The organism is Prauserella sp. PE36, assembly GCF_003311655.1.
GTDB lineage: Bacteria > Actinomycetota > Actinomycetes > Mycobacteriales > Pseudonocardiaceae > Prauserella_A > Prauserella_A endophytica.
This window is the reverse complement of the sequence record NZ_QEQT01000059.1, coordinates 1-56,267: the sequence shown is the minus strand read 5'-3', so window position 1 is coordinate 56,267 and position 56,267 is coordinate 1. Positions and strand designations below refer to the sequence as shown.

General features: G+C 71.0%; 53 protein-coding genes. 22 read left to right on the top strand and 31 right to left on the bottom strand.

Annotation, left to right across the window (positions count from 1 at the left end):
- Positions 1 to 42: 42 nt before the first annotated feature.
- Genes DI005_RS13835 through DI005_RS13815 form a run of 5 tightly spaced genes read left to right on the top strand, consistent with a single transcriptional unit; the run spans position 43 to position 3,592 of the window.
- Complete coding sequence (locus DI005_RS13835; RefSeq protein WP_112271924.1) at positions 43 to 513, top strand: helix-turn-helix domain-containing protein; 471 nt, start codon at positions 43 to 45, stop codon at positions 511 to 513.
- Positions 514 to 566: 53 nt separating this feature from the next.
- Positions 567 to 1,040 (top strand): 2-oxo-4-hydroxy-4-carboxy-5-ureidoimidazoline decarboxylase, encoded by a 474-nt coding sequence (gene uraD, locus DI005_RS13830; protein ID WP_113642340.1) that lies wholly within the window; start codon positions 567 to 569, stop codon positions 1,038 to 1,040.
- Entirely contained in the window at positions 1,037 to 1,360 is a 324-nt protein-coding gene (gene uraH, locus DI005_RS13825; protein ID WP_113642339.1) for a hydroxyisourate hydrolase, read from the top strand. The genes uraD and uraH overlap by 4 nt, the downstream gene beginning before the upstream one ends.
- 5 nt (positions 1,361 to 1,365) lie before the next feature.
- Entirely contained in the window at positions 1,366 to 2,262 is an 897-nt protein-coding gene (pucL, locus tag DI005_RS13820) for a factor-independent urate hydroxylase (RefSeq protein ID WP_113642338.1), read from the top strand.
- Positions 2,263 to 2,272: 10 nt separating this feature from the next.
- Positions 2,273 to 3,592, top strand: a complete 1,320-nt coding sequence (locus DI005_RS13815; RefSeq protein WP_113642337.1) for a nucleobase:cation symporter-2 family protein — start codon at positions 2,273 to 2,275, stop codon at positions 3,590 to 3,592.
- On the opposite strand, the gene DI005_RS13810 is transcribed toward DI005_RS13815, so the two are convergent.
- The gene (locus DI005_RS13810) at positions 3,573 to 4,430 is read right to left on the bottom strand and encodes an alpha/beta fold hydrolase (protein ID WP_113642503.1); all 858 of its coding nucleotides are present in this window, start codon (positions 4,428 to 4,430) and stop codon (positions 3,573 to 3,575) included. The two genes, DI005_RS13815 and DI005_RS13810, sit on opposite strands and share 20 nt — an antisense overlap.
- Before the next feature lie 88 nt (positions 4,431 to 4,518).
- Here DI005_RS13810 and DI005_RS13805 point away from each other — a divergent pair, with 88 nt between their 5' ends.
- Positions 4,519 to 5,067, top strand: coding sequence for a TetR/AcrR family transcriptional regulator (locus DI005_RS13805; RefSeq protein WP_113642336.1), 549 nt, complete (start codon positions 4,519 to 4,521; stop codon positions 5,065 to 5,067).
- 59 nt (positions 5,068 to 5,126) lie between these two features.
- Here DI005_RS13805 and DI005_RS13800 read toward each other — a convergent pair whose 3' ends face one another.
- The 5 genes from DI005_RS13800 to DI005_RS13780 form a co-directional block, all read right to left on the bottom strand.
- Positions 5,127 to 6,548 carry an NCS2 family permease gene (locus tag DI005_RS13800; RefSeq protein ID WP_113642335.1) on the bottom strand — a complete coding sequence of 474 codons (1,422 nt, stop codon included), beginning with the start codon at positions 6,546 to 6,548 and terminating at the stop codon, positions 5,127 to 5,129.
- A 93-nt stretch (positions 6,549 to 6,641) separates the two neighbouring features.
- Complete coding sequence (pucD, locus tag DI005_RS13795) at positions 6,642 to 8,933, bottom strand: xanthine dehydrogenase subunit D (RefSeq protein WP_113642334.1); 2,292 nt, start codon at positions 8,931 to 8,933, stop codon at positions 6,642 to 6,644.
- Complete coding sequence (locus tag DI005_RS13790; RefSeq protein WP_113642333.1) at positions 8,930 to 10,264, bottom strand: 8-oxoguanine deaminase; 1,335 nt, start codon at positions 10,262 to 10,264, stop codon at positions 8,930 to 8,932. The genes pucD and DI005_RS13790 overlap by 4 nt, the downstream gene beginning before the upstream one ends.
- Positions 10,261 to 10,722, bottom strand: coding sequence for a (2Fe-2S)-binding protein (locus DI005_RS13785; protein WP_112271907.1), 462 nt, complete (start codon positions 10,720 to 10,722; stop codon positions 10,261 to 10,263). Before DI005_RS13785 ends, DI005_RS13790 begins: the two co-directional genes overlap by 4 nt.
- Positions 10,713 to 11,576 (bottom strand): xanthine dehydrogenase family protein subunit M, encoded by an 864-nt coding sequence (locus tag DI005_RS13780; protein ID WP_112271905.1) that lies wholly within the window; start codon positions 11,574 to 11,576, stop codon positions 10,713 to 10,715. Before DI005_RS13780 ends, DI005_RS13785 begins: the two co-directional genes overlap by 10 nt.
- A 124-nt stretch (positions 11,577 to 11,700) precedes the next feature.
- On the opposite strand from DI005_RS13780, the gene DI005_RS13775 reads away from it, so the two are divergent.
- Positions 11,701 to 13,098 (top strand): PucR family transcriptional regulator ligand-binding domain-containing protein, encoded by a 1,398-nt coding sequence (locus DI005_RS13775; protein ID WP_112271903.1) that lies wholly within the window; start codon positions 11,701 to 11,703, stop codon positions 13,096 to 13,098.
- A 79-nt stretch (positions 13,099 to 13,177) separates the two neighbouring features.
- Here the strand turns inward: DI005_RS13775 and DI005_RS13770 are convergent, their stop codons facing one another.
- Genes DI005_RS13770 through aceB form a run of 3 tightly spaced genes read right to left on the bottom strand, consistent with a single transcriptional unit; the run spans position 13,178 to position 16,726 of the window.
- Positions 13,178 to 13,933, bottom strand: a complete 756-nt coding sequence (locus tag DI005_RS13770; protein ID WP_113642501.1) for a LamB/YcsF family protein — start codon at positions 13,931 to 13,933, stop codon at positions 13,178 to 13,180.
- 13 nt (positions 13,934 to 13,946) lie between these two features.
- Positions 13,947 to 15,152, bottom strand: coding sequence for an aldolase/citrate lyase family protein (locus DI005_RS13765; RefSeq protein ID WP_113642332.1), 1,206 nt, complete (start codon positions 15,150 to 15,152; stop codon positions 13,947 to 13,949).
- Complete coding sequence (gene aceB / locus DI005_RS13760) at positions 15,152 to 16,726, bottom strand: malate synthase A (protein ID WP_112271899.1); 1,575 nt, start codon at positions 16,724 to 16,726, stop codon at positions 15,152 to 15,154. The genes DI005_RS13765 and aceB overlap by 1 nt, the downstream gene beginning before the upstream one ends.
- A gap of 98 nt (positions 16,727 to 16,824) precedes the next feature.
- Between aceB and DI005_RS13755 the strand changes: the two genes are divergently transcribed.
- On the top strand, positions 16,825 to 17,598 hold the full coding sequence (locus tag DI005_RS13755; protein WP_112271898.1) for an IclR family transcriptional regulator: 774 nt from the start codon (positions 16,825 to 16,827) through the stop codon (positions 17,596 to 17,598).
- A gap of 81 nt (positions 17,599 to 17,679) precedes the next feature.
- On the opposite strand, the gene ftsY is transcribed toward DI005_RS13755, so the two are convergent.
- On the bottom strand, positions 17,680 to 19,062 hold the full coding sequence (gene ftsY, locus DI005_RS13750) for a signal recognition particle-docking protein FtsY (RefSeq protein ID WP_113642331.1): 1,383 nt from the start codon (positions 19,060 to 19,062) through the stop codon (positions 17,680 to 17,682).
- A gap of 141 nt (positions 19,063 to 19,203) precedes the next feature.
- On the opposite strand from ftsY, the gene DI005_RS13745 reads away from it, so the two are divergent.
- Both DI005_RS13745 and DI005_RS13740 read left to right on the top strand, forming a co-directional pair.
- The gene (locus DI005_RS13745; RefSeq protein WP_113642330.1) at positions 19,204 to 20,385 is read left to right on the top strand and encodes an anhydro-N-acetylmuramic acid kinase; all 1,182 of its coding nucleotides are present in this window, start codon (positions 19,204 to 19,206) and stop codon (positions 20,383 to 20,385) included.
- Between the two features lie 10 nt (positions 20,386 to 20,395).
- Complete coding sequence (locus DI005_RS13740) at positions 20,396 to 21,976, top strand: sodium:solute symporter (RefSeq protein WP_112271892.1); 1,581 nt, start codon at positions 20,396 to 20,398, stop codon at positions 21,974 to 21,976.
- Between the two features lie 451 nt (positions 21,977 to 22,427).
- Here DI005_RS13740 and smc read toward each other — a convergent pair whose 3' ends face one another.
- A complete protein-coding gene (gene smc, locus DI005_RS13735; protein ID WP_113642329.1) occupies positions 22,428 to 26,042 on the bottom strand; it encodes a chromosome segregation protein SMC in 3,615 nt (1,204 codons plus the stop codon).
- 240 nt (positions 26,043 to 26,282) lie between these two features.
- Positions 26,283 to 26,570 (bottom strand): acylphosphatase, encoded by a 288-nt coding sequence (locus DI005_RS13730; protein ID WP_233520129.1) that lies wholly within the window; start codon positions 26,568 to 26,570, stop codon positions 26,283 to 26,285.
- Between the two features lie 145 nt (positions 26,571 to 26,715).
- Between DI005_RS13730 and DI005_RS13725 the strand changes: the two genes are divergently transcribed.
- Positions 26,716 to 27,330 (top strand): hypothetical protein, encoded by a 615-nt coding sequence (locus DI005_RS13725; protein WP_113642328.1) that lies wholly within the window; start codon positions 26,716 to 26,718, stop codon positions 27,328 to 27,330.
- A gap of 3 nt (positions 27,331 to 27,333) precedes the next feature.
- Here the strand turns inward: DI005_RS13725 and DI005_RS13720 are convergent, their stop codons facing one another.
- Genes DI005_RS13720 through kdpF form a run of 6 tightly spaced genes read right to left on the bottom strand, consistent with a single transcriptional unit; the run spans position 27,334 to position 35,006 of the window.
- Positions 27,334 to 28,029: a response regulator gene (locus tag DI005_RS13720; protein WP_112271884.1), complete on the bottom strand. Its 696-nt coding sequence runs from the start codon at positions 28,027 to 28,029 to the stop codon at positions 27,334 to 27,336.
- Positions 28,022 to 30,541: a DUF4118 domain-containing protein gene (locus DI005_RS13715; RefSeq protein ID WP_199542807.1), complete on the bottom strand. Its 2,520-nt coding sequence runs from the start codon at positions 30,539 to 30,541 to the stop codon at positions 28,022 to 28,024. The genes DI005_RS13720 and DI005_RS13715 overlap by 8 nt, the downstream gene beginning before the upstream one ends.
- 2 nt (positions 30,542 to 30,543) lie before the next feature.
- A complete protein-coding gene (locus DI005_RS13710; protein ID WP_113642326.1) occupies positions 30,544 to 31,164 on the bottom strand; it encodes a potassium-transporting ATPase subunit C in 621 nt (206 codons plus the stop codon).
- Between the two features lie 6 nt (positions 31,165 to 31,170).
- Positions 31,171 to 33,243, bottom strand: a complete 2,073-nt coding sequence (gene kdpB, locus DI005_RS13705) for a potassium-transporting ATPase subunit KdpB (protein ID WP_113642325.1) — start codon at positions 33,241 to 33,243, stop codon at positions 31,171 to 31,173.
- The gene (gene kdpA, locus DI005_RS13700; protein WP_112271879.1) at positions 33,240 to 34,904 is read right to left on the bottom strand and encodes a potassium-transporting ATPase subunit KdpA; all 1,665 of its coding nucleotides are present in this window, start codon (positions 34,902 to 34,904) and stop codon (positions 33,240 to 33,242) included. The genes kdpB and kdpA overlap by 4 nt, the downstream gene beginning before the upstream one ends.
- Positions 34,905 to 35,006, bottom strand: a complete 102-nt coding sequence (gene kdpF, locus DI005_RS13695) for a K(+)-transporting ATPase subunit F (protein ID WP_112271878.1) — start codon at positions 35,004 to 35,006, stop codon at positions 34,905 to 34,907.
- A 433-nt stretch (positions 35,007 to 35,439) separates the two neighbouring features.
- Between kdpF and DI005_RS13690 the strand changes: the two genes are divergently transcribed.
- The gene (locus DI005_RS13690) at positions 35,440 to 36,693 is read left to right on the top strand and encodes an ROK family protein (RefSeq protein WP_113642324.1); all 1,254 of its coding nucleotides are present in this window, start codon (positions 35,440 to 35,442) and stop codon (positions 36,691 to 36,693) included.
- 113 nt (positions 36,694 to 36,806) lie between these two features.
- Entirely contained in the window at positions 36,807 to 37,325 is a 519-nt protein-coding gene (locus tag DI005_RS13685) for a general stress protein (RefSeq protein ID WP_112271876.1), read from the top strand.
- Between the two features lie 108 nt (positions 37,326 to 37,433).
- Here DI005_RS13685 and DI005_RS13680 read toward each other — a convergent pair whose 3' ends face one another.
- From DI005_RS13680 to rsmD, 10 genes are all read right to left on the bottom strand, one after another.
- On the bottom strand, positions 37,434 to 38,567 hold the full coding sequence (locus tag DI005_RS13680; RefSeq protein WP_113642323.1) for a hypothetical protein: 1,134 nt from the start codon (positions 38,565 to 38,567) through the stop codon (positions 37,434 to 37,436).
- Positions 38,564 to 38,887: a PadR family transcriptional regulator gene (locus tag DI005_RS13675; RefSeq protein WP_112271874.1), complete on the bottom strand. Its 324-nt coding sequence runs from the start codon at positions 38,885 to 38,887 to the stop codon at positions 38,564 to 38,566. Before DI005_RS13675 ends, DI005_RS13680 begins: the two co-directional genes overlap by 4 nt.
- Positions 38,888 to 38,975: 88 nt before the next feature.
- Positions 38,976 to 39,842 (bottom strand): bifunctional DNA-formamidopyrimidine glycosylase/DNA-(apurinic or apyrimidinic site) lyase, encoded by an 867-nt coding sequence (gene mutM / locus DI005_RS13670; protein ID WP_112271873.1) that lies wholly within the window; start codon positions 39,840 to 39,842, stop codon positions 38,976 to 38,978.
- A gap of 117 nt (positions 39,843 to 39,959) precedes the next feature.
- A complete protein-coding gene (gene rnc / locus DI005_RS13665; RefSeq protein ID WP_112271871.1) occupies positions 39,960 to 40,697 on the bottom strand; it encodes a ribonuclease III in 738 nt (245 codons plus the stop codon).
- A gap of 11 nt (positions 40,698 to 40,708) precedes the next feature.
- Entirely contained in the window at positions 40,709 to 40,891 is a 183-nt protein-coding gene (gene rpmF / locus DI005_RS13660; protein ID WP_110342243.1) for a 50S ribosomal protein L32, read from the bottom strand.
- Between the two features lie 78 nt (positions 40,892 to 40,969).
- Complete coding sequence (locus DI005_RS13655; protein ID WP_113642322.1) at positions 40,970 to 41,572, bottom strand: DUF177 domain-containing protein; 603 nt, start codon at positions 41,570 to 41,572, stop codon at positions 40,970 to 40,972.
- 82 nt (positions 41,573 to 41,654) lie between these two features.
- Positions 41,655 to 42,380, bottom strand: a complete 726-nt coding sequence (locus DI005_RS13650; protein ID WP_112271867.1) for a DivIVA domain-containing protein — start codon at positions 42,378 to 42,380, stop codon at positions 41,655 to 41,657.
- A 111-nt stretch (positions 42,381 to 42,491) separates the two neighbouring features.
- Positions 42,492 to 42,905: a ribonuclease domain-containing protein gene (locus tag DI005_RS13645; protein WP_112271865.1), complete on the bottom strand. Its 414-nt coding sequence runs from the start codon at positions 42,903 to 42,905 to the stop codon at positions 42,492 to 42,494.
- Between the two features lie 49 nt (positions 42,906 to 42,954).
- The gene (gene coaD, locus DI005_RS13640; protein ID WP_112271863.1) at positions 42,955 to 43,437 is read right to left on the bottom strand and encodes a pantetheine-phosphate adenylyltransferase; all 483 of its coding nucleotides are present in this window, start codon (positions 43,435 to 43,437) and stop codon (positions 42,955 to 42,957) included.
- Positions 43,438 to 43,465: 28 nt separating this feature from the next.
- A complete protein-coding gene (gene rsmD, locus DI005_RS13635) occupies positions 43,466 to 44,029 on the bottom strand; it encodes a 16S rRNA (guanine(966)-N(2))-methyltransferase RsmD (RefSeq protein ID WP_113642321.1) in 564 nt (187 codons plus the stop codon).
- Positions 44,030 to 44,148: 119 nt separating this feature from the next.
- Between rsmD and DI005_RS13630 the strand changes: the two genes are divergently transcribed.
- The 3 genes from DI005_RS13630 to DI005_RS13620 all read left to right on the top strand — a co-directional run bounded on the left by DI005_RS13630 (position 44,149) and on the right by DI005_RS13620 (position 48,102).
- Positions 44,149 to 46,272 (top strand): AAA family ATPase, encoded by a 2,124-nt coding sequence (locus DI005_RS13630; RefSeq protein ID WP_113642320.1) that lies wholly within the window; start codon positions 44,149 to 44,151, stop codon positions 46,270 to 46,272.
- 37 nt (positions 46,273 to 46,309) lie between these two features.
- Entirely contained in the window at positions 46,310 to 47,305 is a 996-nt protein-coding gene (locus DI005_RS13625; RefSeq protein ID WP_199542791.1) for an LLM class flavin-dependent oxidoreductase, read from the top strand.
- A gap of 74 nt (positions 47,306 to 47,379) precedes the next feature.
- A complete protein-coding gene (locus tag DI005_RS13620; protein ID WP_113642319.1) occupies positions 47,380 to 48,102 on the top strand; it encodes a SagB family peptide dehydrogenase in 723 nt (240 codons plus the stop codon).
- Here DI005_RS13620 and DI005_RS13615 read toward each other — a convergent pair.
- A complete protein-coding gene (locus tag DI005_RS13615) occupies positions 48,095 to 49,099 on the bottom strand; it encodes a hypothetical protein (RefSeq protein ID WP_113642318.1) in 1,005 nt (334 codons plus the stop codon). The two genes, DI005_RS13620 and DI005_RS13615, sit on opposite strands and share 8 nt — an antisense overlap.
- 326 nt (positions 49,100 to 49,425) lie before the next feature.
- On the opposite strand from DI005_RS13615, the gene DI005_RS13610 reads away from it, so the two are divergent.
- Positions 49,426 to 50,025, top strand: a complete 600-nt coding sequence (locus DI005_RS13610; RefSeq protein ID WP_113642317.1) for a DUF6801 domain-containing protein — start codon at positions 49,426 to 49,428, stop codon at positions 50,023 to 50,025.
- A 96-nt stretch (positions 50,026 to 50,121) separates the two neighbouring features.
- The gene (locus tag DI005_RS13605; protein ID WP_113642316.1) at positions 50,122 to 51,474 is read left to right on the top strand and encodes a DUF6801 domain-containing protein; all 1,353 of its coding nucleotides are present in this window, start codon (positions 50,122 to 50,124) and stop codon (positions 51,472 to 51,474) included.
- A 76-nt stretch (positions 51,475 to 51,550) separates the two neighbouring features.
- Here DI005_RS13605 and DI005_RS38185 read toward each other — a convergent pair whose 3' ends face one another.
- Both DI005_RS38185 and DI005_RS13595 read right to left on the bottom strand, forming a co-directional pair.
- The gene (locus DI005_RS38185; RefSeq protein ID WP_158559815.1) at positions 51,551 to 51,694 is read right to left on the bottom strand and encodes a hypothetical protein; all 144 of its coding nucleotides are present in this window, start codon (positions 51,692 to 51,694) and stop codon (positions 51,551 to 51,553) included.
- A 135-nt stretch (positions 51,695 to 51,829) separates the two neighbouring features.
- On the bottom strand, positions 51,830 to 52,402 hold the full coding sequence (locus DI005_RS13595; protein ID WP_113642315.1) for a hypothetical protein: 573 nt from the start codon (positions 52,400 to 52,402) through the stop codon (positions 51,830 to 51,832).
- Positions 52,403 to 52,876: 474 nt separating this feature from the next.
- On the opposite strand from DI005_RS13595, the gene DI005_RS13590 reads away from it, so the two are divergent.
- From DI005_RS13590 to DI005_RS13575, 4 genes are all read left to right on the top strand, one after another.
- The gene (locus DI005_RS13590) at positions 52,877 to 53,653 is read left to right on the top strand and encodes an ABC transporter permease (protein WP_113642314.1); all 777 of its coding nucleotides are present in this window, start codon (positions 52,877 to 52,879) and stop codon (positions 53,651 to 53,653) included.
- 7 nt (positions 53,654 to 53,660) lie between these two features.
- Positions 53,661 to 54,500, top strand: coding sequence for an ABC transporter permease (locus DI005_RS13585; protein WP_113642313.1), 840 nt, complete (start codon positions 53,661 to 53,663; stop codon positions 54,498 to 54,500).
- Complete coding sequence (locus tag DI005_RS13580) at positions 54,497 to 55,774, top strand: MCE family protein (RefSeq protein WP_113642312.1); 1,278 nt, start codon at positions 54,497 to 54,499, stop codon at positions 55,772 to 55,774. Before DI005_RS13585 ends, DI005_RS13580 begins: the two co-directional genes overlap by 4 nt.
- Before the next feature lie 157 nt (positions 55,775 to 55,931).
- A partial coding sequence (locus tag DI005_RS13575; protein ID WP_113642311.1) for an MlaD family protein occupies positions 55,932 to 56,267 on the top strand: 336 nt, incomplete at its 3' end.

Below are 56,267 nucleotides of genomic sequence, written 5' to 3'. Positions count from 1 at the left end.
CCTGGCCTCGTCAACGGTCCGGGCGGGAGATACGTTGCAGGCGTGGAGCTGGAAGCGGAGTTCACGAGCGAGCCGTTCCGGGGCGAGGGGGAGCCGCCCGCGCACGCGGTCGAGGCCATGCGGGCCGCCGGCCACGCGGGCCTGAGCACCGACTTCGGCCCGCTCGGCACGTCGGCGAGGGGGGATGCGGACGCGCTGCTCGACGCGCTGCCCGCGATCGTGCGGGCCGCACTCGACGGCGGCGCGACGCGCCTGACGCTGCGCATCCAGCGGCCCGGCGACAACGGCGCGACGCCGTCCGAACCGGGCAGCGTGCTCGACCGGATGGTGCGCGAGGTGGAGGCCGAACTCGGCTCCCCACTGCGGGAGCTGGACCGGCCCGGCAAGCAGCGAGCGGTGCGGCTGCTCGAGGAGCGGGGCGCCTTTCAGCTCAGGAAATCGGTGGCCGCGGTGGCGGAAACGCTCGGCGTCACGCGCTTCACGGTCTACAACTATCTGAACCGCGAGCACTGATCGTTTCAACAAATTGTTGACTCACGGCTCCTCCTCGCCTTAGCTTCTCCGGAATGAGCGAACTCCGGCTGACCGAGTTCAACTCCGCCGATCCCGATCGGCTCCGTCCACTCCTGACCAGTTGCCTCGCGGTGCCGAGGTGGGTGGAGCACGTGCTCGCGGGCCGCCCCTACGGTGATCGGTCGGCCCTGCTCGCCGCCACGAACCTGGTGCTGCGACCCGACGAGATCCACATCGCGATGGCGGAACACCCGCGCATCGGCGAGAAACCGGCGAGTGGAGCGTCACGCACCGAGCAGTCCGGTGTGGACGATGAGGCGGCGCGCCGGTTCCGCGCGGCCAACGCGGAGTACGAGGACCGCTTCGGCCACGTTTTCCTGGTGTGCGCCAGCGGCCGCAGCGGCGAGGAACTGCTGGAGATTCTGCGGAAGCGTCTCGGCAACGACCCGGAAACCGAACTGGCGATCGCAGGTGAGGAACTGGTCAAGATCGCCCGGTTGCGACTGGAGAAGGCGGTGGCCGGATGAGCCTCGTGACCACACACGTTCTCGACAACGCGAGAGGACGGCCCGCGGCGGGGATTCCCGTGCGACTGGAGGCGCTCGACGGCGAGTGGACCACGCTCGCGCAGGACCGCACCGACGACGACGGACGCGTGCGCGAACTCGGCCCGGAGGCGCTGCCCGTGGGCGTGTACCGGCTCGTCTTCGACACCGCGGGCTACCTGGGCCCCGAGGCGTTCTTCCCCGAGATCACGGTGTGTTTCCGCATCACCGACCCGCACGCACACCACCACGTGCCCGTACTGCTCAGCCCGTTCGCCTACTCCACCTACCGAGGGAGCTGATCCGCGTGGCCATCAGTCTGGGCCCCAACCAGTACGGCAAGGCAGAGGTCCGGCTCGTCACCGTGGAGCGCGAGGGCCCCGTGCACCACCTGAAGGACCTCACCGTGTCGACGTCGCTGCGCGGCAGGCTGGAGCGCACCCATCTCACCGGCGACAACACCGACGTCGTCGCCACAGACACGCAGAAGAACACCGTCTACGCCTTCGCCAAGGAGAAGCGCGTCGGCGAGATCGAGGACTTCGCGCTGCGGCTGGGCAGGCACTTCGTCGGCTCCTTCGAGCAGATCAACGGCGCCAGGGTGCTCATCTCCGAGCACGGCTGGGACCGCATCGACGTCGGCGGCAGACCGCACGACCACGCGTTCTCGCGGGCGACCGGCGAGCAGCGCACCACCGCGGTGACGATCCAGAACGACCGGGCGTGGGTGGTGTCGGGACTGACGGACCTCGTGGTGCTCAAGTCCACGGGCTCGGAGTTCCACGGCTTCCCGCGCGACAGGTACACGACTCTGGCCGAGACCGACGACCGGATACTGGCGACCGCCGTCACCGCGCGCTGGCGCTACCGCTCGACGGAGCTCGACTGGAGCGGCTCGTTCACCGAGATCCGCCGCATACTGCTCGAGACGTTCGCGACCAAGCACAGCCTGTCGCTGCAGCAGACCCTGTACGCCATGGGCGAGGCCGTACTCGAGGCGCGGGACGAGGTCGCCGAGGTCCGCCTCTCCCTGCCGAACAAGCACCACTTCCTCGTGGATCTGGGCCCGTTCGGGCTCACCAACGACAACGAGGTCTTCTACGCCGCCGACCGGCCGTACGGGCTCATCGAGGGCACCGTGCTGCGCGACGACGAGGACCCGAAGGACGCCGAGCTCGCCTGGTACACGCTGCCCGCCTTCTAGGGAGGCTCAGATGCACCCCGTCGACCGGAAACCGCCGCTGCCTCAACTGCTCGCGGGAGGTTTGCAGCACGTCGCCGCCATGTACGCCGGCGTGGTGGCTCCCCCGCTCATCATCGGTGCGGCGGTGGGTCTCTCGCCGGGCCAGCTCAGTCTCCTGATCAGCGCGAGCCTGTTCACCGCGGGGCTCGCGACGCTGCTGCAGACGCTCGGCGTGTGGCGGTTCGGCGCCCGGCTGCCGCTCGTCAACGGCGTCACGTTCGCGACCGTGGCTCCGGTGCTCGCGATCGTGGAGCAGCACGGGTCAGGCGACGCGCTCGGCGTCGTCTACGGCGCGACGCTCGTGGGTGGGCTGCTCGTGGTGCTCGCCGCGCCGTTCTTCTCCCGGCTCACGCGGTTCTTCCCGCCACTGGTGACCGGGACCGTCATCACGCTCATCGGCGTCTCGCTGCTGCCGGTGGCGGTCGGCTGGATCGCGAACCAGCAGCCATCCGCGAACGGCACCGGCCTGTTGCTGGCCGGCATCACGCTCGTCGCGGTGCTCGCGTTCAACCGGTTCCTCTCCGGTTTCTGGAGCCGGATCGCGCTGCTGCTGGGCCTGGTGGTGGGCACGCTCGTCGCGTGGCCGCTCGGCGAGGTCGACACATCGACATTGACGGAGTCGCCCGCGTTCGGCATCGCGACGCCGTTCCACTTCGGCACGCCGCACTTCGAGGCGGCGGCGATCATCTCGATGGCGATCGTGATGCTCGTGGTGATGGCCGAGAGCACCGCGGACATGCTCGCGCTCGGCGAGATCGTCGAACGGCCGACGAGCGAACGGACGCTGGCGGACGGGCTGCGGGCCGACGGCTTCGCCACCGCGCTCGCCACCGTGTTCGGCGGCTTCGCGTGCACGGCGTTCGCCCAGAACGTGGGGCTCGTGGCGCTGACGCGCATGGTGAGCCGCTACGTGGTGGCGGCAAGCGGCGCGATCCTGGTGCTGCTCGGCATGTTCCCGGTGACGGGCGGCATCGTGGCACTCGTGCCGCAGCCCGTGCTCGGCGGCGCCGGCCTGGTGCTCTTCGGCAGCGTCGCGGTGGCGGGGGTGCGCACGCTCGCGAAGGCGTCGTTCGAGCGGCCTGCCAACATCACGATCGCCGCCGCCGCGCTCGGCATCGGCCTGATCCCCATCGCGGCGCCGGAGTTCTACGACCACTTCCCCTCGGCCCTGCGCACCGTGCTCGACTCGGGTATCAGCGCGGGCTGCATCACCGCGGTGGTGCTGAACCTCGTGTTCGGCGACCGGGTGAAACGCGTGCGCGAGCCGGAGCTCAGTCGCGAGCCCGCATGACGGGAGTGTCCACCACGAACTCCCGGATCGTCTCGGCGAGGAGCGCGGGCTGGTCCTCGGGGATGAGCGTGTAGCTGTCCTCGACCTCCACGAGCCTGCCGTCGGGGAACAGCTCAGCGAGGCGCCTGCCGTGCTCACGCGGCATGAGTTTGTCCTCGGTCGCCCACACGACCAGCACGGGGCCGGTGAACGAGCGCATGCGCTCGGCCCAGTCGAGCAGGGTGCGCTTCGGCGGCATCGAGGCGCCGTAGCGGGCGAGGTCGCGGCGGATCTCCGGCCGCGACCTCGCCGGCTCGAACCAGCCGTGCATCACCTCGGCGGGCACCGGCCGTTTCGACATCCAGCCCCAGGCGCCCGGCGCGCGCTGGACGAACCGGAACCGCAGCAGCGACAACAGGACCTTGAGCCCGCCGGGCACCTTCGTGGTGAGCGCCAGCATCCGTCCCGGCAGGCCCGGCGGGTAGTTGTCGAACGCCTCGCACGCGGTGAGCACCACGCGGGCGAGTCGCTCGGTGCGGCCCTCGGTGAGCAGGAGCTGGCCGCCGCCCCAGTCGTTCAGCACGAGCGTGACGTCGCGCAGGTCAAGCCGCTCCAGGAACTCACCGACCAGCAGGCCGAGCCCGCGCAGGCTCAGGTCGGCGTCGGGTCGCATCGGTTTGCGGTGGCTGCCGAGCGGCCAGGTCGGACGCACGCAGCGGTAGCTATCGCCCAGCTCGGCGACGACGTTGCGCCACACGGTGGAGTCGATCGTGACGCCGTGCAGGAAGACGAGCACCGGCCCGTCTCCGCCGGTGTCGGTGTACTCGATCGGACCCGCCGACAGTTCCACCTCGGGCATCGCGGCCACCCCCACTGCGATTTGATAGATCGCTCTACTGGGAGAGTAGCCTAGGATCGGGCTCGTGGCGAGTACGAGGGAACGCATCATGCGGGCGAGCGCCGACCTGTTCCGGCGCAACGGCTACACCGGCACCGGGCTCAAGCAGATCGTCGCCGAGGCGCAGGCGCCGTTCGGCTCGCTGTACCACTTCTTCCCCGGCGGCAAGGAACAGCTCGGCGACGAGGTGATCCGCGAGTCGGGGATGCTCTACGGCCAGCTGTTCGACATCTTCATCGCCCCCGCGCCGGACCCGGTCAGCGGCGTCGAGGCGGCGTTCGCGGCGGCGGCCGACACGCTCGTCGAGACCGGCTACGCCGACGCCTGCCCGATCGCCACGGTCGCGCTGGAGGTCGCGAGCACCAACGAGACCCTGCGCAGGGCCACCGCCGACGTCTTCACCGCGTGGATCGACAAGGGCACGGAGACCTTCGAGCGGTTCGGACTGTCCACCGAGGACGCCCGCCGCCTCACCATCGCCGCGGTGACGAGCCTGGAGGGCGCCTTCGTGCTGAGCCGGGCCCTGCGCGACACGGAACCCCTGAGGGTCGCGGGCACCACGGTGGCCACCCTCGCCCGCGAGCTGCAGCCCTCTTGACCGTCCCCCAAGGCCACCTTTGTTGCGTTGAACGCAACAAAGGTGGCCTTGGGGGCAGGTCAGCCGACGAGGGCGCCCATGGCGAAATAGGCGAGGAACACGGCTGCCAGGGTGCCCACCAGCCAGCCGACCTCCCGCGCCTTGCCCCGGCCGAGCTTGATCACCACGTACGCGACCAGGCCGGCGCCGATGCCGTTGGTGATCGAGTACGTGAACGGGATCAGGGCCGCGATCAGGAACACCGGGATCACCACATCGGTGTCCTGCCAGGGGATCCGGCGGCACTGCGACATCATCATGCCGCCGATCACCACCAGCGCGGGCGCCGCCGCCTGCGCCGGCACCACCGCCGCCAGCGGCGTGAGGAACAGCGTCGCCGTGAACAGCCCGCCCGTGACCACACTCGCCAGGCCGGTGCGCGCGCCCTCGCCCACCCCGGCCGCCGATTCGAGGAACACCGTGTTCGGCGACGAGCCCGTGAGCCCGCCCGCCACCGCGCCGATGCCGTCGGCGACGAGGATGCGGCCCATTCCCTCCACCTTGCCGTCGCGCACCAGGCCCGCCTCCTGCGACACTCCCGTGATCGTGCCCATCGCGTCGAAGAAACCCGACAACACGAGGGTGAACAGGAACACGCTCGCCGTCACCACGCCCGCCGAGGCGAAACCGCCGAGAAGGTCGATCCGCCCGAGCAGGCCGAAGTCCGGCGACGCGACGACGTGGTCGGGCACGGTGGGCTCCACGAGCCCCCAGCCCTCGACGTCGAACACGCTGTTGACGACGATCGCCAGCACGGTCGCGGTGAGGATGCTCAGCAGCACCGCACCGGGCACCGCCCGGCTCACGAGCACGATCATCAGCAGCAGCCCGGCGCAGAAGATCACCACGGGCCACCCGGCGAGATGGCCGTCGGTGCCCATGCGCACGGGCACGGTGGAGTTCTCCGCGTCCGGTGTTCGCGTGACGAACCCGGCGCTGACCAGGCCCACCAGAGCGATGTAGAGGCCGATGCCCACGGTGATGGCGGTCTTGAGCGCGGCCGGGATCGCGTTGATGATCCGCTCCCGCACGCCCGAGACGGCCATGAGGACGATGCAGAACCCCTCCACCACCACGAGCCCGAACGCCTGCGCCCATGTCATCGCCGGTGCCAGCTGGAACGCCACGATGCCGTTCACTCCCAGCCCCGCGGCCAGCGCGAGCGGCGCGTTGCCGATCAGTCCCATGAGGACGGTCGTCACCCCGGCCGCGAGCGCGGTGGCCGTGGTGACCTCCTCGGTGGTGAGCCGCGCGCCGGTGATGTCGGCGGAGGCCCCGAGGATGAGCGGGTTCAGCAGCACGATGTAGCACATCGCGACGAACGTCGTGATTCCGCCGCGCACCTCGCGGCCGATCGTGCTGCCCCGCTGGGAGATGCGGAAGAACCGGTCGAGACGCGGTTCCGGTTTGCCGTGAGGACGATCAGTGCGCAGCTGCGTCATGACGGACTCCACTACGTCGTGGGTACGTGGTCGAGGGCGCGCGGCACCGCCGCGAGTGCCCGGTGAGGGCACCCGCGGGGCACAGAAGTGGAATCAGGTACCGGTGAGGTGTTCCGGGCGCACCGGCACCCGGTCGAGCGCCAGTCCCGTCGCGGCGCGGATTGCGGCCACGATCGCGGGTGTCGACGAGATCGTCGGGGGTTCCCCGACTCCCCGCAGGCCGTACGGGGCGTGCGGATCGGCCAGCTCCAGCACCTCGATCCGCATCGGCGGCATGTCCAGCACCGTCGGGATGAGGTAGTCGGTGAACGACGGGTTGCGGATGACGCCGCCCCGCGTCTGGATCTCCTCCATCACCGCGAGCCCGAGCCCCTGCGCCGAACCGCCCTGGATCTGGCCGAGGACCGCCTGCGGGTTGAGTGCCTTGCCGACGTCCTGCACGCAGTCGAGCGCGACCACCTTCACCAGGCCCAGCTCGGTGTCCACGTCCACAACGGCGCGGTGGGCGGCGAAGCCGTACTGCACGTGGGCGTTGCCCTGCCCGGTTTCGGGGTCGAGTGCCTCGGTGGGCCGGTGCCGCCATTCCACGGTCTCGTCGAACGCCTCGCCGTCGAGCACGTCCACGAGGTCGGCGAGCACCCCGTCGTGCCGCGAGACCACCTTGCCGCCCGCAACGCTCAGCTCGGTGTGCTCATGGCCGAGCACGCGGGCAGCGTGCGCGACGAGCGCCGCGCGCACCTTCAGTGCCGCCGCGCGTACCGCGCCCCCGGTCATGTAGGTCTGCCGCGATGCCGACGACGAACCCGCGCTGCCGATCGAAGTGTCCATCGGCAGGATCGTCACCTGCTCCACGCCCAGCTCCGTGCGGATGATCTGCTGCAGGATCGTCACGAGTCCCTGGCCGACCTCGCACGCCGCCGTCTGGACGGTCGCCGCGGGCTCGCCGCCGACGGCCTCCAGCCGCACGCGCGCCGTCGAGTAGTCGTCGAAGCCCTCGGAGAAGCAGATGTTCTTGATGCCCACCGCGTAGCCGACGCCGCGCATGACGCCCTCGCCGTGGGTGGTGTTGGAGACCCCGCCGGGCAGGCGCCGCAGGTCGAGCTCGCCGGAGCGCTCGGCGGGCAGCGGCATGGCCCGCAGCCTCGTCAGCAACTCCTCCACGGGCGCCGCCGAGTCGACCACCTGGCCGGTGGGCATCACGGTGCCCTCGCTCATCGCGTTGCGCAGCCGCACCTCCACCGGGTCGAGCCCGCACGCCTCGGCGAGTCTGTCCATTTGCGACTCGTAGCCGAACGCCGCCTGCACGGCGCCGAAGCCACGCATCGCCCCGCACGGCGGGTTGTTGCTGTAGGTGCCCCAGCAGTCGACGGTCACGTTGGGCACGTCGTAGGGTCCGACGCCGAGCGTCGCCGCATTGCCGGCCACGGCCGCGGTGGTGGAGGCGTAGGCGCCGCCGTCGAGGTAGATCTTCGCCTTCACGTACACGAGGCGGCCGTCGCGGTCGGCGCCGTGCTCGTAGTACATCCGCGCCGGGTGCCGGTGCACGTGGCCGTAGAAGGACTCCTCGCGGTTGTAGACCATCTTCACCGGCTTGCCGGTGTGCAGCGCCAGCAGGCACGCGTGCACCTGTATCGACAGGTCCTCCCTGCCGCCGAACGCGCCGCCCACCCCGGCGAGCGTCAGCCTCACCTTCTCCGGCGGCAGGCCCAGCGCGGCGACGATCTGCTGCTGGTCGACGTGCAGCCACTGCGTCGCGACGTAGAGATCGACGCCGCCGTCCTCGGCGGGCACGGCGAGCCCCGACTCCGGGCCGAGGAACGCCTGGTCCTGCATCCCGACCTCGTAGGTTCCGGTGACCACAACGTCGGCGGTCACATTCTGTTCGCCGCGCCGGATCGGCACGTGCCGCACCACGTTGCCACCGGGGTGCAGCGCGGGTCCCTCCCCCGCGACGGCGGCCTCGGAGTCGGTGACCGGTTCGAGCACCTCGTAGCCGACCTCGATGCGTTTCATCGCGCGGCGCGCGGTCTCGGGGTGGTCGGCTGCGACGAGCGCGATCGGCTCGCCCTGGTAGCGCACGACGTCCTCGGCCAGCACGGGCTGGTCGGGGTGTTCGAGGCCGTAGCGGTTCACGCCCGGCACGTCGGCGTGGGTCAGCACCGCGTACACGCCGGGCACCGCGAGCGCGGCGGCGATGTCGACGCCCGTGATCCGCGCGTGCGGGTGCGGGCTGCGCAGGGTCACGCCCCACAGCATGTCCTCGTGCCACAGGTCCGAGGAGTAGGCGAACTCGCCGCGCACCTTCATCGTGCCGTCGGGGCGCACGGGGCTCGCGCCGATGCCCTGCGCCTCGGTGACGCCCGTGGTCTCGGTGGAGATGGTCATCGCAGCCTCCCGCTCGCGGTACGCAGTTCGGTGGCGATCGCGGACTCGTCGGCGGTGCGCAGCTCGCCGCGCTCCACGACGGTCTCGCCGCCCACCAGCAGCAGCTCGATGGCCGGTACGGCGCCAAGCACCAGCGCGGCCACCGGGTCGGTGATCCCGGCGTGACGAAGGCCGTCGAGCCGCCACACGGCGAGGTCGGCGAGCTTGCCCGGCTCCAGGGAGCCCAGCTCGTCCTGCCTGCCGAGGCACCGCGCGCCGCCCATCGTGCCCATCCACAGGGCCTGCCGCACGGTCAGCGCCTGCGGCCCGCCGCGCTGGCGGGCCTGCAGCAGCGCCTGGTGCAGCTCCTCGCCGAGGCCGCCGGACTCGTTGGACGCGGCGCCGTCGACCCCGAGACCGACGGGCGCGCCGGCCTCGAGCAACTCGCGCGCGGGTGCGATGCCGGTGCCGAGCCTGCCGTTGGACGTCGGGCAGTGCGCCGATCCGGTGCCGGTCTCACCGAGCCTGCGGATCGCGCCGGGGGCCAGGTGCACGGTATGGGCGAGCCACACGTCGTCGCCGAGCCAGCCGAGCGAGTCGGCGTACTCGGCGGGCGTGCAGCCCACCTCGGCGAGGCACTGGCGCTCCTCGTCGAGGGTCTCCGCGAGATGCGTGTGCAGCCGGACTCCCTTGCGCCGCGCCAGTTCCGCGGCCTCCTTCATCAGCCGCTCGGTGACCGTGAACGGCGAGCACGGACCGGCCGCGATGCGGATCCGCGCGTTCGGCGAGGGATCGTGGTAGGTGTCGATGGCGTGCTCGGTGCCGCGCAGGGCCGACTCGATGTCCTCCACGAGGTGGTCGGGTGGCAGCCCGCCGTCGGACTCGCCGCGGTCCATCGAACCGCGCACGAGGTGCCCGCGCACGCCGATCCGCGTGACGGCGGAGACCAGCGCCTCCACCTGGTCGCCGCCATCGCGGGGGAACACGTAGTGGTGGTCCGCCACGGTCGTGCAGCCGGTGAGCGCGAGCCGCGCGAGCCCCGCCGTGGCGGCCGCGTGCGTGATCTCGGCGTCGAGCCCGCCCCAGACCGGGTACAGCTCCACCAGCCACTCGAACAGCGTCGAGTCGGCGGCGAGCCCGCGCGTGGCCCACTGGTACAGGTGGTGGTGGGTGTTGACGAGGCCGGGCGTGACGAGACAGCCGCTGCCGTCCACGCGCCTGCCATCCGTGGTGGGCGCGGGTCCCTCTCCCACGGCCACGATGTGCTCGCCGTCCACGACGACGTGCCCGCTGCGGTACTCCGTGCCGCCCGCGTCGACCGTCGCGATCGCGGCGTTGTCGATGACGATCATCGGGCACCCGCCGCCAGCCGGACCGCGTCGAGGATCTTCTCGTATCCCGTGCAGCGGCAGAGGTTTCCGGCCAGTGCCTCGCGGATCTCCTCGTCGCTCGGCTCGGGCACCCGGTTGAGCAGGTCGTGGGCCGCCACGACCAGGCCCGGCGTGCAGAAGCCGCACTGCACGGCGCCCGCGTCCACGAAGGACTGTTGCACCGGGTCGAGCGCGTCGCCCTCGGCCAGGCCCTCGACGGTGCGCACCTCGCGGCCCTCGGCCTGCCCCGCCGCAACCAGGCACGAGCACACCGGCACGTCGTCCAGATACACGGTGCACGAGCCGCACTCGCCCTGCTCGCAGGCGTTCTTGGAGCCGGGCAGGCCCAGCCGCTCGCGCAGGACGTAGAGCAGGCTCTCGCCCTCCCACACGTCGTCGGCCTGTCGCCGCTCCCCGTTGACCGTCACGTTCAGGCGCATTGCAGGACACTCCCTCGGTAGCCGTCCCAGGCCCACGTCAGCGTCCTGCGCGCGAGGACGGACAGGGCGTGTGTGCGGTAGGCGGCGCTGCCGCGCACGTCGTCGATCGGGGTCGCCGCGCTCGCGACGAGGTCCCCGAAGCGGCGCTTGAGCGAGTCGGCCAGCGGCGCGGGCGCGTCCCAAGGCAACTCGTCGAGCAGGAACCTCTCGGCCTCGCCGACCCGCCGCGGAGTGGGCGCCGCCGAGCCGATCGCGGCGCCGACGTGTCCCTCCCGGAGCACGATCGCGAACGAGCACACCGCGATCACCATCGCGTTGCGGGTGCCGATCTTCGCGAACTGCTCCCCTCCCGTGGCCGCGGGCAGGCGCACGGCCGTGATCAGCTCGTCCGGCTCCAGCGCGTTGCGCTTCACGCCGGTGTAGAAGTCCTCGGCCGCGATGAACCGCCGCCCGCGCACGGAGGCGACCTCCACGCGCGCGCCGGTCGCGAGCAGCACGGGATGGGTGTCACCTGCCGGGGACGCGGCGCCCAGGTTGCCGCCGACCGTGCCCCGGTTGCGGATCTGGGGCGAGCCGACCGTGCGCGCCGCCATCGCGAGGCCCGGCAGCGCGTCACCGAGTTCGTCGATCACCCGCGCGTACGGCACGCCAGCACCGAGGGTCACCGTCCCATCCAAAGTGGACCACTCGGCGAGTTCACCGATACGGGTCAGATCAAGCAGCGCCTCGGGGCGCCGGTGGTCGAAGTTCAGCTCGACCATGACGTCGGTGCCGCCCGCGATCGGCACCGCGTCCGGCCGCTGCGCCTTGATGGCGAGGGCCTCGTCGAGGCTGGTCGGTCGGAGGAAGTCCACGAGACGCTCCAGGAAATCGGGGTGTGACCCAGTACACCGCCCGGGCGCCGGTGGCGGCAACGGCCCGGGAGCATGAAAGAAGGGGCAGCGCACCGAGGCGCTTTCGTGCTTTCCTACAAACCTGATGACGCTGGTGAGAACCCTGCTGGAGATCCCTGAGCTGCGGATGCGGCTGCGCGCGGGCGGCGACCTGCTCGACCGCGTGGTGACCCGCATCTACGGCACCGAGCTGCCCGATCCGAGCCGCTACCTCTCGGCGGGCGAACTCGTGCTGAGCGGGCTGCTCTGGTGGCGTGGGCCGGATGACGCGGAGCCGTTCGTCGCCGCGCTCGCTCACGCCCGGTGCGCCGCGCTGGCGGCGTCGGGCGCCGACACCGGCGGCATCCCCGACGAGCTGGTGGCCGCGTGCGAGCGGCACCGGATGCCGCTGCTGGAGGTCCCAGCCGACCTGTCGTTCGCCGTGGTCACCGAGCGGGTGGTGCTCGCGCTGGCCGACGAGTCCGGCGGGGCACGCAAACGGTTGCTGTCGGCTGCCGCCGAGGACGCCTCGCTGCCCACGCTGCTCACCCACGCCGCGACGGAGCTGGGCGCCGACTGCTGGGTGTGCTCTGCGACCGGCCGCGTCGTCGCCGCGAGCGCGTCCGGCGCTCCGCAGGAACGCACGGTGCTGCCGGTGGGTGGGCGCAGCGCCGTGCCGTGGTCGCTCGTCGTCGGCGCCGAGCTGGGACCGGGACTCACCGAGGTCGCCGAGGAGCTGGCGAGCCTCGTCGGACTCGCCAGGGCGCGGGAGGACGAGGTGCGCCGGGTCCGCATGCGCGTCGCCGCGCCGCTGCTCGCGCTGCTGGCCGACCCGGCGGGCAGTGCGGCCGAGCTGGCCACGGCGTTCGCCGCGACCGGCCTGCCCGCCGACCTCCCCCTGCGTGTGCTGCTGGCCCGCGCTCCCGGCGCGGGCGACATCCTCGGCGAGCTGCTCGCCGAGCATCGCGGCCCCGTGTTCATCGGTGAGCTCGGCGATGCGGGTGAGGCGTGCGCGCTCGTGCCCGCCGACGACGGCTGGCCGTCCGACTGGCCCGCCACGGCGACGCGGGCGCTGGAGCGGCTCGGCGGCGGTCGCGTCCTCATCGGCATCGGCGGGCCGGCCACGATGCCGGGCCTGCGCGGCGCGAGCGAGGAGGCAAGGCACGCCCTCGGTGCCGCGGCGCGGCGGGCCGAGCGCGTGGCCGTGCTGTCCGGCGAGGAGATCGGCGTCCACCGGCTGCTGCTCGCGGGCGCGCCCGACGAGCTGCGCCGCGCCCTGCGCGAGCGCACGCTCGGCCCGCTGGCGGGGCATCCCGAGCTGCTCCGCACCGTTCGCGTGTACCTGGAGTGCTCCGGCTCGCCCGCCAGGGCGGCGAAGGCCCTGCACGTCCACGTGAACACACTGCGGTACCGGCTCGCGCGCGCGGGCGAGCTGCTCGGCGCCGACCTCACGGACTTCCGCACGCAGGTGGACGTCTACCTGGCCCTGTCAGTGGACAACTGACCCAGCGTCCGCAGTGAAGGCCACCTTCACTGCGTTCAACGCAGTGAAGGTGGCCTTCACTGCAGTTGGCTCCACCCGGCTAGGCGAAGGGGCGGACCTCCACGCCCGCGGCAAGGAGGCCCTTGCGGACCTGGCGGGCGATCTCAACCGCACCGGCCGTGTCGCCGTGCACGCACAGGGAACGCGGCCGCGCGGCGACGGAACTGCCGTCCGTGGCGACGACCGTGCCGTCGGTGGCCATCCGGACGCTGCGCTTCACGACCTCCTCCGGTTCGTGCACCACGGCGCCGGGCAGCCGCCGCGAGACGAGCCGACCCTCCGGCGTGTAGGCGCGGTCGGCGAAGGCCTCCTCCACGGCGGTCAGCCCCTCGGCCGAGGCCTGCCGCAGCAGCTCGGAGCCGGGCAGGCCGAGAATCGGCAGGCTCGGGTCGTACCGCCTGACGGCGTCGACCACGGCCGCGGCCTGCTCGGCGTGGTGCACCACGGCGTTGTAGAGCGCGCCGTGCGGCTTGACGTAGCGCACCCGCGTGCCCGCGATCTTCGCGAAGCCCTCCAGCGCGCCGATCTGGTAGAGGACGTCGTTCACCAGCTCGTGCGGGTCCATGTCGATGAACCGCCGCCCGAACCCGGCGAGGTCCCGGTAACCGACCTGCGCCCCGATCACCACACCGCGCTCGGCCGCCAGCTCGGTCACCTTGCGCAGCACGGACGGGTCCCCGGCGTGGAAACCGCACGCCACGTTCGCGCTTGTCACGATGTCGAGCAACGCCTCGTCGTCGGTGAGGGGCCAGGCGCCGAAGCCCTCGCCCAGGTCACTGTTGAGGTCGATCACCATGTCGGTCACGCCGTCAGGGTAGGCGCCTCACCAGCCGGTCGAGCGCCGCCCGGTCCAGCGTCGTCAGCTCGGTCACCTCGGCCTGCGTGACGGCCCCGCAGTCGAGCCCCCGCACGAGGTAGGCGGCCAGCGCCTGCGCCGTGGCGGGCTCGTCGAGCACCGCGCCCTCGGTCTTGCGCACGTAGTCCCGCACGCGCGCCGCAGCCGACGGCAGGGTCTCGCGGAAGAACGCGTACGTCGCGGCGAACCGGCTCGGCAGCTGGTGCGGATGCAGGTCCCAGCCCTGGTAGAAACCGCGTTCCAGCGACCGCCGCACGAGCCGGAGGTGCTCGGCCCACGCGCCGTGCACTGCCTCGGCGTCGCCGACGGGAAGGCGGTTGGTGGAGCCGTCGGAGAGCCGCACCCCCGTGCCGGCGGCGGCCACCTGCATCAGCTCCTTGGCGAAGTCGGCGGCCGGGTGGTCCATGCTCTGGTAGGCGCCGCTGATGCCAAGGCCCGCGCTGTAGTCGTAGGTGCCGAAGTGCAGGCCGCTGCACCGCCCGCCCGCGGCACGCACGATGCGCGGCAGGGCGACCGTCCCGTCTCCGCCGAGCACCGACTGCGCGGTCTCGATCTGCACCTCGAACCGCAGCGAGCCCGCCGCGAGTCCGTGCACCTTCTCCAGCTCGCCCAGCACCTCGGCACACGCCCCGACCTGCTCGACGGCGGTCACCTTCGGCAGCGTCAGCACGAACCCCGGCGGCGGCTCACCCAGCTCCCCGAGGAAGTTGTCCAGCGTGCGAATGGCCCGCCTGCGCGTCGGCGCCTCGAAGCTCTTGAACCGGATGCCCACGAACGGCGGCGGCGAGTCGGCGGCCAGTTCCCCTGCCACCCGCACGGCCTCGGCGTCCTCGGCGTCGTCACCGGGGTTGCCGTAACCGTCCTCGAAGTCCACGCGCAGGTCCTCGATCGGCTGTGTGCGCAGCTTCTCCCGCACCCGGTCGAGCACGTCGGCGGAGACGCCGAGCGTGGTCCCGTGCTCGGCGAGCACCGCCAGCGCCCGCTCGCCCCACTCGGCGGAAAGCCCCGCGTGGTAGGCATTCGCGGGCACGTAGACGGTGTGCACGGGCTGCCGCCCGGCCGGCTCGCCGGGGTAGTCGGCCGCGACGCGCGCGTCGGCCTCGGCGAGGCGCGCGTCGATCCGCTCGTAGACCTCCCCGGGGAGCCGGCCTGCGGCCATTACTTGATCCGCTCGTAGGCGGGCAGGGTCAGGAAGTCGGCGAACTGCTCGGCGAGCGCGACCTCCTCGAACAGCTCCACCGCCTGGGCGAGCGTGTCGGCGTCGATGGCGCCCTCCAGCTCGCCGCGCACGTCGGCCAGCACCGAGCGCACCAGCTCCTCGGTGACGGTCTCGCCGGAGTCGAGCGTGACGCCGTTGCGGACCCACTGCCACACCTGCGAACGCGAGATCTCCGCCGTCGCGGCGTCCTCCATGAGATTGTGGATGGCCGCGGCGCCGTTGCCCGACAGCCACGAGGCGATGTAGCGGACGCCGACGTCCACCGCGCCACGCAGGCCGCCCATCGTCGCCGAGCCCTCGGTGGCGGCGATGTCGAGCAGCTGGTCAGCGGTCACGGAGACGTCCTCACGCAGCCGGTCGAGCTGGTTGGGCTTGTCGCCGAGGACCTTGTCGAACTCCTCCTTGCAGAGCTCGACCATGCCGGGGTGGGCCACCCACGAGCCGTCGAAGCCGTCGCCGGCCTCGCGCGCCTTGTCGTCGTGGACCTTCGCCATCGCCTTCTCGTTGACCTCGGGGTCCTTGCTCGGGATGAACGCGGCCATGCCGCCGATCGCGAACGCCCCGCGCTTGTGGCACGTGCGCACCAGCAGCTCGGTGTAGGCCCGCATGAACGGCGCGGTCATCGTGACGCTGTTGCGGTCGGGCAGCACGAACCTCTCGCCCGCGTCGCGGAAGTACTTGATGATGCTGAACAGGTAGTCCCAGCGGCCCGCGTTGAGGCCCGAGGCGTGCTCGCGCAGCTCGTAGAGGATCTCCTCCATCTCGAACGCGGCGGGGATCGTCTCGATCAGCACGGTGGCGCGGATGGTGCCGTGCTCGATGCCCAGCGTCTTCTCGGCATGGGTGAACACGTCGTTCCACAGCCGTGCCTCGAGGTGGCTCTCCATCTTCGGCAGGTAGAAGTACGGGCCCCGGCCCCGGTTGAGCAGCTCCTTCGCGTTGTGGAAGAAGTACAGGCCGAAGTCCACGAGCGCGCCCACGGCAGGACGGCCGTTGATCTCGATGTTGCGTTCGTCGAGATGCCAGCCGCGCGGGCGGACCACGATCGTGGCGTGCTCGATGTCGTCGCGCAGCTGGTAGTGCTTGCCGTTCGAGTCGAGCTCGATCGTGCCCCTGATCGCGTCGGAGAGGTTCACGTGCCCGGAGACGACGTTGACCCAGTGCGGGGTGTTGGCGTCCTCGAAGTCGGCGAGCCACACCTTCGCGCCGGAGTTCAACGCGTTGATCGTCATCTTGCGGTCGGTGGGACCGGTGATCTCGACCCGGCGGTCGCGCAGCGCGGCGGGCGCCTCGGCGACCTGCCACTCCGACTCGCGGACCTCCTTCGTCTCCGGCAGGAAGTCCAGCTTTCCGGTGCGCTTGGCCTCCTCGCGGCGTTGCGTGCGAGCCTCGAGAAGCTTGTCCCGCGTCGTCGCGAAGGCGTCGTGGAGGCCGCCGAGGAACTGCAGGGCTTCCTCGGTCAGCACCTCGTCGCCGCGCTCGACGGCGTCGCCGAGCACACGAACATCAGACATGCGAACACCTCAGAGTCTGGTCAGGATAACGATCATCTTGTTTTACATCTCGGACTATAGTTTCTACATTGCGGAAGCTCAACGCGAGAGGAGACGGTGTGGCCCCCGAGAGGTCAGGTAACGGCGGGGTGCAGTCGCTGCAACGTGCGTTCGAGCTGCTCGAACGGCTGGCGGACGCCGGAGGCGAGGCGAGCCTTTCGGAGCTGGCGACGTCGTCTGGACTGCCGATGCCCACGATCCACCGGCTCATCCGCACGCTCGTCGCGCTGGGCTACGTCCGGCAGAACACCAACCGCCGCTACGCGCTGGGCGCGCGGCTGATCCGGCTCGGCGAGAACGCGAGCCTGCAGTTCGGCACGTGGGCGCGGCCGCTGCTCGCGGAACTGGTGGACGAGGTCGGCGAGACGGCGAACCTCGCGGTGCTGGAGCGCGACGAGGTGGTCTACGTCTCCCAGGTGCCGTCCAAGCACTCGATGAGGATGTTCACCGAGGTCGGCCGCAGGCTGCTGCCGCACGGCACGGGTGTCGGCAAGGCGATCCTGGCGGAGCTGCCCGCCGACGAGGTGCGGGCGCTGCTCGCGCGTACGGGGATGCCGTCCTACACCGAGCACACCCACACCGACGTGGAGAAGTTCCTCCGGCACCTCGGCAAGATCGCGAAACAGGGCTACGCACTCGACGAGAGCGAGCAGGAGCTGGGGGTGCGCTGCCTGGCGGTGCCGGTGGCGGGCGCGCCGACACCCGCGGCGGTGTCGGTGTCGGGCCCGGAAGGCAGGCTGACGAAGGAGGCGGTCACCCGCATCGCTCCGGTGGTGCAGCGCATAGCGGCGGCCCTGTCGGAACAACTCTCGACCCGCGACCTCAGCGCCTGAACTGCCTGAAGCGCCTGAACTGCCCCCAAGGCCACCTTTGTTGCGTTGAACGCACCGAAGGTGGCCTTGGGGGCAGGTAGGTCAGCTCAGGAGGGCGTCGACAAAGGCGTCCGGTTCGAAGGGGGCCAGATCGTCGGGGCCCTCGCCGAGGCCGACGAGCTTCACCGGGACGCCCAGCTCCCGCTGCACCTGGAACACGATGCCGCCGCGGGCGGTGCCGTCGAGCTTGGTCAGCACGATGCCCGTCACGTCCACGACCTCGGAGAACACCCGCGCCTGCGCGAGGCCGTTCTGGCCCGTCGTCGCGTCGAGCACCAGCAGCACCTCGTCGACCTTGGCCTGCTTCTCGACCACGCGCTTAACCTTGCCCAGCTCGTCCATCAGGCCGGTCTTGGTGTGCAGCCTGCCCGCGGTGTCCACCAGCACGGCGTCCACGCCGGCGTCGATGCCGCGCTTGACCGCGTCGAAGGCCACCGACGCCGGGTCGGCGCCCTCCTTGCCGCGCACGACCTCCGCGCCGACGCGCTCGGACCACGTCTGCAGCTGGTCGGCCGCAGCCGCGCGGAACGTGTCCGCCGCGCCGAGCAGCACCTCCCTGCCCTGCGCGACGAGCACCCGTGCGAGCTTGCCGGTGGTGGTGGTCTTACCGGTTCCGTTCACGCCGGTGACCAGCACGACCGCGGGCTGCTTGGTGCCGGCGACGGTGTGCGGCAGCGCGCGCACCGCGCGGTCGGCGTCCGGCCGCAAGGCCTCGGTGAGCACCTCGCGCAGCACGCTCCTCGCCTCGTCCGGCGTGCGGACGCCGCGCGTGGACAGCTCGGTGCGCAGCCGCTCGACGATCTCCGTGGTCGTGGCGGCCCCGAGGTCGGCGACGAGCAGCGTGTCCTCGACGTCCTGCCAGGAGTCCTCGTCGAGGTCACCCGCACCGAGCAGGCCGAGCAGGCCCTGGCCGAGCGCCGAGCGCGACTTCGACAGCCGTCCGCGCAACCGCTCCATACGGCCCGCGGCCGGGGGCACCTCCTCGCGCTCGGGCTCGGGCTCTGGCGCACGCTCCGGCTCCGGCGCGGGAGCGGGCTCCGGCACGGCGGGCGGCGCCTCGGGAGTGGGCGCCTCGGCGGCGGGAGGCTCCTCGGCGGGCGCGGTGGGGGCCTGCTCGCCGGGGAGGCCGACGTCCACGATGCCGCGGCGCGGCGCGTCCCTCGGGACCGCAGCGTCGTCGCCGACCCCGGGCTCACCGTCGGTCTCGGTGCGCTCCTCCACCGGGTGCGCGGGAGCCTCGGTACCACCGGGGGCCAGCGCGATACCGCCCCCGGCGTGGTAGCGGCCGCCCTTGGGCGTCTCGTCGCGCTCCTCGGTCAGGCTGATCCTGCGCTTCTTGCGCGCGATCGTGAGCCCGGCGACGAGCGCGACCAGAAGCACGACGGCCGCGACGACGATGATCCAGATCAAGGTGGTGCTCGACACTCTGTCATCCTCGCATCCGCCGACCGGGCGAGCCGGTCACCCCTGAACGAATCGTTGGACCTCCACGCACGCGGCATATTTTCAGCCAAAGTTTCACCGAAAGTCTTGCGCCGCCCTCACAATGTGGACTAGACCACTCCAATGCGTGTCGTAGGCCTCATCTCCGGCACGTCGATGGACGGCATCGACGTCGCGGTCGCCGAGCTGCGCACCGACGAGAGCGGGCTCGTACTGACCCCGCTCGGCGCACTCGAGCTTCCCTACCCCGCCGCGCTGCGGGACGAGCTGCTCGCCGCGCTGCCTCCGGGACCGTGCACCGCCGGGCAGCTGACCAGGCTCGACACGTGCGTCGGGCAGGCGTTCGCCCAAGCGGCGCACACGGCGCTCGACCGCTTCGGCCCCGCGGAGCTCGTCGCCTCGCTCGGCCAGACCGTCTTCCACTGGATCGAGGACGGCCAAGCCCTCGGCACGCTCCAGCTCGGGCAGCCCGCCTGGATCGCGGAGCGCACCGGCCTGCCGGTGGTCGCCGACCTCCGGGTCCGCGACATCGCCGCGGGCGGCCACGGTGCGCCACTCGCCGGCACCCTCGACGCGCTGTGGCTGCGGGGCGTCGCCGAGGACGAGGGCGCACCCGCCGCCGCGCTCAACATCGGCGGCATCGCCAACCTCACCGTCGTCCACCCCGGCGGCGACGTGCTCGCCTACGACACCGGCCCCGGCAACGCGCTGCTCGACGCCGCCGTCGGCGAGCTCACCGGCGGGGCGCGACGCAGCGACACCGGCGGAGCGCTCGCCGCGCGCGGCAGCGTCCGTCCCGACCTGCTGGACCGCCTCCTCGCCGACCCGTACTACGCGGCCGCGCCACCGAAGTCGACCGGCAAGGAGCACTTCCACACCGGCTACCTGCGCGACGCCGTCGCCGGACTCCCCGCCATCGCCGACGAGGACCTGCTGGCGACGCTCACCGAGCTGACCGCGGCCACCATCGCTCACGAGTGCGAGCGCCACGGCGTGCGCACCGTCGTCGCCTCGGGTGGCGGCATCCGCAACCCTGTCCTGCTGCGCGCGCTCGCCGCGAGGCTTACCGTCGTGCCCAGCGACGAGCTCGGCCTGCCCGCCGACGCCAAGGAGGCGTACCTGACCGCGCTCCTAGGCTGGCTGACCTGGCACGGCGTCCCGGCGAACGTGCCGAGCGCGACCGGTGCTCGCGGGCCTCGGCTGCTCGGCAGCATCACACCCGGTTCCGGTCCACTCGAACTGCCGTCGCCACTGCGAACGGTGCCCAGACGCTTGCGGGTAGCGAAGACCGCCGAGACACGGTAGGAGATTTCAGATGCGGGCACTCGACCTCGTGATCATCGCGATCTTCCTCGTGGGGATGCCACTGCTGGGCATCCTCATCGGCGGCAGACAGAAGTCGGGCAACGACTACTTCGTCGGTGAGGGCCGCATCTCGTGGTGGGTCGCGTGCCTGTCGGTGGTCTCCGCCGAGACGTCCACGCTCACGGTGCTCTCGGTGCCGACGGTCGCCTACCTCGCGACGCCCGAGGCCGGCGGGATGACGTACCTGTCGCTGGCGATCGGCTACATCTGCGGGCGTGTGGTGGTGGCGTTCGTGCTGCTCCCCCGCTACGTCGCCGGCAACCTGGTCACCGCCTACGCCTTCCTCGGCAAGCGATTCGGCGGCGGCCTCCAGGGCACCGCCTCGGTGACGTTCCTGCTGACCCGGCTGCTCGCCGACGGCCTGCGGCTGTTCGCCACCGCGATCCCGATCAAGGTCGTGCTCGCCGCGTACGGCGTCGACGTCGGCTACTGGACGATCGTCGCGGCGCTCGGGCTCGCGATGGTGCTCTACAGCTTCTTCGGCGGCGTTCGCGCGGTCGTGTGGGTCGACGCGATCCAGATGCTCTGGTACGTCCTCGGCGCCGTCGTCGTCATCTGGGCGCTCGCGGGCAGCCTGCCCGACGGGTGGTTCGGCAGCGCCGTCGACGCGGGCAAGTTCCAGCTCCTCGACTTCAGCTCCAATCCGCTCACGGGGCAGTTCGCGGTGGTCACGGCGGTCATCGGTGGCGCCGTGCTGTCAATGGCCTCGCACGGTTCCGACCAGCTGATCGTGCAGCGCCTGCAGGCGACCAACGACCTTCGCGCCAGCCAGAAGGCGATCATCGCGAGCGGGGTGGTCGTGTTCCTGCAGTTCGCGCTGTTCCTGTTCATCGGCGTGCTGCTGTGGGCGTTCTACCGGGGCGCGGACCCGGTGGACGGCCTCGGGCTGAACAACAACGACGAACTCTTCGCGAACTACATCGTCAACGAGCTGCCGAGCGGACTCTCCGGTTTCGTCATCGCGGGCATCCTGGCCGCGGCGCTCAGCTCGTCGCTCGGGGCGCTCGCGTCCTCCACCGTCACCGACGTGTACGAACGCATCATCGGCCGCGAGCTCTCCGCTCAGGACCGGCTCCGCCAGGGTCGCTTGTGGACGGTCATCTGGGCGGGCCTGCTGATCGTGTTCGCGGGCTTCTTCGCCTCGTTCGCCTCCAGCAGCGACCCGATCGTCGTGCAGGGGCTCTCGATCACCGGCTACACCTACGGCGCGCTGCTCGGCGCGTTCCTGCTCGGGCTGATCGTCAAGAAGGCGCGGCAGGTCGACGCGATCATCGCCTTCGCGGCCACCGTCGTGGTGATGGCGTTCGTGATCCTGGGGATCAAGTTCGACAAGGCCAGCGGTTCGCTCGTCGGAATCGACTTCTCGAAGGCGACCGAAACCACCGTGGCGCTCGCGTTCCCGTGGTACACGCTGCTGGGCGTTGTGATCACGCTGGTCGTCGGCGGCCTGTTGTCGCTGCGGCACTCCACGCCGGACCCACGGGCGGCGGAGTCCTCGGCGCCGCCGGAGCGCACACAGGAGACGGCCTGACATGGACGTGAGCACGCTGCGCCGGACCGGCGACGACTGCACGTGGGACGGTAGCTCGCCGGTCCAGTCCTAGGCAGGGAGTCCAGTCGCGACGGAGCCGACGAAGCGGGCTCCGGCCCGCGAGTCCCCCGCTCCAGCCCGCGAGTCCCCCGCTCCAGCCCGCGAGTTCTGCACTCAGGACGCTGAGTGTTGCGTTCCGGACGGTGAGTGCTGCGCTCGTGATCGGCGCGGCGGACGCGGGAGCGCGGGCAACTCGCGAACCCGAGCGGGGGACTCGCGCGCCTGGGCGGGGAACTCGCGGGCCTGGGCGGGGAACTCGCGGGCCCGAGCGGGGGACTCGCGCGCCTGGGCGGGGAACTCGCGCGCCTGGGCGGGGAACTCGCGCGCCTGGGCGGGGGACTCGCGGGCCTGGGCGGGGGACTCGCGGGCCTGGGCGGGGGACTCGCGGCGGTTACGCCGGGGTCGGGGCCGGTTCGTCCTGCTCGATCTGTTCCGCGCGCATGCGCTGGGAGATCACCTTGGTGATTCCGTCGCCCTGCATGCTCACGCCGTAAAGGGCGTCGGCGATCTCCATCGTCGGCTTCTGGTGCGTGATGATGATCAGCTGCGAGCTGGCACGCAGCTGCTCCAGCAGGCCGATGAGACGCCGCATGTTGGTGTCGTCCAGCGCGGCCTCGACCTCGTCCATCACGTAGAACGGCGAGGGCCGCGCGCGGAAGATCGCCACGAGCATGGCCACCGCGACCAGCGATTTCTCCCCGCCGGACAGCAGCGAGAGCCGCTTGACCTTCTTGCCGGGCGGGCGGGCCTCGACGTCGACACCGGTGGCGAGCATGTCGTCGGGCTCCGTGAGCACCATGCGGCCCTCACCGCCGGGGAAGAGCACGGAGAACACGGTCTCGAACTCGCGGGCCACGTCGTGGTAGGCGGACGTGAAGACCTCGAGGATCTTGTCGTCGACCTCCTTGATCACCGTGAGCAGGTCCTTGCGGGTCGCCTTGAGGTCCTCGAGCTGCGTGGACAGGAACTTGTAGCGCTCCTCCAGCGCGGCGAACTCCTCCAGCGCCAGCGGGTTGACCTTGCCGAGCAGCGCGAGGTCCTTCTCCGCGCGCTTGGCCCTCCGGGCCTGTGTGTCGCGGTCGTACGGGATGGGCTGCGGCGCCATCACCGTCTCGCCCTGCTCCTTCGCGGCCTCGTACTCCGCCAGCTCGCCCGCGCCGGGCGGCACGGGCACCTCGGGGCCGTACTCGGCGATCAGGTCGTCGAGCCCGATGCCGAACTCCTCGGTGATCTTGGTTTCGAGCTGTTCCAGCCGCAGCCGCTGCTCGGCCCTCAGCACCTCGTCGCGGTGGACGGCGTCGGTGAGCTTCTCCAGCTCACCGGTCAGCTCCCTGACCCGGCTGCGCACCTGTGCGAGCGCGGTCTCCCGCTGCTCCCGTTGCGCCTGCGCGGCGTCGCGCTCGGCGGCGGCCCGCTGCAACGAGGTCTCGATGCGCTCCAGCGCCACCTCGCCGCCGTTGACCACGGCCGCGGCGATCTCGGCGCCCCGGGCCCTCGCGATGCGCGCCTTCTCGGCGCGCTCGCGCGCCTGGCGTTCGGCCTCGGCGGCCCGGCGCAGCGAGTCGGCCTTGCCCGCGATGCCCCGCGCCCGCTCCTCGGCGGTGCGCAGCGACAGGCGCGCGTCGACCTCCTCCTGGCGGACCTCGGACAGCGACTCGGCGGCCTCGTCGCGCTCGGTGGTGTCGGGGTCCTCGTCGACGGGCTGGTCGGCGACCGCCGCGAGTCGTTCCTCGAACTCGCTGAGCTTGGCGAGGACCTCCTCGCGGTTCTGCTCCACCTTGGCGCGCTGGTTGCGCAGGCGGTCGACCTCCGAAGACGCCGAGCGCGCGGCGTGCTCGAGGCTGCTGAGCCGCTCCGAGGAGCGGGCGCGCCGAACCTTGGCCTCGTTGAGCGCCTCCTTGGCCTGCCCGACCTCGGCGCGCCGATCCTGCTGCTCGGCGCGGGCGCCTTCGAGCTCGGCGATGGTGCGCTGCAGTGCCCGTTCGGCGGCGGCGAGCCGGTCCTGTGCCTCGTCGACGGCGGCCTGCACCTCGATGACGCTCTCGTCGCGGGCGGAACCGCCGGCGGCCCAGTGGCTGCCGAAGACGTCGCCGTCGGTGGTCACGGCGGTGACGTCGGGGTGTGTGGCGACGAGGTCGCGGGCCTCGTCCAGTCCAGTCACGACGGCGACGCGCTCCAGTGCGCGCTCGACGGCGGGCCGCAACGGCTCGGGAGAAGCGACGACCTCGCGCGCCCAGCGCGCCCCGGAGGGCAGCGCAGGCCAGCCCGTGGTGTCCACAGTGGTCCGGGCGCCGCCGAGTAGCAGTCCCGCGCGCCCGGACTCGTTGTCCTTCAGGTACTTCAGCGCGGCCAGCGCGTCGTTGCCCGCCGCGACCGCGACCGCGTCGGCGACGGGGCCGAGCGCCGCGGCGAGCGCGACCTCGTAGCCTGCTTCGACGGTGAGCAGAGCGGCGACCGAGCCGAGCAGGCCGGGCAGCTCATCGGTTGCGCCGAGCAGGGCGCCCGCGCCGTCCTTGCGCTTGAGGCCCATCGACAGGGCGTCGACCCTGGCCTTCTCGGAGGCGATGTCGCGCTCGGCGGCGCGTTCGGCCTTGACGAGCTCCTCGACGCGGGCCTTGGCGGCGTCGTTGGCGGCGACGGCGCGGTCGTGGCGTTCCTGGAGCCCGGCGTCGTCGGACTCCTCGACCCCGCCATCGGCGCGGGCCTGCTCCAGGTCCTCCGCGGCGGCCTCGGCGCGGGCGGCGGCCTCCTCGATGCCGGTGGTGAGGCGCTCGATCTCCTCGGCGGTGGCGCCGCTCTTGCTGCGCAGCGCCTCGACCTGGCCGGTGAGCTTCGCGATGCCTTCTCGGCGGTCGGCGATGGCGCGCACGGCGGCCATGTGAGCGCGTTCGGCTGCCTGCACGGCACGTTCGAGGTGCTCGCGGCGCTCGACGGCGTCGGAGAGGATGGCCCTGGCCTCGACGACGGCCTCGTTCAGCTCCTGTTCCCGCTCCGCGGCGCGCTCGGCCTCGGCCAGCAGCTCCTCGGGGTCGCGGCCGGAACCGCCGGTCTCGACCTCCGTGGAGAGGTGCCGCTGACGCTCGACCGCGAGGCGCACGGTGCCCCGGAGCCGCTCGGCCAGCGCGGAGAGTTTGTACCAGGTGTCCTGCGCCGCGGCCAGGCGCGGCGCGTCCTCGGCGAGCGAGCTCTCCAGCTCGGTCTCCTCGGTGGTTGCGACCTCGAGCGCCTGCTCCACCTCTGCACGGCGGGCGCGGGCGGCGTTCTCGTCGGCCTCCTCCTTGGCGATGTCGGCGCGCTGGGTGACCAGGTCGTCGGCGTAGAGACGCAGGCGAGCGTCGCGCAGCTCGGACTGGACCACCTGCGCTCGGCGGGCGATCTCCGCCTGCTTGCCGAGCGGCTTGAGCTGGCGGCGCAGCTCGGCGGTGAGGTCGTTGAGGCGGTCGAGGTTGCCCTGCATGGCGGTGAGCTTGCGGAGGGCCTTCTCCTTGCGCTTGCGGTGCTTGAGCACGCCCGCGGCCTCTTCGATGAAGGCGCGCCGCTCCTCGGGCTTGGCCTGGAGGATCTCGGAGAGCTGGCCCTGGCCGACGATGACATGCATCTCGCGGCCGATGCCGGAGTCGGAGAGCAGCTCCTGCACGTCGAGGAGGCGGCAGCCCTTGCCGTTGATCTCGTACTCGCTGGCGCCGTCGCGGAACATCCGGCGCGTGATGGAGACCTCGGTGTACTCGATGGGCAGCGCGCCGTCGGTGTTGTCGATCGTGAGGGTCACCTCGGCGCGGCCGAGCGGGGCGCGGCCCGCCGTCCCCGCGAAGATGACGTCCTCCATCTTGCCGCCGCGCAGGTCCTTCGCACCCTGCGTGCCCATCACCCAGCGGAGCGCGTCGAGCACGTTCGACTTGCCGGAGCCGTTCGGGCCGACGACGCAGGTGATGCCGGGCTCGAAGCGCAGGGTGGTCGCCGACGCGAAGGACTTGAAGCCTTTGAGCGTCAAGCTTTTCAGGTGCACGCGCTGTCGACCTTCCCCTACTGGCGAGACTCCCTCTTCAGTCGGCCGATGCTACCCAAGGCGCCGTCGCGGCCGTGGGACGCGGGGCCGGGCGCGCCCGTGATCCTTCTCGGCGGGTGACCACACTGGCCCCAGTCGTCACACGTGCCCCAGTAGTGCGAAGCAAGGGAGCTTTGCTCTCGTTTTACGGGAGTAAAGCTCCCTTGCTCTCTTCCTGGGGGCTGAGGTGCGGCGGCGGGGTCAGCGTTCGACGAAGCCCTGGAGGCCGCCTCGGGGAGCCGACCAGCGCTCCGCGACATGATCCACTCGACCGGGTGAGGTATCCGAGCGCAGCGCCGCCAGGAGCCGCTCACAGTTGTCCTTGGGCCCCTCCGCGACGACCTCGACCCTGCCGTCCCTCAGGTTGGTCGCGCTGCCGACAAGCCCCAGCTCCAGCGCCTTGCTCCGCGTCCACCAGCGAAAACCGACACCCTGCACCATCCCGTGGACCCACGCGGTGAGCCGGGCCGTCTCCTGTTCGTCAGCCACGGCTCCATCGTGCCGCACGGACCAGCCGTCGCTGTGCGTGAGCCCTTTAGCACAGAGTGGTTCGCAGCTCGTCACCCAGCGGTGGTACTGTGCCCGCCGGGTCCGCCAAACGGGCGAACAATCAGCACCTCCGAAGGAGTCATGCATGACCCCGTCCCCAGGGTCACGGCCTCGCGCCGAGGTTGCTCCACCCCGCGAATCCACCGGAAAACTCCAGCGCACGGGCTACATCGCACTCGCGGCCAGCGGGCTCCTGCTGGCCACCGCGTTCGGCGCCGTCGCGCAGGTCATGGGCGGCACGCCCGGCTCCACGGACGCCGTCGACCGGACGGCCTCGCAGAGCACCGGCAGCTCCGGCGGCAACGGCGGACCCGAGCTGGTCCCCGGCCAGGCCATCCCCGGCCAGACGCAGATCATGGTCGACGGCGTCGCCGTGACGGGCACACTGCCGCCCGCGACCACCTCCCCGACCACGGTCGTCAGCGTCGGCCCCGACGGCATGACCACGACCACCGTCATCACCCCGACCAGGGGCACCTCCTCCAACACCCGGCCGGGCAACACGCCCCCGGGTGGTTCGGACAGCGAGCTGCCCCCGACGACGAAGCCGACGACGACCCGGCCCGACCCGACTACGTCGGACCCCGAGCCGACCACGACACCGCCGACCACCACCATCGAGCCGACCACCACCGAGCCGGAGCCCACCACCACGGGTGGCACCAGCGGTTCCGGTGGCAGCGACACCACCAGCTCCTGAGCCTCACGGCTCGAAGCGGTAGCCCATTCCCGGCTCGGTCAGCAGGTGGCGGGGCCGGGAGGGCTCGGGTTCCAGCTTGCGGCGCAGCTGCGCCACGTAGACGCGCAGATAGTGCGACTCGGTGTCGTACGACGGTCCCCACACCTCGTGCAGCAGCTGCTTCTGGGTGACCAGCCGGCCGCGGTTGCGCACCAGCAGCTCCATCAGCCGCCACTCGGTCTTGGTCAGGTGCACCTCGGCGCCGTCGCGTCGCACCTTCTTCGCCGCGAGATCGATCGTGAACGACGCGGTCTCCACCTGTGCGTCCGCGTCGGCCGCCGACAGGCCCGAGCGGCGCACCGCCGCCCGCAGCCGCGCCAGCAGCTCGTCCATCCCGAACGGCTTGGTCACGTAGTCGTCGGCGCCGGCGTCGAGCGCCTGCACCTTGTCCGTGGAGTCGTCCCTCGCCGAGAGCACGATGATGGGCACCTTGTTCCAGCCGCGCAGGCCCTCGATCACCTCGACGCCGTCCAGGTCGGGCAGGCCAAGGTCGAGCACCACGACATCCGGCCGCGTCTCGGCCACGGCCTTGAGCGCGGCCGTGCCGTCGTGCGCCGTCACCACCTGGTAGCCGCGCGCCGAGAGGTTGATCCGCAGCGCTCGCGCGATCTGCGGATCGTCGTCGACGACGAGCACCTTGCTCGGCTCCTTGTCAGACATGCTCCTCCACTCCGCAGTAGGCGGGCAGCGAGATCACCACGGTGAGTCCCCCTCCTGGCGTGTCCTCGGCACGGATCGTGCCACCCATCGCCTCGGTGAATCCTTTCGCGACGGACATCCCGAGGCCGATCCCGGGGGTACGGTCCGACAACCGCTGAAACGGCGCGAAGGCCGAGTCCGCCGCGCCCTTCGGCAGCCCGCGCCCGTGGTCGACGATCCGCAGCTCGACCTGTTCGGCGTGCGCGCTGGCCCGCACCGCCACCGGCTCGCCTCCCCCGCCGTGCCGCAGCGCGTTGTCCACGACGTTGGCCACCACGCGTTCCAGCAGACCGGGATCGGCCAGCACCCACGGCAGGTCCTCACACACGTCGACGCGCACCGCCGCCGCGTCGTCCAGGTTGGACAGCGCGAGCGCCACGACCTCGTCGTAGCCGACGGGTTGCAGCCGCGGGCGCACCGCTCCGGTCGCCAGGCGCGAGGAGTCGAGGAGGTTGTCGACGAGCCCCGCGAGGCGATCGGCGGAGACCTCGATGGTCTCCAGCAGCTCCGCGGTGTCCTCAGTGGACAGCTGGAGGTCGGGGGCACGCAGGCTGCCGATCGAGGCCTTGATCGAGGTCAGCGGCGTGCGCAGATCGTGGCCCACGGCGGAGAGCAGGGCCGTGCGCAGCTCGGTGGCGTGAGCCTTGCGCTCGGCCGCCGCGGCGGCGACCGCCATCCGCTGCTGACGCAGCGCGAGCAGCGCCTGCCCGGCGGCGGCCTCCAGCACTCCCCGGTCGGCGGCTGGCAGCGAGCGGCCGCGCAGGGTCAGGTGCACGTCGGCGGTCACGGGGATGTCGACGTCGGCCTTGTCGGGCTCGGGACAGCGTTCCGGCCCTGCCTCGGCGACGCGCCGCCACGTCCCGTCCCGTTTCTCCATGAGCCCCACCGAAACCTGGCCGAAGTTCTCCCGAACCTTCTCCAGCAGGCGCTCCAGCGGCTTCGGGTCGGCGAGCACCGTGCGTGCGTAGGAGCCGAGCAGCGACGCCTCGGTGCGGGCGCGGGCGGCCAGGCTCGCCCGCCGCGCCGCCGAGCCGACGACGAGCGCCACGAGCACGGCCACCACGAGCATCACGACGAGCGTCACGACGATCCGCGGCGAGGACACCTTGAGCGAGTGGTACGGCTCGGTGAAGAAGAAGTTCAGCAGTCCCGCCGAGAGCAACCCCGCCACCAGGGCGGGCCCGAGCCCGCCGACCAGTGCCACGATCACGATCGCGAGGAAGAACATCACCACGTCGGTGGAGAAGTCCAGTTCCTCCCGCAGCAGCACCCCGATCCCGGTCGCCAGCGCGGGCAGCAGCACCGCGAGCGCCCAGCCGCCGAGCCGTCGCACGGCGCTCAGCACGCTCGGGCCGAAGCGGGCGCGGAGCCGTCCACCTGCCTCCTCGTGGGTGACCATGTGCACGTCGATCGGGCCGGATCGCTGCACCACGGTGGCGCCGATCCCCTCGTCGAACAGCCGCGCGAACCGTGAGCGCCTGGACGTGCCGAGCACGAGCTGGGTGGCGTTGACGCCGCGCGCGAAGTCGAGCAGCGCGGTCGGCACGTCGTCGCCGACGACGTTGTGGAAGGTGGCGCCGACGTCGTCGGCCACCTTCCGGTACCTGCCCACCGCGGTCGGCCCAAGGCCGGTGAGCCCGTCGCCGCGCAGCACGTGCAGCACGAGCAGCTCCGCACCCGCCCTCGTCGCGATGCGGCGCGCCCGACGGATCAGCGTCTCGCTCTCGGGGCCGCCGGTGATGGCGACGACGACACGTTCCCTTGCCTCCCAGGTGTCGGTGATGTCCTGCTCGGCGCGGTAGCGCTGCAGCGCGACGTCCACCTGGTCGGCCACCCACAGCAGCGCCAGCTCCCGCAGCGCCGTGAGGTTGCCGACGCGGAAGTAGTTGCCCAGCGCCGCGTCGATCCGCTCGGCCGGGTAGACGTTGCCGTGGGCGAGCCTGCGGCGCAGGGCCTCTGGCGTGATGTCGACGAGCTCCACCTGCTCGGCGCTGCGCACCACCTCGTCGGGCACCGTCTCCTGCTGCCGGACGCCGGTGATGCGCTCCACCACGTCGTTCAGGCTCTCCAGGTGCTGCACGTTCACCGTGGTGAGTACGGTGATGCCCGCGTTCCGCAGCTCCTCGACGTCCTGCCAGCGCTTCTCGTTGCGGGCACCGGGCGCGTTGGTGTGCGCCAGCTCGTCCACCACCGCCACCTCTGGCCTGCGCGCGAGCACCGCGTCGACGTCCATCTCGGGCAGCTCGGTGCCCCGGTGCACGAAGGTCTGCCTCGGCACCGCTTCGAGCCCGTCGAGCAGCTGCGCCGTCTTCGCCCTTCCGTGGGACTCCACGAAGCCGATCACGACGTCGGTGCCCCGTTCGAGCCTGCGGTGCGCCTCGCCGAGCATCGCGTAGGTCTTGCCGACGCCGGGCGCCGCGCCGAGATAGATTCGCAGCTCTCCCCGGCGCGGCGCACCGCTGCCTTCCTCCACGCTCACGGAACCAGTGTGCTCCTCGCGTCGCGCACCGCGAGGTTGAGCTCGAGCACGTTCACCGACCGCACGCCGATGCCGTGCGTGCTCGTGTGCTCGGCGACGAGGTCGCGCACGCGCGCCTCGGACAGCCCGGTGTTGCGGGCGACCCTGGCGGTCTGCAACTCGGCGTAGGCCTCACTGATGTCCGGGTCGACGCCGGAGGCCGAGGCCGTGACCGCGTCGGCGGGCACGGCGCTCGGCGGGACGCTCTCCCGCTCGGCGACGAGCTGCCTGCGCTGCCGCACCAGCTCCACCTGCCCGGGGTCGAACGCGGACTTGTTCGAACCGCCCGATGCCGACGGGTCACCGGGGCCCAGCGGGCCCTCCGCGCTCGCCGAGGGCCGCGTGTGGAACCACGGGTCGCGCGTGGTCGGGCCGTCGAACACCGGGTCGATGCCGATCAGGGACGAGCCCACCACCGTGCCGTTCCGCTCGATGAGCGAGCCCTCGGCCCGGTGCTCCAGCCCGGGTAGCCGGGACACCGCCCAGACACCGAGCGGGTACACCACGCCGAGCAGCAGTGTGAACACCAGCAGCACCCGCAGGGCCGCGCGGCACTGGCTGAACAGGGACTTCAGCATCAAAAGTCACCCGATTCCGGGAACGAGACGGACGAGCTGGTCGATGAGCCAGATCCCGGCGAACGGGGTGACGATGCCGCCGAGGCCGTAGATCAGCAGGTTGCGCCGCAACAGCTTGGCAGCGCCGGCCGGGGTGTAGCGGACACCCCGCAACGCGAGCGGGATCAGCGCCACGATCACCAGCGCGTTGAAGATCACCGCGGACACGATCGCCGACTCCGGGGTGGCGAGGCGCATGATGTTGAGCGCGCCGAGCTGCGGGTGGATCGCCAGGAACATCGCGGGCAGGATCGCGAAGTACTTGGCGAGGTCGTTGGCGATGCTGAACGTGGTCAGCGCGCCGCGGGTGATCAGCAGCTGCTTGCCGATCTCGACGATCTCGATGAGCTTGGTGGGGTCGGAGTCGAGGTCGACCATGTTGCCGGCCTCCTTGGCGGCCGACGTGCCGGTGTTCATGGCGACGCCGACGTCGGAGGCGGCCAGCGCGGGCGCGTCGTTGGTGCCGTCGCCGGTCATCGCGACGAGCCTGCCGCCCTCCTGTTCCCTGCGGATCAGCGCCAGCTTGTCCTCGGGCTTGGCCTCGGCGAGGTAGTGGTCGACCCCGGCGTCGGCCGCGATGGCCTTTGCGGTCAGCGGATTGTCGCCGGTGATCATCACCGTGCGGATGCCCATCTCGCGCAGCCGCCGGAACCGTTCCCGCATGCCCGGTTTGACCACATCGGAAAGCCGGATCACGCCGTGCGCCACGGGTGTGCCGTCGCGCAGCTCGGCGACCACGAGCGGGGTGCCGCCCTGCTCGCCGATCTCCCTGCTCACGCGGGTGATCTCCGCGGGCAGGGTCCCGCCGTGCCTTGCGACCCACGCGCGCACTGCGTCGGTGGCGCCCTTGCGGACCTGCCTGCCGCCGACGTCGAGCCCGCTCATCCGCGTCTGCGCGGTGAACGGAACGAACTCACCGCCCTGCTCTCCGGTCAGCTCGGGGTGGTCGCGTTCGATCAGCTCGATGATGCTGCGGCCCTCGGGGGTGCCGTCGGCGAGGCTGGCCAGCCGCGCGGCCTCGGCGAGCCGGTCCGGTGTGGACGACCAGGACGGGATCAGCTCGGTCGCCCTGCGGTTGCCGAAGGTGATGGTGCCGGTTTTGTCGAGCAGCAGTGTCGACACGTCTCCGGCGGCCTCCACGGCGCGGCCCGACGTGGCGAGCACGTTGCGCTGCACCAACCGGTCCATGCCCGCGATGCCGATCGCCGAGAGCAGCGCGCCGATCGTGGTCGGGATGAGGCACACGAGCAGCGCCGTCAGCACCACCACCGACTGCGTGCTGCCGGAGTAGCCCGCCATGGGCTGCAGCGCCACCACGGCGAGGAGGAAGACGATCGTGAGCGTCGAGAGCAGGATCGTCAGCGCGATCTCGTTGGGCGTCTTCTGCCGGGACGCCCCCTCGACGAGTGCGATCATCCGGTCCACGAAGGACTCGCCGGGCTTGCTGGTGATCCGCACGACGATGCGGTCGGAGAGCACCGTGGTGCCGCCGGTGACGGCACTGCGGTCGCCGCCGGACTCGCGCACCACGGGCGCGGATTCTCCCGTGATCGCCGACTCGTCCACGGTGGCGATGCCCTCGATCACGTCGCCGTCGCCGGGGATCGTCTGCCCCGCCTCCACCACCACGCGGTCGCCCACGCGCAGCCGCGCCCCGGGCACCTCCTCCTCGCCGCCGTCGTCGAGCAGGCGCCTGGCGACGGTCTCCTTCTTGGTGCGCCGCAACGACTCCGCCTGCGCCTTGCCCCTGCCTTCGGCCACCGCCTCGGCCAGGTTGGCGAACAGCACGGTGAACCACAGCCACGCGGCGATGAGGATCGTGAACAGGCTCGGCTCCGCGACCGCGAAGACGGTCACGAGCACTGAGCCCACCCACACCACGAACAGCACGGGGTTGCGCCGCTGGTGACGGGGGCCGAGCTTGCGCAGCGCGTCGGGGAACGACGCGAGCAGCTGCCGAGGACTGAACACGCCCGCGCTCACCCGGCCCGCGTGCTCGGGCTTCGCCCGCGCGGGATGGTCCTGGGTGGTGATGGTCATGCGAGTGCCTCCGCGATGGGTCCCAGCGCGAGCGCAGGGATGAACGTCAGTGCGGCCACGAGCACGACCGTGCCCGCGAGCAGCGAGCCGAACAGCGGGCTCGTGGTGGGCAGGGTGCCGGGAGTTTCGGGGACCTTCCGTTGTGCGGCAAGGGAACCGGCCAGGCAAAGCACGGCGATGATGGGAATGAACCTGCCGATCAGCATCGCGATACCGAGTGACGACTGGAACCAGTCGCTGGTGACGGTGAGCCCGGCGAACGCGCTGCCGTTGTTGTTGCCCGCCGAGGCGTAGGCGTAGAGCACCTCGGACAGGCCGTGGGGGCCGGTGTTGTTGAGCGCCGTGTCCAGCTCGCCGGGCATCAGCAGGGCCGCGCCGGTGCCGAGCAGCACCACCGTCGGCATGGCCAGCATCGCGACGGCAGCGCACGTGACCTCGCGGCGGCCGAGCTTCTTGCCCAGGTACTCCGGGGTCCGGCCGACCATCAGCCCGGCCAGGAACATCGCGATGACGGCGAGCACGAGGATCCCGTAAAGACCGGCGCCGACGCCGCCCGGCGTCACCTCGCCGAGGAGCATGTTCAGCAGCGGGACGCCGCCGCCGAGCCCGCTGAAGCTGTCGTGCATGGAGTTCACGGCACCCGTGGACGTTCCCGTGGTGCTCGTGGCGAACAGCACCGACTGTCCGATGCCGAAGCGCTGCTCCTTGCCTTCCAGGCTCGCGCCCGCGAGCAGCGCGGCGGGTCCGTTCGGATGCGTCTCGGCCCACCAGGCGACCGCGAGCATGACGCCCCACAGCACGCCCATCACCGACAGCAGCGTGTAGCCCTGCCTACGGCTGCCGACCATCGTGCCGAACGCACGCGTCATCGACACCGGGATCACCAGCAGCAGGAAGATCTCCAGCAGGTTCGTCCATGAGCTCGGGTTCTCGAACGGATGCGAGGAGTTGGCGTTGAAGATGCCGCCGCCGTTGGTGCCGAGCTCCTTGATGGCCTCCTGGCTCGCCGCGGGTGCGAGCGCGATCGTGCTCTGTGAGCCGTCCGGATTGGACACGGTGACCCCGGACCGCAGGCTCTGCACCACGCCGAGCGCCACGAGCACCACCGCGACGACGACCGAGATCGGCAGCAGCACACGGATCGTGCCCCTGGTGAGATCGACCCAGAAGTTGCCGAGGCGGTCGGTGCTGCGCCGGACGAACCCGCGGACCAGCACCACCGCGACGGCGATGCCGACCGCCGCGGAGAGGAAGTTCTGCACCGTCAGCCCGGCCAGCTGCACGAAGTGGCCCATCGCCACCTCGCCGGCGTAGGACTGCCAGTTGGTGTTGGTGACGAAGCTGATGGCGGTGTTGAAGGCCATGCCGGGCTCGATCGCGCCGCGGCCGAAGTTCCACGGCAGCACCGGCTGCAGGCGTTGCAGCAGGTACAGCACCACGATGGAGACGAACGAGAACGCGAGCACCGACACGGCGTAGGTGCTCCAGCGCTGCTCGGAAGAAGGATTCACGCGGAACAGCCGGTATAGCGCGCGCTCGGCCTTCCAGTGCTGCTCACTCGTGTAAACGCGTGCGAGGTAGTCGCCGAACGGCCGGTACACCAGTGCGAGCGCGCCGAGCAGGATGGCCACCTGCACGAGGCCGGCCCATGAGTCGGGCATCTAGAACTTCTCCGGCCTGATCAGTGCGACGAACAGGTAGACGATGAGTCCCAGCGCCAGCAGCCCGCCGACCACGTTGGCCACGGCGCCCGCGGCGCTCACAGCTTCTCCAGCCCGCGCACGGCGAGCGCGAGGACGACGAATCCGCCGATCAGCAGAACGGCGAACAGGAAATCGGCCACGAATGCACCCCTCCTCGCGGGTCACCCCTTCTGGTGAACCCGACCGGTGGTCAGCCTGCGACCGGCGCCCGGCGGTCCGGACCGGGTCTGACGGCTCCTTGACGCGGCGGGGAGGTCTGTTGACGCCGCCTTGACGCACGGTGGACCCGCCCACCCGCGCACTCGCCCGGATGTCGCGCTCAGGTAAGGCAGCCCAGACTGCCCCCAAGGCCACCTTTGTTGCGTTGAGCGCAACAAAGGTGGCCTTGGGGGACGACTCTTAGGCTTTCGATCTTCCCTCTAATGCATGTAACAAACAGAAGTTTTGCACTTTCCGATATATGATGCGAGGCATCACACATAAGGGGGTCCCCGTGGAGGAGCCGAGCACCGAGCTGCTGGAGAGCTACGCGCGACTCCTCGACCTGGTCAGGAGCGGCCAGGCGGACACCAGACCGGCGCTGAGCGAGCGCACCGGTCTCGGCCGTACCGCCATCACGCAGCGCACCACGACGCTGCTCGACGCCGGGCTGCTCGAGGAGGGCGACCTCAACCCCTCCACCGGCGGCAGGCAGGCGAGAACGCTCCGCTTCCGCCGCGACGCCGGGCGCATCCTCACGGCCGAGCTGGGCGCCACGAGCTTCACAGCGGGCGTGACGGACCTGATGGGCACCGTGCTCACCATGTGCCACCGCGACTGCGACATCGCCCAGGGGCCGGAACCCGTGCTCACCGAGGTGGAGGACACCCTCGACGGGCTGCTGGCCGACCTCGGAGTGGAGCCGGGCGAGGTGTGGGGCGTCGGCCTCGGCCTGCCGGGTCCCGTCGAGTTCGCGACGGCGCGGCCGTCGGAGCCGCCGATCATGCCGGGCTGGAACAACTACCCGGTTCGCGACCGTCTCTCCAAGCGCTACGACGCGCCGGTGTGGGTGGACAACGAGGTGAACCTGCTGTGCCTCGGCGAGCTGCGCACGCCGGGCCTGCCGACCTCGGGCGACCTGCTCTACATCAAGATCGGCACGGGCATCGGCGCAGGCATCAGCAACTCGGGCCGCCTGCACCGGGGCGCGCAGGGCTGCGCCGGCGACATCGGCCACGCCGCCGTCTCAGACGACAGCACGGTGGTCTGCCGCTGCGGCAAGACGGGCTGCCTCGAGGCGCTCGCCGGGGGCGCCGCGCTGGCCAGGGACGGCGAGGCGCTCGCCCGCTCCGGCGCCAGTGCCGCGCTCGCCGCCGCGCTGGACGACCACGGCGCCGTCACCGGCGAGGACGTCACCGCCGCCGCCAGGGCGGGCGACCACCACGCGGTCCAGCTCCTCGTGCAGGCGGGCAGGCGCATCGGCGCGATGCTCGCCACCATGGTGAACTTCTACAACCCCTCGATCATCCTGCTCGGCGGCAAGGTCGCGGGCGCGGGCGATCTGTTCCTCGCCACGATCAGGGAGACGATCTACCGGCGTTCGCTGCCACTGTCCACACGAGAGCTGCGCATCGAACGCGCTCGCCTCGGCGAGGAGGGCGGGCTCGTCGGCGCCGCGTACATGGTGCTGGACGAGCTGTTCTCCGTGCGCTACTTCGGCCAGTGGCTGTCCTCGGGCTCACCGAACGGAATGCCGGGACTGCACTGAGCGTGGCTGAGAGCACCCTGTGAATCTCGCGGACCGGGCACTGATCGAGAACGCCGTGACGTTGAAACGGGTGTAAGGACAACAACCAGTATCGCCCACGAGGTGAGCACACCATGACCACAGCGTTCTCGCAGCCCGCGTTCCGCACGGCACAGCGGGCGCCGCAGCTGCCGACCCTGCCGACCGGCTGGCCCATCGGCTCCTACGGCACGTACGAAGAGGCGCAGCGTGCCGTGGACCACCTCGCCGACCAGAACTTCCCCGTGCAGGACGTCACGATCGTCGGCGTCGAGCCGATGCTCGTCGAGCGCGTCGCCGCGCGGCTGACCTGGGGCAAGGTGCTCGGCAGCGGCGCGATGTCCGGTGCCTGGTTCGGTCTGTTCGTCGGCCTGCTGCTGAGCTTGTTCACGCCGGGAGCCGGGCTGCTGCCGATCCTGATCGGGCTCGTCGCCGGTGTCGCGTTCGGCCTGGCCTTCGCCGCGATGGGGTACGCCGCGACCAAGGGCCGCCGCGACTTCGTCTCCCACAGCCAGCTCGTGGCCAACCGGTACGACGTGCTCTGCCAGCCGCGTAACGCCGAGAACGGCCGCGAACTGCTCGCGAAGCTGGCGATGTCCTCCACCACCTGGTGACCACCTAGCTGCAGTGAAGGCCACCATCACTGCGTTGAACGCAGTGATGGTGGCCTTCACTGCGGTCGGGGTGAGCCACCTGGGGCACGGCCTGTGCAGGCCGTGTTGCTACTTCGGAATCGCCGCCGTGAACGGGATCTCGTCGCTCTCGGAGCACGAGGGCCGGTGAGCGTTGTAGCCGTTGTAGTTGCCCTCGTCGTCGTAGCCGCCCTGCTCGATGTGCGGCCGGGGGAACCGGTTGTCCCTGCCCTGCGTGATCCTCGACTGCGTCGGCTCCTCGCACCCGTAGCGGGGCACGGTCAGCGGGCGGCCGTCCTCGGTGTAGAGGTACACGTCGCGCAGCGGCTTGCCGTCGGCGTCGAAGACGTAGACGTTCTCCAGCTGCTCGTCGCCGTAGAACAGCCCGGGCTCGCCGTCGTAGGACGTGTTCGACGTGTACTGGTACGGATACTCGGTGGTCGAGCCCTCCAGCGAGCTGGCGAGATAGCCCACCATGCCCGCTCCCATGGCGAGCACGAACACCGAAACGGGCACGCTCGCCCACAGCAGCCTCCGGTCCGTGCCGGATCTCGGACCCGCCCACAACGCTAGCGCGGCGACGCCGACGAACACCGGCAGCACGAGGATGGCAGCGCTGTTCCTGATCACCAGCAGCAGCGCCGACAGCCCCATCAGCACCGCGCACAACACCCACCACGCGGGCGCCATCGTCCGCAGGTGAGCGGCCAGCGAGCTCGCGCGGCCCGAGACGCCCGACCACACCCGCCGGACCTCCGGCAGCTCGGCCACCGGGCCCGTCCCCTTCGACCACACGTACCAGCCGGCCGCGGCGAGCGCTGGCACGATCACGACCAGCGCGGCGAGCAGGTCGGCGTCGAACTCGCTGCCGACCGCGAAGCCCACGAGCGCGAGCGCGCCGACACCGAGTACCAGAACCCAGAGCGATAGCCGCGCGGCGGTCCTGCGCGAGCCCTTGGGTTTCCCGGCACCCTCGGCGCCCTCGGCAGGCGGCGGCGGATAGTCACCGGCGGCCCGCACCTCGGCCGCGTAGCTCTCGGGGGAGCCGAGCTGCTCGGTCATCGCCTCGACGGTGGCCCGCTCGCCGAGCCCCTCCGCGATCTCCAGCAGGTGCGGCCGGACGTCCTCGACGATCTCGTCGACCTCGGCGGCGGGCAGATCGGCCAGCGCCGTCCGCACCCGGGCCAGGTAGGCACGAACGGCGGGCGGGTTCGGTGTGCTCATCGTGCGTCTCCCAACAGGCTGTTCATCGTGGTCGCGAAGGTCTGCCACGTCTTCACCGACTCGGCGAGGCGTGCGCGGCCCTGCTCGTTCACGCTGTAGTACTTGCGGTGCGGCCCTTCCTCGCTGGCGACGACGTACGAGGCGAGCAGTCCCGCCTTGTACAGCCGTCGCAGCGTGCCGTACACCGAGGCGTCACCCACCTCGTCGAGGCCCGCCTGTCTCAGCCTGCGCAGGACGTCGTAGCCGTAGCCGTCCTCTTCGCTCAGCACCGCGAGCACAGCGAGATCGAGTACGCCCTTGAGTAGCTGGCTGATCTCCACCGCGTCCTCCAGTTGTGCGCTAGCGACGCTACCACGCAATGCGCAGTAGTGTGCACAGCGACCGGCTCCTTCGGCCGGATCGGGTGGATCAGCGGGTGCGCGCCCTCGGTTTCGGCTGGCAGCGCGGGCACGAGAACGACGAACGGTTCATGAACGGATCGCGCCGGATCGGGGTGCCGCAGCGGCGGCACGGCTCGCCCACCCTGCCGTAGGCGTCGAGCGAGCGGTCGAAGTAGCCGGACTGGCCGTTGACGTTGACGTAGAGCGCGTCGAACGACGTCCCGCCAGCCACCAGCGCCTCGGCCATCACCTCGGCGGCCGCGGCGAGCACGGCCCCGGCCTGCTTGACGGTGAGCCGTTCCGTCGGCCGCGCCCAGTGCAGGCGGGAACGCCACAGGGCCTCGTCGGCGTAGATGTTGCCGACGCCGGATACGAGCGTCTGATCGAGCAGCGCGCGCTTGACCTCGGTGCGCTTGGCCCGCAGCAGCCGCACGGCGAGCGCGGCGTCGAAGAGCGGGTCCATCGGGTCCCGCGCGATGTGCGCGATGGTGTTCGGCACCGGCGTGCCGTCCACCTCGACGAGCTCGGCGAGCGCGAGCCCACCGAATGTGCGCTGGTCGACGAACCGCAGCTCGGGGCCGCCGTCGGCGAAGCGGAACCGCGCGCGCAGGTGCTTCTCGTCAGGGGCGCCCTCGGGCTGGACGAGCAGCTGACCGCTCATGCCGAGGTGGGCGAGCATGGCCTCGCCGTCGGCGAGGTCGAGCCACAGGTACTTGCCACGGCGGCGGGCGGCCTCGATCTTGACGCCGCCGAGACGGCCGGTGAAGTCCTCGACGCCGGGAACGTGACGCCGGATCGCGCGGGGATGGAGCACCTCGGCCGAGGCGATGACCCGCCCCGCGACATGCCGTTCGAGACCGGCGCGAACGGTCTCCACCTCGGGAAGCTCTGGCACCGGACCAGTTTAGTCGGGTGGCTCAGCGGCCCTCATGCAGTGAAGGCCACCTTCACTGCGTTGAACGCAGTGAAGGTGGCCTTCACTGCAGTCGGGTGGGTAGCGAGACGCTGTGGGTCAGCTTTCCTGGACCGGCTTGAGTTCCTCGGAGAGGGCGCGCCAGGCCGACTCGGCGGCCTTCTGCTCGGCTTCCTTCTTGGTCGTGCCGTCGCCCTGGCCGAGGTTGCGGCCACCGACGAACACGGTCGCGCTGAACTCCTTGCGGTGGTCGGGACCGGTGTCCTCGACCTTGTACTCGGGCACGCCGAGACCGGCCGAGGCCGTCAGCTCCTGCAGGCTGGTCTTCCAGTCGAGCCCGGCACCGCGCAGCGGCGCCTCGGCGAGCAGGTCGTCGAAGAGCCGGTGCACCAGCTCCCGCGCCGCGTCGATGCCGTGCGCGAGGTAGGTCGCGCCGATGACGGCCTCGAGTCCGTCGGCGAGGATGCTCGCCTTGTCCCGGCCGCCGGTCAGCTCCTCGCCCTTGCCGAGCAGCAGGTGCGCGCCGAGACCCCCCTCACCGAGCCCGCGGGCCACGCCGGCCAACGCGTGCATGTTGACCACGCTGGCGCGCAGCTTCGCGAGCTGGCCCTCCGGCAGCTCGGGATGCCGCCGGTAAAGATGATCGGTCACCACCAGGCCCAGCACCGCATCCCCGAGGAACTCCAGACGCTCGTTGGGCGGCAGCCCGCCGTTCTCGTACGCGTACGAACGGTGGGTCAGCGCAAGCGTCAGCAGCTCGGTGTCGAAATCGACACCGAGCGCCTCGAGAAGTGGTGTGGGATCCGCTGCCGGGCCGGTAGGCGACTTACCCCCCATAGCCGACAGCCTCAGGCGGGCTCGACGACCTGACGACCGCTGTACTGGCCGCACGCCGGGCAGGCGACGTGCTGGGGCTTGAGCTGCCTGCACGCGCGGTTGGGGCAGGCCACCAGCTCAACCGGCGCGGCCTTCCACTGGGCACGGCGCGAGCGGGTGTTGGAACGCGACATCTTCCGCTTCGGGACGGCCACGACTGGTTCTCCTCATCAGGGTCTGCTCGCGGGTGCGAGCGTGCTTGCCGAATTGGTCGAGCTGCTGCTCGCCGGGCTTTACCGGTCCGAGCCGTTCGCCGGGTTCTCGCCTTGGTTGTCCCCAAAGCGCTCGACCAGCGCGGCCCACCGAGGGTCTATCGTCTCATGCCCGTGTCCGGGCTCGAGATCGGCCCACTTCACGCCGCATCCCGGGCACAGTCCGGCGCAGTCCTCGCTGCACAACGGCACCAGCGGGAGTGCGAGGACGATGGCGTCGCGGACCAGCGGCTCGAGGTCGATCTTGTCGTCGACGACCCGGCTGACCTCGTCTTCCTCGGTGGTCTCGTCGGTGGTCGAGTCCGGGTAGGCGTACAGCTCGGTGAGGTCGACCTCGACCTCGTCGGCGATCGGGTCGAGGCAGCGCGAGCACTGGCCGGTGGTCGGGGCCGAAGCCGTGCCCGTCACGAGCACGCCCTCCACCACCGACTCCAGCAGCAGGTCGAGCGCGATGTTCGCGCCCTTGGGCACGACGATCACGTCGGGCACGCCGAGTGGTGTGTCGACGGGCACGTCGCGCCGGAGCGTACGGCTGGAGCCGGGGCGGCGGCCCAGCTCATGGGTGTCGAACAGCCACGGGTTGCGCGCGTCGGGGCGCGCTGGGCTGGTGCTTTCGTCAGGCATCGGATTCTTCGAAGTCGAGTGGCAGGGCGGCGCGGGCGCCGGATCCGGCGAGCGCCTGATCCAGGGTACGCCCACGTCCCTGCTAGTGAGCCTGGTAGTCGTAGACGACTCCGCGGCCGCCGCCGAGGTGCGGGGTGCCGCGCAGGTGGTTGCGACCGGAGTCGACCGTGCGCAGCGTCGAGGACAGCAGCTCGGAGAACTCGGCGAGCTTGCCGTCGACGTAGGCGTCGCATTCGGCGCGCTGCCGGTCGGCCTCGGCGTGCGCCTCGTCCACGATGCGCGCGGCCTCGCCGTGAGCGGCCTGCACGACCTCGGTCTGTGCGACGAGCCGGGCCTGCTCGTGCCTGCCCTCCTCGACGGCGCGGTCGTAGGCGTCGCGGCCGGCCTGCACCATCCGCTCGGATTCGGCGCGCGAGCGCTCGGTGAGGTCGCGGTACTCGGCCTGGCCAGCGGCGACGGTGCGGTCGGCCTCGTCGCGCGCGTCGGCGAGCAGCTGGTCGGCCCGCGCGCGGGCCTCGGCGACGAGCCGTTCGGCCTCGGCGGTGGCCTCGGAGACGGTGCGCTCGGCCTCCTCGTTGGCCGTGCGCACGGTGGTCTCGGCCTCCTCGCGGGCACGCTGGACGATCTCGTCGCGCTTGTCGAGCACGTCCTGGGCGTCGTCGACCTCGTTCGGCAGCGCGTCCCTGATGTCGTCGAGCAGTTCGAGCGCGTCACCGCGCGGGACCACACAGCTGGAGGTCATCGGGACGCCCCGCGCCTCTTCCACGATCGTGACGAGCTCGTCGAGAGCCTCGAACACCCGGTACACGGCAACTCCCTCGCACCATCGACCCCACGTGTGCAGGACTCCAGTCTGCCCGGTCGGGAGGGAGATTGCCGTGACCGTGTGCACGCGGGCGTGTCAAGCCCCTCGGTGCGATCAGATCTGGATCAGCACGAAGCTCTCGTAGTGGTCGGCTGTGTAGAAGTACTCGCCGCCGTCGCCGGTGACGATGCGCCTCGCGCCGCGGTCGTCACTGCCGGGGGTCTCGACGGTGTACTCGGCGTAGTAGCCGGTCTCGCAGTCGGGAAGCAGGCCCTCGCGGTTCTGGAAGGTCGTGCCGTCCTGCGGGTAGGGGTAGGGCCCTCCGGCCTCGATCAGCTCGTAGGTGTCGGTGGCCTCGGGCGGCAGGTCCCCCAGCGGCACCTGTTCGAAGCCCGAGGTGTCGCCGCACTCGGCCGGTGCGGCGGCCAGTGGTTGGGCGGTGACCGTGCTCGCGCCTCCGAGCAGGGCACCGAGGGCGACGATCAGGGCCAGCAGGACTGCGGTGACGCGTGATCGGTAGTTGGTCATTTTCGGACCGTAACCGGATCACGTGATCAACATGTGGCCTTTCCGTGAACTATTCACGTTCCCGGAGCTTGGCGAGAAGCCGCTCGTGCACGACCTCGGGCACCATCTGCGAGACGTCTCCCCCGTAGGTCGCGACCTCCTTGACCAGCGAGCTGGACAGGAAGCTGAAGGCGGGGTTGTTGGACATCAGCAGCGTCTCGACGCCGGAGAGCTCGCGGTTCATCTGCGCCATCTGCAACTCGTAGTCGAAGTCGCTCACCGAGCGCAGGCCCTTGGCGATGGCCGCGATGTCGTGCTGGCGGCAGTAGTCGACGAGCAGCCCGTGCCAGGCGTCCACGCGCACGTTGGGCAGTTTCTCGGTGACCTCGCGCAACATCTCGAGGCGTTCCTCGATCGAGAACAGGCCCTGTTTCTTCTTGTTGATCAGCACGGCCACGACGACCTCGTCGAAGAGCTGCGCTGATCTCTCGATGATGTCGAGATGTCCGTTGGTCGCTGGGTCATAGGAACCGGGACAAACCGCTCGCCGCATGGGGCGGACGCTACCAACCGGGGGCGCCTCACGCGCGAGATGTGACGCACTCCGCCCAGAACAACGCGGTGTCGCCGTAGCGCTTCGTGCGCAGGGACTCCAGTCCCTCCGGCCAGCGCGGCTCACCGTCGCGCAGCGCCCGCTCGACGATCACCAGGCCGCCCTCGGCGACCCAGCCCCGCGCCACCACGTCGCCGAGCACCGCGGCCAGGCGCTCGCCGTCGAGGTCGTAGGGCGGGTCGGCCACCACGACGTCGAACGGCTCCGCACACGGCTCGGCGACCACGGCCTCCACCTTGCCGTGCCGCACGGAGCCGCCGAGGCCGAGCAGGGCGACGTTGCCGCGCAGCACCTCTACGGCTCGCCGGTCGGCCTCCACGAACAGCACCTGCTCGGCGCCCCGCGAGAGCGCCTCGAGACCGAGCGCTCCGGACCCGGCGTAGAGATCGAGCACGCGCGCGCCGTCGAGCTCGCCCGCGACGTCGAGCGCGTTGAACAGGGCCTCGCGCACCCGCTCCGAAGTCGGTCTCGTGCCGCGCGGCGGGACCCGCAGCTTCCTGCCGCCAGCCCGCCCGGCCACGATCCTGGTCACCCGGCCATCTTCTCAACCCGGTCCGGACTGTGACTCGTGCCGGGACGTGGTGAACCCCCGCCGGGGAACGCGTATTGTCGTTCTTCCCCTTCCCGGCGATTTTGCTGCAGGAGCGCTGAGTGTCGGAACCTCGGGTCAGACGGGCCGAGATCGCCATCGAACAGTCCCACGTGGACCGGGTTTACGCCCGGCTCGCGGAGCTGCGCACCCAGGCCGAGGCCATGCGCGCGAAGGGGTACGAGATCGGCCACGGAGCCCAGCGTGAGGCCGTGTTCGAGCAGGCGTCGATGCTGTTCGAGCGGGACATGATGGTGTACCACGCCAACCAGACGCTGCAGACGCTCGACGCCGAGTACGAGGGCCTCGTGTTCGGCAGGCTCGACCAGATCGGGCCCGAAACCGTCTACGTCGGCAGGCTCGGCATCCGCGACGCCGAGTTCGAGAACCTGGTCACCGACTGGCGCGCGCCCGCCGCCGCCGCGTTCTACCAGGCGACGGCCGAGGAGCCGATGGATGTGGTGCGGCGCAGGGTGATCCGCTGCTCCGGGCAGGCAGTGCTCGATGTGGACGATGACGTGCTCATCCCCGACGCGGTGCCCGACGACATGAACGTGGTCGGCGAGGGCGCGCTGATGGCCGCGCTCGGCCGCGCTCGCGGCGAGAAGATGCGCGACATCGTCGCCACGATCCAGAAGGAGCAGGACGAGGTCATCAGGGCGCCGTGGCGCGGGGTGACCGAGATCACCGGCGGCCCCGGCACGGGGAAGACGGCCGTGGCCCTGCACCGCGCCGCGTACCTGCTCTACCGCTACCGCCGCCAGCTTGGCGGCGCTGGTGTGCTGGTGGTCGGCCCCTCCGGCGTGTTCACCAACTACATCTCGCGTGTGCTGCCGTCGATGGGCGAGACGAACGTCGAGCTGCGCGCGCTCGGCCAGGTGCTCGACGGCATCGAGGCGACCCACCACGACCCCGCGCCGCTCGCGGCGGTCAAGGGCTCGCTGCGCATGCGCAAGGTGCTGCTCAAGGCCATGCGCGACACCCCGCCGGACGCACCGACCGAGATGAGGATCGTCTACCAGGGCGAGGTGCTCAAGCTCGGCCCCAAGGAGCTGGAGCGCGTGCGCCGCAAGGTGCACGGCCACGGCGGCCCGCCCAACCGCGCCCGCGTGCGCGCGGCGGAGACGCTGCTGGAGGCGCTGGCAGACAAGGCCGAGGAGTACGCGAAGGCCGACGACCGCACGATCGACCGGCAGGAGCTGATCACGGCGCTCGGCGAGCGGATCGACTTCCACCGGTTCCTGGTGGTGTGGTGGCCCGTGCTCTACCCGGCCGAGGTGCTCCGCTGGCTCGGCGACGAGCGCAGGCTCACCCGCGCCGCCAAGCAGGTGCTGAGCCGCGAGGAGATCTCGCTGCTCGCGGCGTCGATGGCCGACCGCTCGCAGGGCTGGTCGATGGCCGACATCGCGTTGCTCGACGAGCTGCGCGTGCTGATGGGCCCGCCGCCGAAGCGCCGCAGGAGGCAGCGGCTGGAGCTGGACGCCGAGCAGCAGCGCGACTCGCGCGAGCAGACCACCCGCGGCAGGCCGGAGCACTACGACGAGTACTCCCACATCGTGGTGGACGAGTCGCAGGACCTGTCCCCCATGCAGTGGCGGATGGTCGGCAGGCGCGGCAAGTACGCGAGCTGGACCGTGGTCGGCGACCCGGTGCAGAGCTCGTGGCCCGACCCGACGGAGGCGGCGCAGGCGCGCGACCAGGCATTCGGCGCGCGGACCGCGCGCAGGCGCTACACGCTGCGCACGAACTACCGGAACTCGGCGGAGATCTTCGACCTCGCCGCGCGCGTGGTCGCCGGGCACGCCGGCGAGGGCGAACTGCCGCATGCGGTGCGCACGACGGGCCTGGTGCCGCAGGTCAAGGCCATCGAGCCGGCGGGGGCCGAGACGGCCGTGCAGACGGCGGCGAAGGAACTGCTGGGCGCTGTGGACGGCACGGTCGGCGTGATCTGCGCCATGGACCGGGTCGCCGAGGTCGGCGACTGGCTCGCGGGCCAGGACGAGGAGCGGCTCAAGGTCGTCGGCAGCCTCGACGCCAAGGGCCTCGAGTACGACGCCGTGGTGCTGCTGGAACCCACCGAGCTGATCACGGAGTCGCTCACCGGGCGGCGGGTGCTCTACGTGGCGCTCACGCGGGCCACGCAGCAGCTGACCGTGCTGGCCTCCGACGAGGAGTGGCTCGGGTAGGGAATTCCAGCACAGCCGCGGGGCGTTGACCTTGGGCGTGACCTCCCTGCGTGACATCCCGTTCTCCGTGCTGGACCTCGCCCCCGTCGTGAGCGGGGGCGACGCGGCCACCGCGTTCCGCAACACGCTCGACCTCGCCCGGCACACCGAGCAGCTCGGCTACCACCGCTACTGGCTGGCCGAGCACCACAACATGCCGGGCATCGCGAGCTCGGCGACGGCCGTGCTGATCGGCCACGTCGCCGACGCGACCGAGCGGATCAGGGTGGGCTCCGGCGGTGTGATGCTGCCCAACCACGCGCCGTTGGTCGTGGCCGAGCAGTTCGGGACCCTCGAAGCCCTGCACCCCGGCCGGATCGACCTTGGCATCGGCCGGGCGCCCGGCACCGACCAGCGCACCGCCTACGCGCTGCGCGGCGCGGCGGGGCTGTCCGCGGAGGACTTCCCGCAGCGGCTCGCCGAGCTCATCGCCTACTTCGAGAAGGACGAGGAGCGCCCGGTCAACGCCGTGGCCGCCGAGGGCAACCGGCCCCCGGTGTGGCTGCTCGGCTCGAGCGGGTTCAGCGCGCAGCTGGCCGGGATGCTGGGCCTGCCGTTCTCGTTCGCCCACCACTTCAGCTCCGAGAACACGCTGCCCGCCGTCAAGCTCTACCGCGACTCGTTCCGCCCTTCGGCCGTGCTGGACGAACCGTACGTGATGCTCGGCGCCGCCGTGACCTGCGCGGAGACCGACGAGCAGGCGCGCTGGATCGCGGGCCCGAACGGGCTGACGTTCCTGAGCCTGCGCAAGGGGCGGCCGATCCCGCTGCCGACGCCGCAGGAGGCCGCCGACTACCCGTACACGGACCTGGACCGCGCGTTCATCGAGGACCGGATGGCGAGCAGCATCGTCGGCTCACCGGAAACCGTCCGAAAGGGACTCGAGTCGCTGCTGGCCGACACCGACGCGGACGAGATCATGGTCACGACGATGGTTCACGACCACGCCGACCGCCGCCGTTCCTACGAACTGGTCGCCGAGCTCGTGAACTAGAAACCGGAGCTCACTCGGACGGGTTACCATGCGATGGTCCATACAGGTGACAGGAGCCGGGTCCGGAGGTGTCGATGGGCGGCCGCGAGACCACCGAGCGTGCCTTGGCGGTGCACCGGCTGCTGAACTCCCAGAGTCCGGACCCCGCGCGGCCACTGCCGCACGGTCGCCGGTTCCCGCTCCCGGACGTCCACCCGCCACAGGCCGACCTGGTGGCGACGCTGGCCCGGCGCCGCTCGTCGTACGCCTACGCCGACCGTGACCTCCAGCTGACCGCGCTGAGCGCGTGGCTGCGCTTCTCCGTTGGCGTGCAGCGGTTCGTGCCCGCGTTCGGCGTCGCCGACTACCCGCTGGGCATGGCGCCGAGCGCGGGCGGCCTCGACATCCTGCGCGCCTACCTCGTCGTCCGCAGGGCCGAGCAGATCGACCCCGGCGTCTACCGCTACGAGGCCGTCTCGCACGAGCTGGTTGAGCTGAGCGACGCCGACCCGGTGCCCGCGCTCGAACACGTGTACCTGCAGCCGGAGTTCATCCCGAGGGCCGCGGTGTCGCTGGCGCTGACCGCGCGGCTGGACGTGGCGTTCGACAAGTACCCGCTGCGGCACTACCGGACGCTGCACGTCGACACCGGCGTCGCGGTGCAGAACCTCTACCTCGTCGGCACCGCGCTCGGGCTCGCGTGCTGCGCCGTCGCCGGGTTCGACGACGCGGCGCTGGGCACGCTGCTCGGCGTCACCGAGACCGAGATCCCCACCATGCTCTTCGCGGCGGGGCACGCGGCCACCCAGCTCACCTGATCGCCACCGTGTAGCGGTCGCCAGCGACGACGTCCTGCACGCCCGAGCCCCATGTGGCGGCGGGGAACGACAGCACGGTCTCGCGGTTGTAGCCCCAGCCGATCACACGGCCCGTCTCGGTCAGCGCGACGTTGTGCTGCCAGCCGGCCGAGATGGCGACGATGCCGGACGCCGTCGCGGCGGGCGGGGTCGCGCGGCCGAACTTGTTGCTGCCCCACGCGACCACGCTGCCGTCGGACTTCAGCGCCAGCGCGGTGCTCCAGCCCGCGGAGATCGCCACGACGCCGGACCGCGCCTCGGGAGGCACGTCCGTCTGCCCGACGGTGTTGACGCCCCACGCCACCACGCCGCCGTTCTTCAGCGCGAGGTTGAAATCCCCTCCGGCGGCGATCGCGGTGACCCCCGAGGACGCCTCGGGAGGCACGTCGTCGCGCAGGCCCCAGCTCACCACGCTGCCGTCGGACTTCAGCGCGAGGCTGTGGAACGCCAGCGAGGACACGTCGACCACGCCGGAGCGGGCCGCCGCCGGGACGTCGGTCTGGCCGAACCAGTCGTTGCCCCACGCGACCACACCGCCGCCGACCACGGCGAGGCTGTGTCCCCAGCCCGCCGCGATGGCGCTGGCCCCCTGCGCCTGCCGCGGCACCACCTTCTCCCCGTAGAGATCCCGCACGTAGTACCGCGTGCCGACGGCGTGGACGCCACCGTCCTCCTTGCGCGCCAGGAAATGCACGCCGCCGACCGCGACCTCGGCGACGCCGGAGGACAGCTCGGGCGGGATGGGGTTGGTCACGCTCGTCACCCACACCTGCACCGCCCCCGAGGCGGCTGTGCCGACGCCGCCCTGCGCCGTCGAGGGCTGCCCGGCGCGAACCGGCGCCGGGCCGCCCGGCGCCGCCGCGGCCGACGCGGTCACGCCAAGCAGGCCCGCGAGCAGCAGGCCCGCGAACGCCTTGGCGATCCTCCGCCCGCGCCGTCCGGCGATCACTCCCCTCACGAACCCTCCGCATCACCCGCGCCCACAATCTCCGAACGCGTGCGACGATAACCGCGAGGGTTGCCGAACACTAGCCGGAACTAATTCGACGTGTCATTCTCATAATTTCGTGACAAGGTTTGGTGTGACGTTTTATTTCCGGTGACAAGTTCCGGCTCTACGCCTTGTTCACCCTGCAAAATGCACTTAATCTACTCGCTGGTAGCCGCAGCGGGTCGGCGTCCAGAGCAATCCAGAAATGCACTGCACCGTAGGAGAGAACTGCCACTAAGGAGATTTCAGCAATGGGGCGAAGAATCAGGGACCTCGTGGCCAGTGTAGCCACAATGGGATTAGTAGCCGCCATCTCCGGCTTCGTCGGGGCGGGCTCGGCACAGGCGGCCGCGGACGTGACCTACTCGAGCCAGACCCTGCGCTACGAATGCTCGTACCCCGTGATCGGGTTCGACTACCTGGACGTGCAGATCGAGTTCAAGGCCCCCGACTCGGTTCCCGCCAACAGCCAGTTCGTGCCCTACGACATCGTCGCCACCGCGACGGTGCCGCAGAACGTCGTCGAACTGCTCTACTACGTCGCCGGGATCGACGGCGTCCGCGGCACGGCCGACGGCTCCGTCGACCTCACCAACGGCAGCCCGGGCACGGTCGACATCGGTGATCTCTCCGTCGCCGAACAGTTCATCCCCGACCCGCCCGCCGACTTCCCCGTGATCGCCGAGCAGGTCGGCAGCACGGTGGTCCCGACCATCACCGCGGGCTCGCCCGGCGTCCTCTCCGCCAACATGGGCGACTACTTCGCGGCGTCACTGGACTTCCACTACTACAACGCGACACCGGAGTGGCAGGGCCCGGAGACGTTCGAGTGCTTCCTCGACACCACCAGCCCGCAGAACACCGCCTTCTCGCCGAACATGACCGTCTCCTGACGGCCATCGGCACCGGCACGGACCGGTCCGGTCACCGCGCGGTGACCGGACCGGTCCTGCCCGCGTCCGACCCCTCTTCCACATCGAGGTGACCACGTGCTCCACAACCTTCGCCGAGGCAGCCGCAAGATCGCCGTCGCCGCCGCGCTCCTGCTGCTGGCCGCCGGGCTCAACGGCGGGCTCGCCGGCGCGGGACCGGCACCGGCGAGGCAGCCGGAGCGGCTGGTGAAGGACCTCGGCTACAACTGCGCATTCCCGGAGCCCGTGGGCAGCAGGCCGTTGACGATGTCGATCAGCACCAGGCCGCTGCCGGAGAGTGTCGCCGTCGGCGACCCGGTGCCACTGGAGCCGTTCGAGGCGGCGCTCACGTTGCAGGAGGAGACGTGGCGGGCGCTCGCGCCGCTCGGCGAGCCCACCGCGATCGGCGGCACCGTCGTGGTGACCCTCACCGTCACCGAGGGCGCCACGGCCACCCCGGTGCAGGTGGAGCTGACACTGCCGGACACTCCGCTTCCCGAGGCGGGACCCGTGACCCTGGCGGACTCGGCGCCGGTCCCACCGGTCGCGACGACCACGGCGGGTGTCGCGCTCGCGATCTACGCCGAGGCGCCGCTGCCCACGCTGACCCCGAAGCTCGCGGACGGCACCCCGAGCACGGACGCACCGCTGCGGCCGACGTGCTCACCCGAGCCAGGCCAGGAACCGCTGCTCGGCGAGATCCTCGTCGTACCACCGGGTTCCGCCGAGGCCCCGGACGGCGAGGGGCCGGCCGATCCCGGTGACCATGGCGATCCGGCCGGCCCGGAAGCGCGACGGCAGGCGCAGGCCGCCGAAGCCGGGCTGCCCGGCATCGCGGGCGGGGTCGACGAGCCCGCGCCGGCCGTGCTGATCGCGCCGCAGTTCATCCTCGGTGAGTCGACGATCGCGAAGCTCAACACCGCCTTCGACCTCGGACCGGGAATGATGGTCAACGGCGGACAGTTCCTCCCGCCGCCGACCGTCACCGGCAACGTCGCGCTGCCGCCCGCGAGCACGCCGTTCAACGCGTTCGGCTTCATGCCCACCACGGGCAAGGCCGAGTTCCTGCCCGCGGAGGACGCAGGCGGCAGCATTCTCTCGGTCTCCGGGCCGAACCCCGCCAGCACGCTCGACGCGCACAGCGAGGTGATCCTGCGAATCAGCGAGGTGCTCGTGAACGGCGTCCCGCTCGACGTCGGCCCGCACTGCCGCACCGAGTCGCCCGTGGTCATCGACATGGTCGGCAGCTACATCATCACCAGCGGCGGCACTGTCGGCACCGACCCGGACGCCCCCGAGGAGCGACACCGCGGCTTCACCATCCCGCCGTTCACCGGCTGTGGCGTCACGGAGTCCCTCGACCCGTTGGTGACCGGCCTGGTCTCCGGCCCCGGCAACCAGGCCACGATGACGCTGACCACCGTCCGCTGAGCCCACCGCAGTGAAGGCCACCCTGCCTGCGTTCAACGCAGTGAAGGTGGCCCTCACTGCGGTCGGGCATCCGGCATCAGTCGTCGTGGTGGGCGGTTTCCAGTGCCGGTTCCTTCAGGCGCGCGCGGGCGGCCAGCGGGTCGAGAACGGTGACCGTGGCGCCGAAGGGCAGCAGCTGCCGCACGCCTTCGAGCCCGTGCACGCGCAGGGTCGCACTCACCCTCGTTCGGCAGGACATTCGTGATCGCCGATCCCGGCGGCAACCTCATCCGGGTCTCCCCCGTCGACTGACCGGCATGAGAATCGCCGCCGCCCCCGGTGTGCCAGGGGTCGGCGGCGATATCGGCGTTATGGCTCAGGTCTGCGTGACCGGCCTGCCGAGGTCGAGGCTGATCGTGTTGTCCGGTCCGGAGACCAGGGAGCTGAGCAACCACGAGAAGATCGTGCAGTTGTCGAAGTCCGGAATCGCGTAGGTGCCGGAAACGGTGCCGCCGTTGAAAACGGTGAAGTTGCTCTCCGACACCATGTCGATCGACACCGGCTGTTCCGTGCGGCATTCCTTGCCCACCGGCGTGTAGAACACGCCCGCGACCCAGATGTTGCTGAGCTGGATGTACGCCTCGGCGTGCGCGTTCACCACACCCTGCACGAGTGTGCCCGTGACGGGGGTCGTCGGGATGATCGTCACGGTGGCGCGTACGGGGATGAACCCGGCCACGGAGAAACTCGCCTGCGACGGCGGCAGCTGGAGCGTGCCCGTCAGGTCGGCGCCGCCGGTGCGGGTGGTGACCGTTGTGGACAGTGTGCCGGGACCGAGTTCCAGCGTGCTCCCCGTCTTGGCGACCACGGACTCACCGGTCACGGGGTAGTTCACGGTGAACGTCGCCGCGGAGGCCGGCGTGGCACCGAGCACCGTGGCCACCAGCACGGCGGCGGCGACCCCGGCCGCCCGGAAAACGGTGGTGAAACCCCTTCTTCGAACACCACCCGAATTTGCCAGAGAACGACGTGACATAGGGCAGAACTCCATTTCGTGAGTTTGCGGTCCAGCACGCTACTGGCGAGTATGTTACGAGCGCGCCCAAGGCTCGGCAACGGTCCGCGAAACCGGCCTCGGTTTCTTGTCACAGGTGCCGCAAAGGTGAGGATTCTCCTGTCATGTCACCACAATCTGCGCCGTTCGGAGCAGCACACGATGCCCCTTTCGGCACGCCGGGAGTTTTGCGCATCAGAGCACAAACCCAGCGCGAAAATCTATCCGTTGGCGACAATTTTTCCCCGGTTACCAGGACGTGACCGGCAGATGCCGCGATCTGCCTTGCCCGAGCACACGGGCGCTGATTAACGTACCGACCGGTAATAAACGCGAGAAGAATGAGAACGCAATTCCTGGAGCACGCCGATGACGTCTTTCCCCGGCGCCGCCGCGATCCGGCAGACAGGCCGGCTCTACGCGCTGGCCCTGGACGTCCTGCGCTATCTGCCCCGGCGTCCGTTCCAGTTCCGCGAGTTCGTGCAGCAGTTCTGGTTCATCGCGAGCGTGTCGATCCTGCCGACGGCGCTGGTCGCGATCCCCTTCGGCGGCGTGATCGCGCTGCACGTGGGCTCGCTGACCAACCAGATCGGCGCGCAGTCGTTCACCGGCGCGGCGAGCGTGCTCGCGATCATCCAGCAGGCCAGCCCCATCGTCACGGCCCTGCTGATCGCGGGCGCCGGCGGCTCGGCGATGTGCGCCGACCTCGGCTCGCGCACCATCCGCGAGGAGATCGACGCCATGGAGGTGCTCGGGGTCTCCCCCATCCAGCGGCTCATCGTGCCGAGGGTGCTGGCCGCGATGGCCGTGGCGGTGTTCCTCAACGGCATGGTCAGCGTCGTCGGCGTGCTGGGCGGCTACTTCTTCAACGTCGTCATGCAGGACGGCACCCCCGGCGCCTACCTCGCCAGCTTCTCGGCGCTGGCGCAGCTTCCGGACCTGTGGATCAGCGAGCTGAAGGCGCTGATCTTCGGCTTCATCGCCGGCGTGGTGGCCGCCTACCGGGGGCTCAACCCCGCGGCCGGGCCGAAAGGCGTCGGCGACGCCGTGAACCAGTCGGTGGTGATCACTTTCCTGCTGCTGTTCCTCACCAACGTGGTGCTCACCGCGCTGTACCTGCAACTCGTGCCGCCGAAGGGAATGTGATCCACTCATGGTGAGCAGCCCCAACCGGGTACTGGAGTCGGTGGACCGCCGGTTCCGCTTCCTCGACACCCTCGGCGACGCGATCCTGTTCTTCCTGCGCGCGATCGCGTGGATCCCGCGCGCGCTGCGCCGCTACGTCCGCGAGATCGTCCGCCTGCTCGCCGAGGTGAGTTTCGGCAGCGGGGCGCTCGCCGTGATCGGCGGCACGGTCGGCGTGATGATCGGCATGACCATGTTCACCGGCGTGGTCGTTGGCATGCAGGGCTACACCGCGCTCAGCCAGGTGGGCACCGCCGCGTTCGCCGGATTCATCTCCGCCTACTTCAACACGCGCGAGATCGCGCCGCTCGTGGCGGGGCTCGCCTTGTCCGCGACGGTCGGCTGCGGGTTCACCGCGCAGCTCGGCGCGATGCGGATATCCGAGGAGATCGACGCGCTCGAGGTGATGGGTGTGCCGAGCGTGCCGTACCTCGTGACCACACGGATCATCGCCGGGTTCGTGGCGATCATCCCGCTCTACGCCATCGGGCTGCTCAGTTCCTACGTCGCGTCGCGCCAGATCACGGTGTGGTCATTCGGCCAGTCGGAGGGCACCTACGACCACTACTTCGAGCTGTTCCTGCCGCCAGAGGACGTGCTGTGGTCGTTCGGCAAGGTGCTGCTGTTCAGCGTCGTCGTGGTGCTCACCCACTGCTACTACGGCTTCCGCGCGAGTGGAGGACCCGCGGGAGTCGGCGTGGCAGTCGGCCGGGCCGTGCGCACGGCGATCGTCGCGATCAGCGTGCTCGACTTCTTCCTCAGCCTGGCGATCTGGGGCGCCACCACCACCGTGCGGGTGGCCGGATGAGACCGCGGCCGGTACTGCGCAAGCTCGGTGTGCGGACGGCGGGCGTCGTCTTCCTGCTCGTGATGGCGCTGTTCGTGACCCTGTCGGTGAAGATCTACAACAAGGACTTCTCCCCCGCCGTGATGGTGACGTTGCAGACCGACCGCGTCGGCAACCAGCTGCGCGAGACTTCCGACGTCAAGGCGCGCGGCGTCGTGGTGGGCGAGGTGCGCGGCATCCGCAGCGTCACCGACGGCGCCGAGATCAGCCTCGCGCTCCACCCCGAGCACATCGGCAGGCTGCCCAAGGACGTCTCCGCGCTGCTCGTCCCCAAGACACTCTTCGGGGAGCGCTACGTGCAGCTGTCCATTCCGGACTCCTCGGCTCAGCCCCCGCTCTCCGAGGGCGACGTGATCACGCAGGACCGCTCGGCCAACGCGATCGAGCTGGAACGCGTCTTCGGCAACCTGCTCCCCGTGTTGAAGGCCGTGCAGCCGCAGAAGCTCGCGAGCACGCTCACGGCGGTGTCGACGGCGCTGGAGGGCCGGGGCGAGCAGCTCGGTGACACGCTGGTGACCGCGGCGGAGTATCTGGACGAGTTCAACCCCAACCTGCCGCGGCTCAACGAGAACATCCGCGACCTCGCCGAGGTGAGCGACCTCTACGGCGACATCGCACCCGACGTGCTCGACGCGCTCACCGACACCGCCGTGACCCTCGGCACCGTCTCCGAACGCGGCGCCGACCTCGACCTGCTCTACGCCCAGGTGACCACGGCCGCCCACGACGTGACGCGGTTCCTGCGGGAGAATGAGCACAACCTCATCCAGCTCGCCGCCACGAGCCGCGAACCGCTGGAGCTGGCGGCGCGGTACTCGCCGAGCTTCCCCTGCACACTCAAGGCGCTCGCGGAGCTGAAGCCGTCGATGGACAAGGTGCTCGGCAAGGGCACCGACGAGCCGGGGCTGCACTTCGAGGCGGAGGTCACGCAGTCGCGCGGCAAGTACGTGCCCGGTGTGGACACCCCCGGCTACGACGAGACCGGCGGCCCGCGCTGCTACCCGAGCGGCGTCCCGCCCACGGAGGGCGTCGCCGCCGCGGCGCCCGGAACCGACGCACACCCGCTGCTGCCGGGCAGCCCGGGCGATCTGGGGCTGCCGAACTCGCCACAGGAGCGACAGCTGCTGTCCACCGTGCTCGCTCCCGAGCTGGGCCTGCCGCCCGGTCAGGTGCCGGAGTGGAGCAGCGTGCTCGTGGGCCCGCTCTACCGGGGAACGGAGGTGGAGCTCAAGTGAAGCCCCCACCAACCGCAGTGAAGGCCACCTTCACTGCGTTGGATCAACACAGCGGCGCGCCGCGCCTCCGTTTGGGCGGTGGTGGGAGACGGGCGGGCGCAGGCATGGTGGCCTTCACTGCGGCGGCGCGTACCGGCTCGGTCACCGGGGAGGCGCCATGAGGAAGATCGCCGGGCCCGTCATCAAGGGCCTGATCTTCGTGCTCGTCACCGGGCTCGCGACGGCGCTGCTCGCCGTGTCGATCGCGGGCACCAGCGTCGGCGACCGCAGCACCTACCGCGCCCGGTTCGTCGACGCCACCTCGCTCAACCCCGGCGACGACGTCCGCATCTCCGGCGTGCGCATCGGCCAGGTCGACGAGCTCACCGTGGTGGACCAGCACCTCGCGCTCGTGACGTTCTCGGTCGACCGCACGCGCGAGCTGCCCGCCGACGTCACGGCGACCATCCGCTACCGCAACATGGTCGGCCAGCGCTACATCGCACTGGAGCGC

What these genes read in the sequence shown, in the direction of transcription:
- DI005_RS13725 (WP_113642328.1), top strand. Translation starts at nt 26,716, where the DNA reads ATGACCCCGTCCCCAGGGTCACGGCCTCGCGCCGAGGTTGCTCCACCC.
- DI005_RS13800 (WP_113642335.1), bottom strand. Translation starts at nt 6,548, where the DNA reads ATGACGCAGCTGCGCACTGATCGTCCTCACGGCAAACCGGAACCGCGT.
- DI005_RS13775 (WP_112271903.1), top strand. Translation starts at nt 11,701, where the DNA reads ATGACGCTGGTGAGAACCCTGCTGGAGATCCCTGAGCTGCGGATGCGG.
- DI005_RS13620 (WP_113642319.1), top strand. Translation starts at nt 47,380, where the DNA reads ATGGGCGGCCGCGAGACCACCGAGCGTGCCTTGGCGGTGCACCGGCTG.
- DI005_RS13610 (WP_113642317.1), top strand. Translation starts at nt 49,426, where the DNA reads ATGGGATTAGTAGCCGCCATCTCCGGCTTCGTCGGGGCGGGCTCGGCA.
- DI005_RS13810 (WP_113642503.1), bottom strand. Translation starts at nt 4,430, where the DNA reads ATGCCCGAGGTGGAACTGTCGGCGGGTCCGATCGAGTACACCGACACC.
- DI005_RS13585 (WP_113642313.1), top strand. Translation starts at nt 53,661, where the DNA reads ATGGTGAGCAGCCCCAACCGGGTACTGGAGTCGGTGGACCGCCGGTTC.
- DI005_RS13655 (WP_113642322.1), bottom strand. Translation starts at nt 41,572, where the DNA reads ATGCCTGACGAAAGCACCAGCCCAGCGCGCCCCGACGCGCGCAACCCG.
- DI005_RS13710 (WP_113642326.1), bottom strand. Translation starts at nt 31,164, where the DNA reads ATGCTGAAGTCCCTGTTCAGCCAGTGCCGCGCGGCCCTGCGGGTGCTG.
- uraH (WP_113642339.1), top strand. Translation starts at nt 1,037, where the DNA reads ATGAGCCTCGTGACCACACACGTTCTCGACAACGCGAGAGGACGGCCC.
- kdpA (WP_112271879.1), bottom strand. Translation starts at nt 34,904, where the DNA reads ATGCCCGACTCATGGGCCGGCCTCGTGCAGGTGGCCATCCTGCTCGGC.
- coaD (WP_112271863.1), bottom strand. Translation starts at nt 43,437, where the DNA reads ATGCGGCGAGCGGTTTGTCCCGGTTCCTATGACCCAGCGACCAACGGA.
- DI005_RS13765 (WP_113642332.1), bottom strand. Translation starts at nt 15,152, where the DNA reads ATGGCCGCAGGCCGGCTCCCCGGGGAGGTCTACGAGCGGATCGACGCG.
- uraD (WP_113642340.1), top strand. Translation starts at nt 567, where the DNA reads ATGAGCGAACTCCGGCTGACCGAGTTCAACTCCGCCGATCCCGATCGG.
- rnc (WP_112271871.1), bottom strand. Translation starts at nt 40,697, where the DNA reads ATGGGGGGTAAGTCGCCTACCGGCCCGGCAGCGGATCCCACACCACTT.
- aceB (WP_112271899.1), bottom strand. Translation starts at nt 16,726, where the DNA reads ATGTCTGATGTTCGTGTGCTCGGCGACGCCGTCGAGCGCGGCGACGAG.
- DI005_RS13720 (WP_112271884.1), bottom strand. Translation starts at nt 28,029, where the DNA reads ATGTCTGACAAGGAGCCGAGCAAGGTGCTCGTCGTCGACGACGATCCG.
- DI005_RS13580 (WP_113642312.1), top strand. Translation starts at nt 54,497, where the DNA reads ATGAGACCGCGGCCGGTACTGCGCAAGCTCGGTGTGCGGACGGCGGGC.
- DI005_RS13815 (WP_113642337.1), top strand. Translation starts at nt 2,273, where the DNA reads ATGCACCCCGTCGACCGGAAACCGCCGCTGCCTCAACTGCTCGCGGGA.
- DI005_RS13785 (WP_112271907.1), bottom strand. Translation starts at nt 10,722, where the DNA reads ATGCGCCTGAACGTGACGGTCAACGGGGAGCGGCGACAGGCCGACGAC.
- DI005_RS13770 (WP_113642501.1), bottom strand. Translation starts at nt 13,933, where the DNA reads ATGGTGATCGACCTCAACAGTGACCTGGGCGAGGGCTTCGGCGCCTGG.
- DI005_RS13685 (WP_112271876.1), top strand. Translation starts at nt 36,807, where the DNA reads ATGACCACAGCGTTCTCGCAGCCCGCGTTCCGCACGGCACAGCGGGCG.
- DI005_RS13745 (WP_113642330.1), top strand. Translation starts at nt 19,204, where the DNA reads ATGCGTGTCGTAGGCCTCATCTCCGGCACGTCGATGGACGGCATCGAC.
- DI005_RS13680 (WP_113642323.1), bottom strand. Translation starts at nt 38,567, where the DNA reads ATGAGCACACCGAACCCGCCCGCCGTTCGTGCCTACCTGGCCCGGGTG.
- pucD (WP_113642334.1), bottom strand. Translation starts at nt 8,933, where the DNA reads ATGACCATCTCCACCGAGACCACGGGCGTCACCGAGGCGCAGGGCATC.
- kdpB (WP_113642325.1), bottom strand. Translation starts at nt 33,243, where the DNA reads ATGACCATCACCACCCAGGACCATCCCGCGCGGGCGAAGCCCGAGCAC.
- DI005_RS13740 (WP_112271892.1), top strand. Translation starts at nt 20,396, where the DNA reads ATGCGGGCACTCGACCTCGTGATCATCGCGATCTTCCTCGTGGGGATG.
- DI005_RS13790 (WP_113642333.1), bottom strand. Translation starts at nt 10,264, where the DNA reads ATGATCGTCATCGACAACGCCGCGATCGCGACGGTCGACGCGGGCGGC.
- DI005_RS13805 (WP_113642336.1), top strand. Translation starts at nt 4,519, where the DNA reads ATGCGGGCGAGCGCCGACCTGTTCCGGCGCAACGGCTACACCGGCACC.
- DI005_RS13590 (WP_113642314.1), top strand. Translation starts at nt 52,877, where the DNA reads ATGACGTCTTTCCCCGGCGCCGCCGCGATCCGGCAGACAGGCCGGCTC.
- DI005_RS13645 (WP_112271865.1), bottom strand. Translation starts at nt 42,905, where the DNA reads ATGACCAACTACCGATCACGCGTCACCGCAGTCCTGCTGGCCCTGATC.